General features: G+C 75.2%; 33 protein-coding genes and 1 pseudogene (1 of these 34 cut by a window edge). 16 read left to right on the top strand and 18 right to left on the bottom strand.

Going from position 1 to position 54336, the window contains the following annotated elements:
• Both C5N14_RS19370 and C5N14_RS19375 read left to right on the top strand, forming a co-directional pair.
• Positions 1-1174 carry the 3' portion of a glycosyltransferase family 2 protein gene (locus C5N14_RS19370; RefSeq protein ID WP_117669517.1) on the top strand. 95 nt of this gene lie to the left of the window's left edge, so the window shows 1174 of its 1269 coding nt (coding positions 96-1269); the start codon falls outside the window, past its left edge; the stop codon is at positions 1172-1174.
• A gap of 160 nt (positions 1175-1334) precedes the next feature.
• Positions 1335-2681: a uracil-xanthine permease family protein gene (locus tag C5N14_RS19375; protein ID WP_117669518.1), complete on the top strand. Its 1347-nt coding sequence runs from the start codon at positions 1335-1337 to the stop codon at positions 2679-2681.
• A 119-nt stretch (positions 2682-2800) separates the two neighbouring features.
• On the opposite strand, the gene C5N14_RS19380 is transcribed toward C5N14_RS19375, so the two are convergent.
• Together C5N14_RS19380 and C5N14_RS19385 are read right to left on the bottom strand one after the other, a co-directional pair.
• Positions 2801-5290: a DNA topoisomerase (ATP-hydrolyzing) subunit A gene (locus tag C5N14_RS19380; protein ID WP_117669519.1), complete on the bottom strand. Its 2490-nt coding sequence runs from the start codon at positions 5288-5290 to the stop codon at positions 2801-2803.
• Positions 5291-5367: 77 nt separating this feature from the next.
• On the bottom strand, positions 5368-7407 hold the full coding sequence (locus tag C5N14_RS19385) for a type IIA DNA topoisomerase subunit B (protein WP_207892791.1): 2040 nt from the start codon (positions 7405-7407) through the stop codon (positions 5368-5370).
• A 400-nt stretch (positions 7408-7807) separates the two neighbouring features.
• Between C5N14_RS19385 and C5N14_RS19390 the strand changes: the two genes are divergently transcribed.
• The 4 genes from C5N14_RS19390 (at position 7808) to C5N14_RS19405 (ending at position 11373) form a co-directional block, all read left to right on the top strand.
• The gene (locus C5N14_RS19390; RefSeq protein WP_117669521.1) at positions 7808-9064 is read left to right on the top strand and encodes a hypothetical protein; all 1257 of its coding nucleotides are present in this window, start codon (positions 7808-7810) and stop codon (positions 9062-9064) included.
• A gap of 147 nt (positions 9065-9211) precedes the next feature.
• The gene (locus C5N14_RS19395; RefSeq protein ID WP_117669567.1) at positions 9212-10078 is read left to right on the top strand and encodes an alpha/beta fold hydrolase; all 867 of its coding nucleotides are present in this window, start codon (positions 9212-9214) and stop codon (positions 10076-10078) included.
• Positions 10079-10249: 171 nt separating this feature from the next.
• A complete protein-coding gene (locus tag C5N14_RS19400) occupies positions 10250-10879 on the top strand; it encodes a hypothetical protein (protein ID WP_117669522.1) in 630 nt (209 codons plus the stop codon).
• A gap of 98 nt (positions 10880-10977) precedes the next feature.
• On the top strand, positions 10978-11373 hold the full coding sequence (locus C5N14_RS19405) for a hypothetical protein (protein ID WP_117669523.1): 396 nt from the start codon (positions 10978-10980) through the stop codon (positions 11371-11373).
• Here the strand turns inward: C5N14_RS19405 and C5N14_RS19410 are convergent.
• Positions 11357-12268, bottom strand: a complete 912-nt coding sequence (locus C5N14_RS19410) for a DUF72 domain-containing protein (RefSeq protein WP_117669524.1) — start codon at positions 12266-12268, stop codon at positions 11357-11359. The two genes, C5N14_RS19405 and C5N14_RS19410, sit on opposite strands and share 17 nt — an antisense overlap.
• A gap of 134 nt (positions 12269-12402) precedes the next feature.
• Between C5N14_RS19410 and C5N14_RS19415 the strand changes: the two genes are divergently transcribed.
• The 3 genes from C5N14_RS19415 to C5N14_RS19425 all read left to right on the top strand — a co-directional run bounded on the left by C5N14_RS19415 (position 12403) and on the right by C5N14_RS19425 (position 14578).
• The gene (locus tag C5N14_RS19415) at positions 12403-12909 is read left to right on the top strand and encodes a DinB family protein (RefSeq protein ID WP_117669525.1); all 507 of its coding nucleotides are present in this window, start codon (positions 12403-12405) and stop codon (positions 12907-12909) included.
• Between the two features lie 83 nt (positions 12910-12992).
• Positions 12993-13886, top strand: a complete 894-nt coding sequence (locus tag C5N14_RS19420) for a hypothetical protein (RefSeq protein ID WP_128763610.1) — start codon at positions 12993-12995, stop codon at positions 13884-13886.
• On the top strand, positions 13883-14578 hold the full coding sequence (locus C5N14_RS19425; RefSeq protein WP_165878158.1) for a Pr6Pr family membrane protein: 696 nt from the start codon (positions 13883-13885) through the stop codon (positions 14576-14578). The genes C5N14_RS19420 and C5N14_RS19425 overlap by 4 nt, the downstream gene beginning before the upstream one ends.
• Positions 14579-14615: 37 nt before the next feature.
• Here C5N14_RS19425 and C5N14_RS19430 read toward each other — a convergent pair whose 3' ends face one another.
• Positions 14616-16682, bottom strand: a complete 2067-nt coding sequence (locus C5N14_RS19430; protein ID WP_117669527.1) for a glycogen debranching N-terminal domain-containing protein — start codon at positions 16680-16682, stop codon at positions 14616-14618.
• A complete protein-coding gene (locus C5N14_RS19435) occupies positions 16679-17074 on the bottom strand; it encodes an SCP2 sterol-binding domain-containing protein (RefSeq protein WP_117669528.1) in 396 nt (131 codons plus the stop codon). The genes C5N14_RS19430 and C5N14_RS19435 overlap by 4 nt, the downstream gene beginning before the upstream one ends.
• A 240-nt stretch (positions 17075-17314) precedes the next feature.
• Here C5N14_RS19435 and C5N14_RS19440 point away from each other — a divergent pair, with 240 nt between their 5' ends.
• Positions 17315-18364 carry an NAD(P)-dependent alcohol dehydrogenase gene (locus C5N14_RS19440; protein WP_117669529.1) on the top strand — a complete coding sequence of 350 codons (1050 nt, stop codon included), beginning with the start codon at positions 17315-17317 and terminating at the stop codon, positions 18362-18364.
• 40 nt (positions 18365-18404) lie between these two features.
• Here the strand turns inward: C5N14_RS19440 and C5N14_RS19445 are convergent, their stop codons facing one another.
• A complete protein-coding gene (locus C5N14_RS19445) occupies positions 18405-18914 on the bottom strand; it encodes a DinB family protein (RefSeq protein WP_117669530.1) in 510 nt (169 codons plus the stop codon).
• Positions 18915-18994: 80 nt separating this feature from the next.
• Between C5N14_RS19445 and C5N14_RS19450 the strand changes: the two genes are divergently transcribed.
• Complete coding sequence (locus C5N14_RS19450; RefSeq protein ID WP_117669568.1) at positions 18995-19510, top strand: 2'-5' RNA ligase family protein; 516 nt, start codon at positions 18995-18997, stop codon at positions 19508-19510.
• 187 nt (positions 19511-19697) lie between these two features.
• The gene (locus C5N14_RS19455) at positions 19698-21893 is read left to right on the top strand and encodes an ATP-dependent RecD-like DNA helicase (protein WP_371685870.1); all 2196 of its coding nucleotides are present in this window, start codon (positions 19698-19700) and stop codon (positions 21891-21893) included.
• 50 nt (positions 21894-21943) lie between these two features.
• Here C5N14_RS19455 and C5N14_RS19460 read toward each other — a convergent pair whose 3' ends face one another.
• The 5 genes and pseudogenes from C5N14_RS19460 to C5N14_RS19480 all read right to left on the bottom strand — a co-directional run.
• On the bottom strand, positions 21944-22174 hold the full coding sequence (locus C5N14_RS19460; RefSeq protein WP_117669532.1) for a hypothetical protein: 231 nt from the start codon (positions 22172-22174) through the stop codon (positions 21944-21946).
• Positions 22175-22192: 18 nt separating this feature from the next.
• Entirely contained in the window at positions 22193-22504 is a 312-nt protein-coding gene (locus tag C5N14_RS19465) for a DUF5988 family protein (RefSeq protein ID WP_243639776.1), read from the bottom strand.
• 312 nt (positions 22505-22816) lie between these two features.
• Positions 22817-23554 (bottom strand): ABC transporter permease, encoded by a 738-nt coding sequence (locus tag C5N14_RS19470; RefSeq protein WP_117669534.1) that lies wholly within the window; start codon positions 23552-23554, stop codon positions 22817-22819.
• Positions 23551-24498, bottom strand: coding sequence for an ABC transporter ATP-binding protein (locus C5N14_RS19475; RefSeq protein ID WP_117669535.1), 948 nt, complete (start codon positions 24496-24498; stop codon positions 23551-23553). The genes C5N14_RS19470 and C5N14_RS19475 overlap by 4 nt, the downstream gene beginning before the upstream one ends.
• 279 nt (positions 24499-24777) lie before the next feature.
• Positions 24778-25440 (bottom strand): annotated as a pseudogene (locus C5N14_RS19480) (HAD-IA family hydrolase); the annotation flags it as partial.
• 243 nt (positions 25441-25683) lie between these two features.
• Here C5N14_RS19480 and C5N14_RS19485 point away from each other — a divergent pair.
• Positions 25684-27093 (top strand): acyl-CoA synthetase, encoded by a 1410-nt coding sequence (locus C5N14_RS19485; RefSeq protein WP_117669536.1) that lies wholly within the window; start codon positions 25684-25686, stop codon positions 27091-27093.
• Between the two features lie 22 nt (positions 27094-27115).
• Here the strand turns inward: C5N14_RS19485 and C5N14_RS19490 are convergent, their stop codons facing one another.
• Positions 27116-27778, bottom strand: a complete 663-nt coding sequence (locus C5N14_RS19490) for a 4'-phosphopantetheinyl transferase (protein ID WP_117669537.1) — start codon at positions 27776-27778, stop codon at positions 27116-27118.
• Between the two features lie 156 nt (positions 27779-27934).
• On the opposite strand from C5N14_RS19490, the gene C5N14_RS19495 reads away from it, so the two are divergent.
• Entirely contained in the window at positions 27935-28363 is a 429-nt protein-coding gene (locus C5N14_RS19495) for a cold-shock protein (protein WP_117669538.1), read from the top strand.
• Positions 28364-28396: 33 nt separating this feature from the next.
• Here the strand turns inward: C5N14_RS19495 and C5N14_RS19500 are convergent, their stop codons facing one another.
• A complete protein-coding gene (locus tag C5N14_RS19500; protein ID WP_117669539.1) occupies positions 28397-29782 on the bottom strand; it encodes an AMP-binding protein in 1386 nt (461 codons plus the stop codon).
• 1560 nt (positions 29783-31342) lie between these two features.
• On the opposite strand from C5N14_RS19500, the gene C5N14_RS19505 reads away from it, so the two are divergent.
• Positions 31343-34174: a LuxR family transcriptional regulator gene (locus tag C5N14_RS19505; protein ID WP_117669540.1), complete on the top strand. Its 2832-nt coding sequence runs from the start codon at positions 31343-31345 to the stop codon at positions 34172-34174.
• Between the two features lie 511 nt (positions 34175-34685).
• Complete coding sequence (locus C5N14_RS19510; RefSeq protein ID WP_243639778.1) at positions 34686-37520, top strand: LuxR family transcriptional regulator; 2835 nt, start codon at positions 34686-34688, stop codon at positions 37518-37520.
• A gap of 61 nt (positions 37521-37581) precedes the next feature.
• Here the strand turns inward: C5N14_RS19510 and C5N14_RS19515 are convergent, their stop codons facing one another.
• From C5N14_RS19515 to C5N14_RS19535, 5 genes are all read right to left on the bottom strand, one after another.
• Positions 37582-38985 carry a glycosyltransferase gene (locus C5N14_RS19515; RefSeq protein ID WP_117669541.1) on the bottom strand — a complete coding sequence of 468 codons (1404 nt, stop codon included), beginning with the start codon at positions 38983-38985 and terminating at the stop codon, positions 37582-37584.
• A gap of 8 nt (positions 38986-38993) precedes the next feature.
• On the bottom strand, positions 38994-39836 hold the full coding sequence (locus C5N14_RS19520; protein WP_117669542.1) for an ABC transporter permease: 843 nt from the start codon (positions 39834-39836) through the stop codon (positions 38994-38996).
• A complete protein-coding gene (locus C5N14_RS19525) occupies positions 39833-40873 on the bottom strand; it encodes an ABC transporter ATP-binding protein (RefSeq protein ID WP_117669543.1) in 1041 nt (346 codons plus the stop codon). The genes C5N14_RS19520 and C5N14_RS19525 overlap by 4 nt, the downstream gene beginning before the upstream one ends.
• A gap of 88 nt (positions 40874-40961) precedes the next feature.
• A complete protein-coding gene (locus C5N14_RS19530; RefSeq protein WP_117669544.1) occupies positions 40962-46433 on the bottom strand; it encodes a type I polyketide synthase in 5472 nt (1823 codons plus the stop codon).
• A 25-nt stretch (positions 46434-46458) separates the two neighbouring features.
• Positions 46459-54336: type I polyketide synthase (locus tag C5N14_RS19535; RefSeq protein ID WP_117669545.1), on the bottom strand; the 7878-nt coding region annotated here is incomplete at its 5' end.

Here is a 54336-nt window from a genome sequence, read left to right on the forward strand (position 1 = left end):
GCTGGACGAGTGCGGCGTCGTCGGCGAGGTGCTGGTCTCCGACAACGGCTCCACCGACGGTTCGCAGGAACTCGCCGAGCGGGCCGGCGCCCGGGTGGTGCACGCCCCGATCCGGGGCTACGGGGGAGCCCTGCTCAACGGCATCGACCAGGCCCGCGGGCGGTACGTCATCATGGCCGACGCCGACGACTCGTACGCGCTGTCGGATCTCGGCCCGTTCATCGCGAAGCTGCGCGCCGGGCACGACGTGGTGATGGGCAACCGGTTCCGGGGCGGGATCGCCCCCGGTGCCATGCCGCCCCTGCACCGTTGGCTGGGCAACCCGGTGCTGAGCTGGCTCGGGCGGCTGCTGTTCGGGCTGTCCGGCGTACGGGACTTCCACTGCGGCATGCGCGGCTTCAACGCCGAGCGGATCCGCGCCCTCGGCCTCTGCATGCCGGGCATGGAGTTCGCCTCCGAGCTGGTGGTGCGCGCCGCGCTGGCCGGGTACGACATCGTCGAGGTGCCGACCACCCTGTCGCCCGACGGCCGGTCCCGCCCGCCGCACCTGCGCACCTGGCGGGACGGCTGGCGGCACCTGCGCTTCCTGCTGGTGTTCGCCCCGCGCAAGACCCTGGTCCGACCGGGCGGGGCGCTGGCCCTGCTCGGGCTGGTCGGGGTGGGGGCGCTCACCCCCGGCCCGCTGGCCCTCGGCCCGGTCCGGCTCGACGTCGCCTCCCTGGTCTATGCCTGCCTGATGGTGCTGGTCGGGGCGCAGCTCGTGCTCTTCGGCGGCCTCGCCGAGATCTACGGACGGCAGGAAGGACTGGTCCCGCCGCGCGCCTCCGACCGGTGGGTCCGCCTGCTGCGGCTGGAGACCAGCGCCACCGTCGGCCTGCTGCTGCTCGCCGCGGGCGGCGCCGGCACCGGCGCGGCCGTCTGGCACTGGGGGCTGGACGGGTTCGGCGACCTGAACCCGCTCGCGACCCTCCGGGTGGTGCTGCCGTCGGCCACCGCCATCGCGCTCGGCGTGGTGGTGCTCTTCTCCGGGCTGGTCGGCAGCCTGCTCACGCTCCGCCCGACGCACCCGGCGCCGACCACCGTGCGGCAGCGCCGCCGGGATCCGGCGCTGCCCGCCACCGGCCGCCCCGACCAGCCCGACACCGCCCCGGATCCGGTGCTCGCCGGTGACTGACCCGGGTCGGTCCCGACGGCGGACAGCGCACCGCCGGGGCCGGCGCGCCCGCGGCCCCCGGGCGGGTGCCCTGCGGATACGCCGTCCGGCCGGACTCTGCTAGAAACAACTCCCAGGGTCGTCCACGCCCCCGTCAGCACCTCGACGCGAAGGGCGTCCCATGACCCAGTCCCCCACCGAGCCGCGCTCCCGCTGGTCTCCGTGGTCCCTGCACGGCGACGGCCGGTCCGTCCGTCCCGGCGACGTGGTCCACCCCGACGAGCGGCTCTCCTGGCCGCGTACCCTCGGGGTCGGCGTGCAGCACGTGGTGGCGATGTTCGGCGCCACCTTCACCGTGCCGCTGATCACCGGTTTCCCGCCGGCCACCACCCTGTTCTTCTCCGGCATCGGCACCCTGCTCTTCCTGCTGCTCACCGGCAACCGGCTGCCGTCGTACCTGGGTTCGTCGTTCGCCTTCATCGCCCCGGTGCTGGCCGCGAAGGCCGGCGGTGACATCGGCCCCGCGCTCGGCGGGATCGTGGTGGCCGGCGTCGCGCTGGCCGTGGTCGGCCTGGTCGTGCAGCTCGCCGGGGCACGCTGGATCGACGCGCTGATGCCGCCGGTGGTCACCGGCGCGATCGTCGCCCTGATCGGGCTGAACCTCGCCCCGGTGGCCTGGGACGGCGGCGGCAGCGGCACCGGCGTCAAGGCGCAGCCACTGATCGCGGTGATCACCCTGGTGGCGATCCTGCTCGCCACGGTGGCGTTCCGGGGCTTCCTGGCCCGGCTTTCCATCCTGCTCGGCGTGGTGGTCGGCTGGCTGCTCGCCGCCGCCCTCGGCGACCTGGACCCGAAGGCCGTCGACACCCTGCGCGAGGCGGCCTGGGTCGGCCTGCCCGACTTCCACGCGCCGCAGTTCAGCCTGCGCGCGGTCGTGCTGGTGATCCCGGTGATCCTGGTGCTGATCGCGGAGAACGCCGGACACGTCAAGGCGGTCGCCGCGATGACCGGCCGCAACCTGGACCGGGACATGGGCCGGGCGTTCCTCGGCGACGGCCTGGCCACCGTGCTCGCCGGCTCCGGCGGCGGCTCCGGCACCACCACGTACGCGGAGAACATCGGCGTGATGGCGGCGACCCGGGTGTACTCGACCGCCGCGTACTGGGTGGCCGGGGTGGCGGCGGTGCTGCTCGGGCTCAGCCCCAAGTTCGGCGCGCTGATCCTCACGGTGCCGGCCGGGGTGCTCGGCGGCGCGACGACCGCCCTGTACGGCCTGATCGCCGTCCTCGGCGCCCGGATCTGGATCGAGAGCCGAGTCGACTTCCACGACCCGGTCAACCTGATGACCGCCGCCGTGGCCCTCATCGTCGGCGCGGCGAACTACACCCTCACCGCCGGCGACCTCTCGTTCAACGGCATCGCCCTCGGCACCGCCGCCGCCCTGGTCATCTACCACGGCATGCGCCTGATCGCCCGCCTCCGCGGCACCACCCCGCAGCCCCGCCAAGCCCCCGAACCCGAACTCTGACCCCACCCGGCCGGTCACGCGCCACCCCCACAAGCAAAGTTGATCAAGAGGTTCGCGCCGCCCGGGAACGCCGGGCCGACGCGAACCTCTTGATCAACATGGACGTGCTGGGGTGGGGGTCAGTCGCGTTCGATCTGGTGGCCTATTACCGAGGGGCCGAGCATGACGGCGAAGCCACTGCCGTCTCGGCGGGGGTCCGCCGGGGGCAGCTCCACGGGGTCGCCGGTCGCCGTCGCGCCGACCGGGCGCGGCCCGACCCAGGCCACCACCAGGTCCGTCTCGCCCTTGAGGAACCGCTGCGCGCGCACCCCGCCGGTCGCCCGCCCCTTGGCCGGGTACGCCCCGAACGGCGTCACCTTCACCGTCGCGCCCGTGGAGGTGACCACCATCGGCTCGCCGTGCCCCGGGTCGTCGGTGCGGAGCGCGCCGAAGAAGACCACCCGGACCCCCTCCGGCAGGTTGATGCCGGCCATGCCGCCGCCCTTGGGCCCCTGCGGGCGCACCAGCGACGCGGCGAAACGCAGCAGCGACGCCTCGGAGGAGACGAAGGCGAGCGTCTCGGTGCCGTCGGCGAGCCAGCTCGCCCCGACCACCTCGTCGCCCTCGCGCAGGCCGATCACCTCGAACTCGTCCGAGCGGACCGGCCAGTCCGGCGCGCACACCTTCACCACGCCCTGCCGGGTGCCCAGCGCGAGCCCCGGCGCCCCCTCGGCCGTCGCCCCGAGCGGGGCCAGGCCGACCACCGTCTCGCCGGGCTCCAGCGGCACCAGCTCGGCGGCGGACATGCCGCCGCGCAGCGACACCGTGCCCGCCTGCTCGGGCAGCACCGGCAGCGGCAGCACGTCGATCTTGAACGCCCGGCCCGCGCTGGTCACCAGCAGCACCCGGCCCCGGGCCGTGGAGTGCGCGACCGCGCGTACCGCGTCGTGCTTGACCCGGCCGCTGCGGCGGCGCCCCTCGGACGCCTCCTCCGACTCGGCCGCGGTCCGGGCGACCAGCCCGGTGGCGGAGAGGATCACCTGGCACGGGTCGTCGGCCACTTCGAGGGGGCCGGCCGGCGCGGACGCGGCGAGCACCTCCTTGAGGTCGCCGTCGACCAGGGTGGTGCGCCGCTCGGTGCCGAACTGCTTCACCACGGCGGCCAGCTCGTCGGAGACGACCTTCCGCAGCACCTTCTCGTCGTCGAGGATGGTGGAGAGCTGGGCGATCTCCTTGCGGAGCTGCTCCTGCTCGGCCTCCAGCTCGATCCGGTCGAACTTCGTCAGCCGGCGCAGCGGCGTGTCCAGGATGTAGCCGGCCTGGATCTCGGACAGCTTGAACTGCCGCATCAGGCCGTCCTTGGCGGCCTGGGCGTCGTCGCTGCCCCGGATCAGCCGGACCACCTTGTCGATGTCCAGCAGCGCGATCAGCAGGCCGTCGACCAGGTGCAGCCGTTCCTCACGCTTGCGCCTGCGGTACGCGCTGCGCCGGGTCACCACGTCGTAGCGGTGCCGCAGGAACACCTCCAGCAGCGCCTTGAGCCCGAGCGTCCGGGGCTGGCCGTCCACCAGCACCAGGTTGTTCACGCCGAAGGACTGCTCCAGCGGGGTGAGCCGGTAGAGGTCGGCCAGCAACGCCTGCGGGTTCACCCCGACCTTGCACTCGACGACCAGCCGGGTGCCGTTCTCCCGGTCGGTGAGGTCCTTCACGTCGGCGATGCCGGTCAGCCGCTTGGTCTTGTTGACCTCGTTGGTGATCGCGGCGATGACCTTCTCGGCGCCCACGCCGTAGGGCAGCTCGACGACGGTGATCGCCTGCCGGCCCCGGCTGCCCTCCAGGGGGCCGATCTCCACCCGGCCGCGCATCCGGACCACGCCACGCCCGGTCTCGTACGCCCGGCGCACCTCGTCCAGGCCGAGCAGCACGCCGCCGGTCGGCAGGTCCGGCCCCGGGACGAACTCCATCAGCCTGTCCAGGTCGGCGTCCGGGTGGTTGATCAGCCACCGGGCGGCGGAGACGACCTCGCCCAGGTTGTGCGGGATCATGTTGGTGGCCATCCCGACCGCGATCCCGGAGGCCCCGTTGACCAGCAGGTTGGGGAACGCGGCCGGCAGCACCGTGGGCTGGGTGAGCGAGCCGTCGTAGTTGGGCTCGACGTCGACCGTGTCCTCGCCCAGCTCGCCGACGAGCAGCATCGCCTCCCGGGACATCCGGGCCTCGGTGTAGCGCGCGGCGGCCGGGCCGTCGTCGGGGCTGCCGAAGTTGCCGTGCCCGTCGATGAGCGGGACGTTGAGCGAGAAGTCCTGGGCCAGCCGGACCATCGCGTCGTAGATCGCGGTGTCGCCGTGCGGGTGGTACCGACCCATCACGTCGCCGACCACCCGGGCCGACTTCACGTGCGCCCGGTCGGGGCGGTGCCCCGCCTCGTGCATCGAGTAGAGGATGCGCCGGTGCACCGGCTTGAGGCCGTCCCGGGCGTCGGGCAGGGCCCGGGAGTGGATCACCGAGAAGGCGTACTCCAGGTAGGAGTCGGAGACCTCGGTGACCAGCGGGTTGTCGAAGACCCGCGCGCCGGCCTGGTCGAAGGCGGCCAGGTCCGCCCGGGGACCGGTGTTCTTACGGCGTGCCATGGTTCAGCTCTCTCCTCGGCGGGCCACGGTCGGGCGGCGCTGTCCCCGGGGGGCAGCGGTCGGGCGGCGGGCGGTCCTCATGCGTCGATCGCCTCCCGGTCGACCCGGTCGGCGGACTCGATCAGCCAGTTGCGGCGCGGCTCGACCTTCTCCCCCATCAGCAGTTCCAGGATCCGCTCGGCGGCGTCGACGTCGTCGAGGGTGATCCGGCGGACCGCCCGGGTGGCCGGGTTCATCGTGGTCTCCCACAGCTCGTCGGCGTCCATCTCGCCGAGGCCCTTGAACCGGGGGATCGGGGTGACGATCTGCTTGCCGGACTTCTCCAGCTTCCGGACCGTCGCCTCCATCTCCGCCTGGGTGTAGGTGTAGACGGTCTGCGGGTTGCGCCCCTTCGTGGTGATCTTGTGCAGGGGCGGCATCGCGGCGTAGAGCCGGCCGGCCTCGATCAGCGGGCGCATGTACCGGGCGAACAGCGTGATCAGCAGGGTGCGGATGTGCGCGCCGTCCACGTCGGCGTCGGCCATGATCAGGACCCGGCCGTACCGCATCGCCGACAGGTCGAAGGTGCGCCCGGAGCCGGCCCCGAGCACCTGGACGATCGCCGCGCACTCGGCGTTGTCCAGCACCTGCTGGAGGTTCGCCTTCTGCACGTTGAGGATCTTGCCACGAATGGGGAGAAGCGCCTGGTACTCGGCGGACCGGGCCAGTCTCCCCGTTCCGAGTGCGCTGTCCCCCTCCACGATGAACAGCTCACTGCGGTCGATGCCCGCCGCGCGACAGTCGACCAGCTTGGCCGGCATCGACGCCCCCTCCAGGGCGGTCTTGCGGCGAGCGGCGTCCTTCTGCTGCTTCTGGGTGAGCCGGACCCGGGCCGCGTCCACGATCTTCTGGAGCACCGTGCGGGCCTCGGCCTTGGTGCGGCGGTCCTCCAGCCACGCCTTCAGGTGCGCCTCGATCAGCCCCTGGAGCACCTTGGTGATGCCGGCGGTGGACAACTCGTCCTTAGTCTGCGAGGTGAACTGCGGCTCGGGGATCCGCACGTGCACCACGGCCGTCATCCCCTCCAGGACGTCGTCCAGGGTGGGCGTGTCCTCCTTGGGCCTGAGCAGCCCCCGGGCGTTGCGGGCCGCGTCGGCGAGGGTGCGGGCCAGGGCACGCTCGAAGCCCTTGCGGTGGGTGCCGCCGTGGGCGTTGCGGATGGTGTTGGTGAAGCACTCCACGGTGCGCTCGTAGCCGGTGCCCCAACGGAACGCCACCTCGACCTCGGCGCGCCGCTGCACGTTGGACTGCATGACGCCGTTGGCGTCGGCGGCGTTCTCCCGGTAGGTGCCCTCGCCGGTGACCAGCAGGGTGCCGGAGACCGGCCGGTCGCCGGCCGGGGCGAGGAACTCCACCATGTCGGTCAGGCCGGCGGGGAAGTGGAAGGACTCCTCGACCGGCTCCTCGCCGGTCTCGTCGCGCAGCAGGTAGCTCACGCCGGGGACGAGGAACGCGGTGTTGCGCAGCTTGAGCCGGACGGCCTCGGCGTCCAGTGCCGCGCCGGTCTCGAAGTACCGCGCGTCGTGCCAGTAGCGGATCGACGTGCCGGTGCGCGCGCCGCGCTTCATCGCGCCGGAGACCTGGAGGCCCGGGCCGGCGGTGAACGGGGCGTCGGGGCCGGGGCCGTCGAAGACCCCCGGCACCCCGTGCCGGAACGACATGGTGTGCGTCTTGCCGGCGCGGCGGACCGTGACGTCGAAGCGCCGGGACAGGGCGTTGACGGCGGAGGCGCCGACGCCGTGCAGGCCGCCGGAGGTCTTGTAGCCGGAGCCGCCGAACTTGCCGCCGGCGTGCAGCCGGGTGAGCACCAGCTCGACGCCCGAGATGCCGGACTTGGCGTGCACGTCGGTGGGGATGCCCCGGCCGTCGTCGTCGACCTGCACCGAGCCGTCGGCGTGCAGGATCACCTCGATCCGGGTGGCGTGACCCCCGACACCCTCGTCGGTGGAGTTGTCGAGGATCTCGTTGACGAGGTGACCCACGCCACGGCTGTCTGTGGAGCCGATGTACATGCCGGGGCGCTTGCGGACGGCGTCCAGGCCCTCCAGGTGGGTCAGGTCGTCGGCCCCGTAGAGCATCTCAGGCTGTGCGGTCAACTGGTCGTACTCCCAGGTCTCGGCGGTGTGGTGCCGCTCACCGGCTCGATCACCTCGCGTGGCGCGCCGCAGCGAGCCTAACCGGGAGGTGGGACAGGACGTCGGCACCCCGCAGTGCGGGGTCGCTCCGCCGCTGCCGGCTGCCCTGCCCGCGGGCGACCCGGAGGACACCCACGCCTGCGCCAACGCCGCCGGCCCCGGGAATCATCCCGCCCGGCCCCGCCCGCCCCGGGCCCGGCCCCCTGGCCCGACCGGACCCGCGGGCGCCCCCCGTCCGACCCGCGGAGGCATGGCTGGGCGTTGACGCCCGTCACACGCCCGTGATGTGATCACCGTCTCGAAGAAAGTTTCATATTTTTCCATGGATGGATGGAGGACGCTGATGTCCGTGTTCCGTCGTACCGCGCTCGCGGCGGCGCTGACCGTCGCGGCGGCGGCGCTGTCGACCGCCGTCGCGCCACCCGCCCCGGCGGTGGCCGGCCTCCCCACCGCCGCCGTGGCGCTCGGCGACAGCTTCATCAGCGGCGAGGGGGCCGGGGCGTACTCCCCGGTCGTCGACGTCAACGGCATCAGCCAGGGCTTCCCCGGCTGGACCGCGCCGAACAGCAACGCCTACTTCTGCCACCGGTCCCCCAACGCCTCGCTGTTCCAGGCCAACCTGCCGGGCATCCAGGACCGGTTCAACCTGGCCTGCTCGGGCGGGCAGCCGTACGACATCGCCAACGCGTCGGTCAACCGGACCAAGGGGCGCTCGGTCGCCTCCCAGCTCGACCAGCTCCGCGCGGTGGGCCAGACCCACGACATCGACCTGGTGCTGGTGGGCCTGGGCTCGAACAACAGCTCGTTCACCTTCGGCAGCGTGGCGGAGAAGTGCGCCAACCGGTTCATCGCCGACGCGTGGACCGGCTGGTGGGAGTTCTGGGCGTACCTCGGCGGGCCGGTGGAGCAGAAGCCGTGCAGCGACGCCGACCTGGCCACCCCGACGCAGCTCAGCGCCGCGACCGCGGAGACCACCGCGGCCGTACGGCAGATTCTCACCACCCTCGACCAGATCGACGCCGACGGCCAGCACCGGATCGTCTTCCAGGACTACACCAACCCGCTGCCGTTCGACCTCGCCTCGAACTACTGGGAGGAGGACGGCCGGCAGGACGACCGGGACAAGTTCCGGGACCTCGGGGCCGAGCGGTACGCGGCCGGCTGCCCGATCCACCGGGCCAGCCTGCTGCCCGGGCACCACTTCTCCTCCGGGCTGGGCAGCCTGGTCAGCTCGGTGCGCACCACGCTGGCCAGTGAGTTCCCGAGCGCCGACCTGGTCTACCTGAACGTGCAGCGGGCGTTCGACGGCGCCCGGCTCTGCGAGCAGCCGACCAGCCCGTCCGGCTCGCTCGCCACGCCGATCCGGCTCCAGGACGGCGCGACCGGCACCTTCGTCACCAGCCTCGCCGGCAAGGACAAGATCGCCATCCAGCGGATCGCCAACACCTGCGTGAGCTACTTCCAGACCTGCCAGGAGTCGTGGCACCCCAACGTGGCCGGGCACCAGGCGCTGGGCCGCTGCCTGACCGGGGCCGCCGCCACCAGCGCCCGCGCCGTGGCCTGCGTCCGCGCGGGAGACGGAACGATCAGCGTCGGCTGACCGCCGGCCGGCACCAGGGGCACCGCGTCCGTGGACGCGGTGCCCCTGGTCGTCTCCGCGACCGGCTCCGGCGGCGGCCTGACGACCGGCGACCCGCCCGGCGCACCCTTACTACCCGCCGGTAGCTTGCGGCCGTACGCTGGGCCGGTGAGCGCGACCGAGGAGTACACGCAGGAGTTCGTCGACGTCGACGGCGCCCGGCTCGGGGTGCAGGTGTATCCCGAGCCCGCCGGCCCGGCGGACGCCCCGGTGGTGGTGATCTGGCCCGCGATGGGGGTGCGGGCCCGCTACTACCGGCCGTTCGCCGCCGCGCTGCGGGCGGCCGGTCTCGCCGTGGTCGTCGCCGACCTGCGGGGCACCGGCGCGAGCACCCCGACCCCGAGCCGCGCCTGCCGGTACGGCTACGCGGAGCTGGCCGCCGACGTCGGCGCGGTGCTCGCGGCGCTGAAGCCGAGGCTGGACGGGCGGCCCACGGTCCTGCTCGGGCACTCCCTCGGCGGCCAGGCCGCCCTGCTGCACCTGGCCCTGCGCGGGACGGACGCCGTGGACGGGCTGGCCCTGGTCGCCGTCGGCATGCCGCACTGGCGCGAGTACCCGAGTCCCCGCAGGTACGGGGTGCTGCCGTACACCCAGGCGATCGCCGCGACCGCCCGGCTGCTCGGCGTCTGGCCGGGCTGGGGCTTCGGCGGCCGGCAGGCGCGCGGGGTGATCCGGGACTGGGCGCACACCGCCCGCACCGGCCGCTTCCCCGCCCTCGACGGGGTGGACGTCGAGGCGGCGCTGCGCACGCTGGACGTCCCGGTCCTCGCGGTGAGCGTGGACGACGACCAGTACACCCCGCACGCCACCCTGGACCACCTCTGCGGCAAGCTCGCCGCGGCCACCGTCGCGCGCGAGCGCTACACGACCGCGCAGGCCGGCGCCCCGCTCGACCACTTCGTCTGGGTACGCGCCGCCGCGCCGGTGGCCGCCCGGGTGGCCGCCTTCGCCGCCGGGCTCCCCCGCCGCGGCTGATCCCGCCCGGGCTGCGCCCGGCACCGGCTGGAACCCGCCGGCCAACCTGGTGACCCCGCTCGACGAGGTCCTGCGTCCGCTGGGATTCCCGCGCCACCGTTCACCCGATCCCGGGCGTACCTGCGGAATCGGTGGGTATGCCGCAGCACCCGTACGGTGGAAGGGGATCAGATGTCCGAACGGCACACCGCACTGCGCTCGATGCACGACCTGGGCCTGGCCGCCTGGTTCGGCGGCTCCCTGATGGGGGCGCTCGGCGTCAACGGCGCGGCGACACAGATCAACGACTCGACCCAGCGACTGCCGGTGGCCTCGGCCGGGTGGGCCCGGTGGACCCCGGTCAACGCCGCGGCGATCGGCGCGCACCTGGCCGGCGCCGTCGGCGAGCTGACGACCGAGAGTCCCCGGGTGCTCACCCAGTCCGGGGTGGCCCGGATGAGCGCGGTGAAGACGGCTCTCACGGTCGGCGCGCTCGCGGTCACCGGGTACAGCCGGTTGCTCGGCATGCGGCTACAGCGGGCGGGCGGCCCGTCCGTCGAGGGGACGACCGAACCGAATCCGCAGACGCCGGCCAACGTGGCCTCCTGCCAGCGGCAGATGAAGATGCTCCAGTGGGCCATCCCGGCGCTCACCGGCGCGCTGGTGGTGGTCACCGCGTACATGGGTGAGCAGCAGAAGCCGGGGCAGGTCCTGCGGGGCATGCTCGGGCGCGTCGGTGGGCTGGCCAGCGCGCCCAGGACGATGGGGAAGGTGGCCGCCCTGGGCGCGGCCAGGCGGCACATGGCCATGTCCGGCCGCTGACCACCGCGCCGCCCGTGCCCGACCGGACCGGTGGGGCATGGGCGGCGCGCAGGCGGGCAATCAGCGCCCGTAGCACCGACCCGACCAGCGAGGTGGCCATGACGAGCAGGGACGGATCGACGACCGGCGGGGACGGACGCGGACCGGAGTCCGCCGCCCCGTTCGGCACCAGTGACGGGTTCGACGCCGATCCGCCGTGGGGTGCCGGCGAGGACTCCCCGATGGACGAGGGCAGCGAGGAGACCGCCGTGCCGCAGGGGAGCCTCGGCGACCGGCGGGCCGGCGCGCCCGCCGAACCCACCCCGCCCGCGGGACGCCACGGGTTCGGCACCGTCGAGGAGCGGCCGGTCGCCGAGGCGGGCCCGACGGCGCCGCCCGACCCGGCGCCGGCACGGCGCGCGTTCCCGAACGACAGCGCCGGCGGGGACCTGCCGGACAACGCGCTCGAGGAGGCGACCGGGATGCACCCGGAGGGGATCAGCCGGCGCGGCTGACCCGCGCCCCGCCGGCCGGCACGCCCGCCTCCGCCAGGATCTCCACCAGGCGGGCGGCGTCGCGCTGGGCCTGGTCGCCGCAGCAGTTGTTGAACAGCACGTGCAGTTCGTCGGCGGTGCCGGCCAGCTCGACCAGCAGCTTCGACCAGTTCCGCAGCTCGCGCTCGCCGTAGGCGTACCGGAACTTGTCCCGCTTGTCGCCGCGCTCCCAGGCGGCGCTGTGGCCGTGGAAGCGGACCACGGCCGGGTCGGCGGTGGCGACCAGGATCGGCGGCACCGACGAGACGAACCCCTGCGGCATGTCCACGCAGACGTAGGAGAGGTCGTGCTCCCGCAGCAGGGCCAGGGTGCCCAGGACGGCGTCCTCGGTGAACCACGAGCCGTGCCGCAGCTCCACGCTCACCCGCCAGGGCCGCAGCCGCGCGGCCGTGGCGACGATGCGCCGCTCGGCCGCCGCGCTGCGGGCCAGCCACGGTGGGAACTGGAGCAGCACCGCGCCGAGCTGGCCAGCCGCCGCGATCGGCTCCAGCGCCGCCCGGAACCGGCTCCACAGCTCGTCGTACGCCCCGGCCGACAGGTCCCGCCACCGGATCCGGGCCGGGCCGCCGGCCGGCCGCAGGTCCCGGGGCAGCGTCGTGACCGGGGTGGGATGGCCGGTGAAGAGGCTGAACGCCTTCACGTCGAAGGTGAACCCGGGCGGGGCGGCGGCCACCCAGCCGGCGGTCGTCTCCGGTGCCGGCACCGCGTAGTACGACGTGTCCACCTCGACCAGTCCGAACCGCTCGGCGTAGTGCCGGAGACGGCCGGCGGGGGTGTTGGCCGAGCGGGGGTACCAGCCGGAGCGGAGCAGCATCTGGTCGGCCCACGACGACGTGCCCACCCTGATCTCGCCCATGGGATCAGTGGACCGCGCCCCGGCCGGATCGGCAACCGGAGCCGGGCCGGGACCGCCCGCGACCGGGCGCGTGGGCCGAGGCTGTCGGTGGGCGGGCCTATGGTGGCACCGACCTCACCACGAAGGACGGTGGCATGACCCGTACCGAGCAGCTTCCCGCCGGCGAGCGGGCCGACCTGCTGCGCACCCTGCGCCAGCGCCGGGCGTTCCTGCGGCAGACCGTCGACGGCCTCACCGACGCGCAGGCCGCCGGGCGCAGCACCGTCAGCGAGCTCTGCCCCGGTGGCCTGGTCAAGCACGTCGCGGTCACCGAGCAGCGGTGGATGCTGTTCGCCGTCGGCGGCGCCGGGGCGATGCAGGCCACCCCGATCGACTGGGTCGACCATTTCCGGATGGCCGACGGGGAGACCCTGGCCGCCCTGCTCGACGACTACTCCCGGGTGGCCGCCACGACCGACGAGCTGGTGGCCACGCTGGACCTGGACGCGGCCCACCCGCTGCCGGAGGCGCCCTGGTTCGAGCCCGGGGCGAGCTGGTCGGTGCGCCAGGTGCTGCTGCACGTGATCGCCGAGACGGCCCAGCACGCCGGGCACGCCGACATCCTGCGCGAGGCGATCGACGGCGCGAAGACGATGGGCTGAGCCGCCGGGCTCACGCTGACCCACGGGCCGGCCGGGCGCTCCGATGTGACGCCCGGCCGGCCCGTGGCGCTGAGGGACACGAGATGAACGCACACCGGATGGACCAGGAAACCGTCGAGCGGTTGCTCGCCGGTTCCGCCGTCGGCCCCCAGGCGGGCCCCCAGGCGCTGGTCCGGCTCCTGGCGGCCGTCCGCGCCGCCCCGCGCCCCGAGGAACTGCGCGGCGAGGACGCCGCCCTGCGCGCCTTCCGGGTGGCCCACGGCACACCGGCCGTACCGGTTCCCGCCAGGGGTGCCCGGCGCACCGTGCTCACCGGCCTGCTCGGCGTGAAGGCCGTCCTCGCTGCGCTGGCCGTCGCCGCGACCGGCGGGGTCACGCTCGCCGCCGTGCACGGGGCGCTGCCCCCGTTGGCCGGGACGGTCGACCGGCCGGCGGCCCCCGCACCGGCGACCGGTCGACCCGTGCCGGACGGCGGACCGGCCACCCGGCCGTCCCCGGCCGGCACCCGCGCCCCGGAGGTGCCGCCCGCCCGGCTGCTCACCCTCTGCCGAGCGTTGCGGGACGAGGCCACGCAGGACCGGGCCCTGACCCAGACCCGGTACGCGCAGTTGGTGGAAGCCGCCGGCGGCCGGGACCGGGTGACGGGCTGGTGCGCCGAGGCGCTGGCGGAGGCGGGGCCGGACGCATCGACCGGGCCGGCCGGCACGGCGACCGCCCCGCCGGGTGGGCAGGGGCAGCCGGACGGCCCTCCCGGCCAGCCGTCGGAGCACCCGTCGCCGCCAGCGGTCCCGTCCCTGCCGGCGTCGCCGGCACTGCCGGCGACGCCGCCGCTGCCGGGCAGGCCGTCCGTGCCGGCGGTCCCCGCCGATCCCTCGCTGCCGGCCCGCCCCTCGCGGCCGGCCGATCCCTCGCCGCCGGCCGATTCGGCCGCGAGCACGGGGCCGGCCGGGCTCCCTGCTGGTAACTTGCCCCGATGAGTCTGCGGCGTCGACGCGTGGCGGTCGCCTTCCGGCTGGCCGTCGTGCTCAGCGTGCTGGCCGGTGTCGTGCTCACCGCCCTCGGCCCGGCCACGGTCACCGGGCTGCTGCCGTACTTCACGATCCAGAGCAACGTCGCGGTCGGCGTCCTCGCCGGCTACGCCGCCTGGCGGGCGGGGCACGGCCGACCCGACCCACCGTCGGTGCTCAAGGGCGCGGTCACGCTGTACATCACCATCACCGGGGTGGTGTACCACCTGGTGCTGGCCAACCCGGCCAGCCCGTTCGCCATGGTCCAGCCGGACCGCACGCTCGGCGAGGCGCTGGGCAACCAGTTCCTGCACACCGTCGTGCCGCTGTTGGCGGTCGCCGACTGGACGCTGTTCGACCCGCGCGGCCGGCTGCGAGCACGGTACGCCGCCTGGTGGCTGGCCTTCCCGCTGGCGTACCTGGGGTTCGCGCTGATCCGGGGCCTGGTGGTGCACCGGTACCCGTACCCGTTCGTCGACGCCGGCCAGCTCGGTTACGGCGGCGTCGCGCTCAACTCGCTGCTCTTCGCGTTCGTGTTCTGGCTGCTCGGGCTGCTCTTCGTGGGCGTCGACCGGGGCCTGTCCCGGCGGGCCCGACCCCGCGGCGACACCCCCGGCGGCGCGCCGCCGGCCACCGTGCCGGCCGGCCGCCTCTCCGGGTGAACGGCGGGCCCCGGGCGTCGACGGGGCCCGCTTTGGGTCAGCCCGGCCGGAGGCGGCTGCCCCGGCCGGCGAGCGCCCGGTCCCGGCCGTACGCGTCGGCGTGCCCCCAGCGGCCCGGGATGTCGAGCAGCTCGATCCGCCCGAACCCCTGCGGCAGCGCCGGGTCGACCAACAGGTTGTCCCCGCACGGCGACAGCCCGAGGGCGGTACCCAGCAGCATCAGCAGCGCCCCCGACGACCACGCCTGCGGCCGGCCGGCGTGCGGTAGCTGGACCGGGTACCGGGTCAGGTCGCGGCGGTAGCCGGCGATCGTCTCCGGGATCGGGCTGCCGAGCAGCCGCACGATGTCGAAGATCCCGGCGGTGATCCGGGCCGCTGCCTCGTCGCAGCCGTAGCGGCGCAGCCCGGCCGCGATGATCGCGTTGTCCGACGGCCACACGGCGCCGAGGTGCGCGCCGACGGGGTTGTAGGGTCGCTGCTCCTCGGCGTAGGTGCGCACCCCCCACCCGGAGAACAACCGCGGCCCGACCAGGTGCCGGGCCACCGCCTCGGCGCGGTCGGGTTCGACGATGCCGCTCCACAGCAGGTGCCCCATGTTGGAGGCGAGCGCGTCGACCGGCTCGCCGTCGGGGGTCAGGGCCAGCGCGTAGTACTCCCGGTGGGGCAGCCAGAAGTCCCGGTTGAACCGCTGCCGAAGCTCCGCGGCCTCCCGTTCCAGCCGGTCGGCGTACCCGGGGTCGCCCCAGAACTCGCGGGCCAGGCGCGCCCCACGCAGCTTCGCGTCGTACGCGTACCCCTGTAGTTCACAGGTGGCCCGGGGGAAGGCCGGCTGTCGGCCGGTGCGGTCGACGATCGCCTCCGGGGAGTTCTTCCAGCACTGGTTGACCAGCCCGTTGCGGGTGTTGCGCCGCTGGTAGCGCAGGTAGCCGTCGCCGGTCATGTCGCCGTACTCGTCGATCCAGTCCAGCGCCATCCGGGTCGGGTGGCGCAGCTCGCGCACCAGCTCGACGTCGCCGGACCAGCGCTCGTACTCGTCGAGCAGGATCACGAACAGCGGCGTGGTGTCGGCCGCCCCGAAGTACAACGAGGTGGCCGCCTCGCCGAACACACCGTTCTCGCCGTACCGGTTCTCGACCAGGATCTTGCCCGGCTCCTCGTCGTGCTGGTCGTCGAGCTGGCCGCCCTGAGCGAAGGCGAGCGTGCGCAGGGTGGCCGGCGTCAGCTCGGGGGTGAACGGCAGCGTCTCCAGGCAGGTGATCAGGGCGTCCCGGCCGTACAGGGTCATCGCCCACGGCAGGCCGCCCACCGGCAGCGGGGCGTCGTGCGCCAGCGGTGTGTACCGCAGCGCCGCGAGGTCGGCCAGGCTGCCCTCGTAGGCCCGGCGGAGGTCGTCGTGCTCGGCGACCAACTCCGGGGCGCGGGCCCGCCAGCGCTCCAGGTCCTCCCGCATGTCCCGGCTCACCCGCCTGCGGTGCGCCTCCAGGCTGGCCCGCAGGTCGCGGGCGGCGGCCCCCCGGATGAGCATGCCGACGTGCAGGTTGGTGGTCCACGAGCCGTTCGGCTCCACCCGGATCCGGAAGGTCATCCCGCGCTCGTCCACCTCGACGGGGGCGGTGGAGGAGACGACCGTCTCCCGGCAGAACCGGTCCCGCTGGTAGCGCAGCCGCAGCTCGCCCTCCTGCCCAAGCGGGGTGATCTCCACCCGGCGGGGCCTCGGCTGCCTGATCTCGGCCGTGTCGGCGAAGTCGCAGGCGATCTCCATCCGCACCGTGAACTCGGCCGGTCCGGCCGAGTGGTTGAGCACGGTGATCCGCTCGTTGTAGCTGTCGTCGAGGGACCGGTGCCGGATGACCGACACGTCGGCGTCGACGTAGTGGCTGGCGGTGCCGGGGACGAGCACGAACCGGGTCTCGAAGTAGGTCAGGTCGTCGCGGGACAGCGCGTGGAGCCGCTGCCCGTCGACGGTGAGCACCCAGCGGGACAGGAAGCGGGTGTCGAACGAGAAGAGCCCCACCGGCACCCGCGGGTCCGCCGTCATGTCGCCCTGGGCGTCGCCGAGCGCGAACGCGTTGCCGGCCATGACGTACACGTATTCCTGCATCATCGGGACGTGCCCCCGTCGAGCCAGTCCCGGCCGGCCGGCGGGAGGTGCCGGGGGTGGTGGGCGGCGGGCGGGCCCGGGAACAGCCGGCGCAGGGACATCAGCAGCCGCAGGTTCCCCTGCGCGGTGACGTCGTTGCGCAGCAGCGCCGAGGCGATGTGGGACCGCCCCGCCGCTAGGGCGTCGAACGCCGCCCGCGCCCCCGCCACGACCAGGTCCGCCGGCTCCCCCGACCGGGTCACCTCGACCCGCTGGTCGCGGATGGTGAGGTACCAGTGCTCGGTGCTGGCGCCGTCGCGCACGTCGAGACGCAGGGTGCCGCTGGTCGTCTCCGGCAGGTCGCCGTGCCGGCCCGCGACACACCGGCTCAGGTAGTCCGCCGCAGTCGCGGTCATCGGCCGCCCCCCTCCCGCACAGCACGTGTCAACCGCAGCGTCCCCCGGCCGGGGGTGAGCGGGACTCACCCGGTCCGGGTGAATCCCGCCCGGCCCGGAGCGGCCCCGGGCGGCCCGCCCCGGTGGGACCAGGGCCGGGACCGGCGGGGCCGCCGCACACCGGGCGGTCGCGGTCGTTTGCCCGGACGCTGAACGGGCAGCCGACCCGGGAAGACCGAAGCGGAGGAACAGGAGACACGGATGCGCGCGCTGCGGTTGCCGGGCTGGAAGTCCGAACCCGAGCTGGTCGAGGTGGCCGCGCCCACGCCGGGCCCCGGTCAGGTGGTGGTGAGGATCGGCGGTGCCGGCGCCTGCCACTCCGACCTGCACCTGATGCACGACTTCGAGGCCGGCGCGGTGCCCTGGAACCCGCCGTTCACCCTCGGCCACGAGAACGCCGGCTGGGTGCACGCCCTCGGCGCCGGGGTGACCGGCCTGGAGGTCGGCCAGCCGGTGGCCGTCTACGGCCCGTGGGGCTGCGGCACCTGTGCCCGCTGCCGGGTCGGCGTGGACCCGTACTGCGAGAACCTGGCCGGGGCGCCCGTGCCGGGCGGCGGCGGAGGGCTCGGCCTGGACGGCGGGATGGCCGAGTACGAGTTGGTCCCGGACGCCCGGCACGTGGTGCCGCTGCCCGACGGGCTCGACCCGGTGCAGGCGGCACCGCTGACCGACGCCGGCCTCACCCCGTACCACGCCATCCGGCGCTCGTGGCACAAGCTGCCGCCGGGCAGCACCGCCGTGGTCATCGGCGTCGGCGGACTCGGGCACGTCGGCGTGCAGATCCTCAAGGCCACCACGGCGGCCCGGGTGATCGCGGTGGACACCCGGGCCGACGCGCTGAAGCTGGCCGAGGGGTACGGGGCCGACCTGACGCTGCGCTCCGGCGAGCGGACCGCCGAGGAGATCAGGCAGGCCACCCCGGGCGGCCGGGGCGCGGACGTGGTCCTGGACTTCGTCGGCGGGGACGCCACGTTGGCGCTCGGCGCAGCCGCCGCCCGCACCGTCGGGGACCTCACCATCGTCGGCATCGGCGGCGGCACCCTGCCGGTCTCGTTCTTCTCCGTGCCGTACGAGGTCAGCATCCAGACCACGTACTGGGGCAGCCGACCCGAGCTGATCGAGGTGCTCGACCTCGGCGCGCGCGGACTGGTCCGGCCGAAGATCACCACGTTCGGGCTGGACGGCGCGGTCGACGCGTACCGGCAGATGCGGGACGGGTCCCTGGAGGGCCGCGCCGTCATCGTGCCGTGACCGGCGGCGGGGCCGCACGGCGTCGCGCGGCCCCGACCGGTCAGCCCGCCCCGAGCAGGCCGCGCACGTAGGCGGCCTGCCCGACGTGCTGAAGGTCGTCCTCGACGACGCTGACCAGCCGGACCCCGAGAGTCACCGGCGGGTCCCACGCCTCGTCGACCACCCGGTCCAGGTCGGCCGGCCGCAGCCCGGCGAGGAGCCCCCGGGTCCGCTGGGCGACCGCCTCGAAGTAGTCCAGCAGCGCCTGGGCACTCTCCGGCCGGACGGTGCCGACCTGCCCCGGGGTGTGCCCGAAGCCGACGTCGTCCGGGTCGGGGGACAGCCCGAACCGGCCCGCCCAGTCCCCGGTGACCCACACCTGCTCCACGTCGAGCAGGCCGGCCACATGGTGGTCCTGGATCCGGGTCAGGTGCCACACCAGCCAGCCCACCGGGTTAGCGCCGGTCGCCGGCGCCCGGCGTAGCTGCTCCGGCGACAGGCCGTCCACAGCGCCGCGGACCAGCCCGGGCAGCCGGTCGTAGGTCTCGGTCAGCACATCTCTCACGTCCACCCGGTCCTCCTCGACGCTGGACTCCCCAGGCGCAGTACCGCGTCAGCGGGCCGGCAAACCTCGGCCCTAGGGTGAACGGCGTGGTCGCGGCACTGGAGCTGTATCTGGACACCGACGCCACCCGGCGCATCCGGGTGCTGTGGGACGCGCTGGAGTCCGAGGGGGTGCAGAGCATGCGCTCCCTGCTGGAGCGGCGGCACCGGCCGCACGTGTCGCTGGCGGTGGCCCCGCGACTGGACCCGGAGCGGGTCGTCGCGGCCCTCGCCGGCACGGTGGTGGCGGCGCCGCTGCGGCTGACGTTCCAGCACGCCGGGCAGTTCGTCGGGCGGGTGCTGTGGCTCGGGCCCGCCCCCACCGCCGAGTTGCTGGCCCATCACGCGCTGGTGCACGACCGGCTCGCCGCCGCCGAGGTCGGGCTGGCCGACCACTACCGGCCGGGGCGCTGGGTGCCGCACTGCACGCTGTCCATGCGGGTGCCCAACGCCCTGATGGCCGCCGCGGTGCGGCGCTGCCTGGAGGTGCTGCCGCTGGAGGCGACCGTGGTCGGCGCGGCGGTCACCGACCACGCCCGGGGCGTCTGCCGGCCGCTGCCCTGACCGGCGCGGCCGGCCGCAGGCCCATCACCAGCAGGGCGATGCCCGCCGCTGACCCGCCCGCGCGGGCCCGGGCCGGGCCGGCGGGCCGCCACGGCACCCCGGACGGGAGATCTGCCATCATCGTCCGGTGCCCGCCAACCCGTCCGCGCCGACCGCCGACACCGCGGGCGCCCCGGCACGGGGCAGCGTGCTGGAGGCGGTGCTGGAACGCGTCACCTACACCAACGAGGAGACCGGGTACACCATCGCCCGGGTCGCCACCGACCGCTCCGGCGACGACCTGCTCACCGTGGTCGGCCCGCTGCCCGGCGCGCAGCCCGGGGAGCGGCTGCGGCTGGTCGGCCGGTGGGGCTCGCACCCGCGCTACGGGCGGCAGTTCGAGGTGCAGCACTGCACCACCGTGCTGCCGGCGACGGTGCAGGGCATCGAGCGCTACCTGGGCTCGGGGCTGATCAAGGGGATCGGCCCGAAGATGGCCGCCCGGATCGTCACCGCCTTCGGGGTGGACACCCTGCGGATCATCGAGGAGGAACCCGGCCGGCTGGTCGAGGTGCACGGCCTGGGCAGGAAGCGCACCGCGGCGATCGGCTTGGCGTGGCAGGAGCAGAAGGCCATCAAGGAGGTGATGGTCTTCCTCCAGGGCGTCGGCGTCTCCACCTCGCACGCCGTGCGCATCTTCAAGCAGTACGGCGACTCGTCGATCGCGGTGGTGCGCGACGACCCGTACCGGCTGGCCGCCGACGTCTGGGGCATCGGGTTCCGGACGGCCGACAGCATCGCCCAGGCCGTGGGCATCCCGCACGACAGCCCCCAGCGGGTGCGCGCCGGGATCCGGTACACCCTCTCCGAGGCGGCCGACGGCGGGCACTGTTACCTGCCCGGGCCGAACCTGGTCGCCGACGCCGCCGCGATCCTGGAGGTGCCGGCGGAACTGGTCGCCGCCGGCCTGGCCGACCTGGTGGCCACCGAGGACGGCGTGGTCCGGGAGGCGGTGCCGAACCCGAGCAGCGAGGGCGGCGTCATCCCGGCGGTCTATCTGGTGCCGTTCCACCGGGCCGAGTCGGCCCTCGCGGCGAGCCTGGTCCGGCTGCTGCGCGACCCGGTGGACCGGATGCCGGCGTTCGGCCGGGTGGACTGGACCCGGGCGCTGGCCTGGCTGCGGGCCCGCACGGGGGCCGAGCTGGCGCCGGAGCAGGAGCAGGCGGTGCGGCTGGCGCTGACCTCCCGGGTGGCCGTGCTGACGGGCGGCCCCGGCTGCGGCAAGTCGTTCACCGTGCGATCGATCATCGAGCTGGCCGCGGCGAAGAAGGCGAAGATCGTGCTGGCCGCGCCCACCGGCCGGGCGGCGAAACGGCTCACCGAGCTGACCGGGCACCCGGCCACCACCGTGCACCGGCTGCTCCAGCTTCGCCCCGGCGGGGACGCCACCTTCGACCGGGACAACCCGCTCGACGCCGACCTGATGGTGGTCGACGAGGCGTCCATGCTCGACCTGATCCTCGCCAACAAGCTGGTCAAGGCGGTCCCGCCCGGCGCGCACCTGCTGCTCGTCGGCGACGTCGACCAGCTCCCCTCGGTCGGTGCCGGCGAGGTGCTGCGCGACGTGCTGGCCGCCGACACCGTGCCCCGGGTCCGCCTCACCCGCATCTTCCGGCAGGCGCAGGAGTCCGGGGTGGTGGTCAACGCCCACCGGATCAACGCCGGGCAGGCCCCGGTGTTCGGCGAGCATCCCGACTTCTTCCTGTTCCCCAGCGACGAGCCGGAGGTCACCGCCGAGCAGGTGGTCGACATCGTGGCCCGGCGGATCCCACGCCGGTTCGGCCTGCGCCCCCGCGACGTGCAGGTGCTCACCCCGATGCTGCGCGGCCCCGCCGGCGCCGGCAACCTGAACACCCTGTTGCAGCAGGCGATCGCCCCGCACCGGGAGGGCGCCCCGGAGCGGCGGCACGGCGGGCGGGTGTTCCGGATCGGCGACAAGGTGATCCAGGTCCGCAACAACTACGACAAGGGCGCCGCCGGGGTGTTCAACGGCACGGTGGGGGTGGTCACCGCCCTGGACCTGGACGACCAGACGCTGACCGTGCGCACCGACGAGGACGAGGACATCGGCTACGAGTTCCACGAACTCGACGAGTTGCAGCACGCGTACGCCATCACCGTGCACCGGTCGCAGGGCAGCGAGTATCCGGCGGTGGTGCTGCCGGTGACCATGAGCGCGTACACGATGCTGCAACGCAATCTGCTGTACACCGCGGTCACCCGGGCCCGGAAGCTGGTGGTGCTGGCCGGGTCGCGCAAGGCCCTCGCCATCGCGGTGCGGACCGCGGGCACCGGACGGCGACACACCGCGCTCACCCACCGGCTCTCCCCCGACCGGCCCTGAGCCGCGGGCGGGCCGGGCGGCGGCCGGGCGGTGCCGGCCGCCGCCCGGCGCTACCCGGTGCGGGTCGCGCCGACGAGCACCCAGCGCTGCCCGGCGGGGTCCCGCAGCACCACCTCCGGCGACTCGGTGGCCGGCTCGACCTCGGCCCCGGCCGCCGGGGCCCGCTTGAGCACCAACTGCGGATCGGTCGGGGCGATGAAGACGTCGGTGTAGGAGGCGAGGGCTTCGGCCGTGTCGCTGACCGTGACGTGCGGGCCGAGCCGCGAATCCTGAACGCCCATCGGAACTGCTGCCTTCCGCTACTCGGCGATCCTGGTACGGCCGGTCCAGCGGAAGACCACGGGCAGTTCGTCGGCGCCCCTGACGGAGTCCCGTTCGAAGTGCTCGTACCCGCCGTAGTGGCGTACCTTGATCTTGTCCTCCGCCGGGGAGATCCGGCGGCTGCGCAGCTCGGTGGGGAGGTTGGTCGGGCCGCCCTCCAGCACCACGTCGATGATGCTGGCGGCGTCCCCGCCGATCGGCGCCTGCGCCGACCACATGCTCCGGTCGTCCTCGTTGACGATGCGGTCCGCCGTCCGGACACCGGTGGCGGAATCGGAAGAAACTGTCATCGCACGACCTCCGTCGCTTGTCGCTCCGCCCCGGACGCGTCAGTCGCCGGCGCGGGTCACCGACGGGGGCGACACCCCGTTCCGCGGCAACGGAACGGCTCGCGGGAGAACGCCCTCCCGCAGCCCCGGTGACGGCCCCCGTTCCCGTCGAACGTAATCCAGGTCACATTTTCCGAACACCCTTAGCGACCCCTAGCGGGGGCGGGGCGGGATCCGGGTCGGCGGCGACGGCGCGGGCACAGACGACGACGGGCCCTCCCCGCCATCCGGGCGGGAAGGGCCCTCGCTCGCGTCAACTCCGCCGGGCGCTCGTCACTCCCAGCGGAAGAAGCGGGTGGCCAGCACGGAGCCGAGCACGGCGGTGGCCGCCAGGACGAGGAGCTGCGGCACCGCGGGGCTCTCGCCGGCCCAGGCGGCGGCGAGGGTGTCCACCGTGGCCCCCAGCGGCGAGTAGTCGCCGATCCGGGCCAGCACCGTCGGCATCTGGTCGCGGGGCAGCCAGGCCCCGGCGAGGAAGAGCAGCGGGAAGAACAGCGCCGGACCGATGGACTGGGCCGCCCTTGCCGACGGCGCGAGCGCCGCGATGAGCAGGCCGATGGCGAACAGGCAGGCCACGCCGAGCAGGAAGGCCAGCACGAAGCCGGGCACGTTCGCCGGGGACGACTGGTCCAGCAGGAACCGGACGCCGATCGCGGTGACCACCGCGCCGGCCACCCCCATCACCAGGTTCACCACGACCTGCGCGACCAGCAGCAGTCCGGGGTGGACCGGGGTGGTGGCGAGCCGGCGCAGTACCCGCCGCTCGCGGTAGATGCCCAGCGCCATCGGCAGGGTGAACAGCGCCAGCATGCCGATGGTGAGGGCCAGGGCCAGCGCCGGCAGGAAGGTCAGCTCGCCGTGCTGCCCGGCGCTGCCGGTGTCCGATCCCCGCTGGGGCAGCCCGAAGACGAGCATCAGGCCGATCGGCAGCACGAAGACGAAGAACAGCGACACCGGTTCGCGCAGGAACAGCTTCGTCTCGACGGCGATGAGCTTGGTCAGGGCGTTCACGAGGACCTCTTGTCGGTCGGCGGCTGGGTGGCGGCGGCCCGACCGGCGTGGCGACCGGTGAGCGAGACGAAGGCGTCGTCCAGGGTGGGCTGCTCGACCCGGAGGGCGGCGTACCGGACCTTGTGCTCCGCCAGCGTCGCGAGCACCGACTGGAGCACCTGCTCGGGGCCGGTCACGGTCACCTCGTCGCCGCTGCGGCTGACCCCGGTCACCTCGGGCAGGGCGGCGAGCAGCGAGTCGTCCAGCTCGTCGAGCGGGCGGAAGTGCACCCGGTGCTCGGTGCCGACGCGGGTGAGCAGGCCGGATGGGGTGTCGATGGCGACGATGCGGCCGGTGTCGATGATGGCCAGCCGGTCGCAGAGCCGCTCCGCCTCCTCCATGAAGTGGGTGACCAGCACGACGGTGACGCCCCGGTCGCGGATCCGCTCCACCAGGTCCCAGGTGTCCCGCCGACCCTGCGGGTCCAGGCCGGTGGTCAGCTCGTCGAGGATGGCCACCTCGGGGCGTCCGACCAGCGCCAGGGCCACCGAGAGCCGCTGCTTCTGCCCACCGGAGAGCTTGTGGAAGGCAGTGTTGCGCTGTTCGGTCAGGCCCAGGTCGGCGAGCAGCTCGTCGATGTCGGCCTTCTGCCGGTAGAAGGAGCGGTAGAGGTCCAGCGCCTCGCGGACCCGCAGCTTGTCGGGGAGCTGGCTCTCCTGGAGCTGGGCGCCGACGCGCTGCCGTACCTCGGTGCGGTCCCGGATCGGGTCCAGGCCGAGCACCCGCACGGAGCCGCCGTCGGCGCGGCGCAGCCCCTGTACGCACTCGACGGTCGTCGTCTTGCCCGCCCCGTTCGGCCCGAGCACGCCGAAGATCTCGCCCTGCTCGACGGTGAAGGACACGTCGTCGACGGCCACCTTCTCCCCGTACCGCTTGTGCAGGTGCTCCACCTCGATGACCGGCATGGGCGTCGTCCTCCGTCACGTGCGGGTTGCCGTCGGGAGGGCGGGACCCTCTGGGATCGCGGCGTGTCTTGCAGTACGCGAAGTCGGTCCGCCCAGAGGGGCGACCGACGCCGGACATCATCCGGGGATCTGAGTCACGAATCAACCCATCGGCTGACGAACCGGGGTGTCGGACGGGACCGGCCCGCCCGACAGGGGTGCCGGACGGTCACCGCGCGTGTCCGTCGCCGCGCCGGACCGGCCGCCGGTCGGGCCGGTGGGCGACCCGGGACCGGGCGGCGGGCAGAGCGGCAGCAGGTCCGCCAAGCGGGACAGCACGACGTCGGGGCCGGCGGCGAGCAGGACGTCGGGGTCGGACTCGCCCCACAGCGCGGCGACCGGGGTCACTCCCGCGGCCCGGGCGCTGACCAGGTCGGCGGGCGCGTCGCCGAGCAGCACCGCCTCGCCGGGGCGTACCCCGAGCAGCTCCAGCGCCCGCCGCACGATGTCCGGGGCAGGCTTCGGTCGGGCCACCTCGTCCGCGCCGACGACGTGATCGACCAGCGACAGCAGGCCGAGCGCGCCGAGCAGGTCCCGGGCCCGCACCCCGCTGCGGCCGGTGGCAACGGCCAGGCCCAGCCCCCGCCCGCGCAGGACGCCCAGCAGCTCGACCACCCCGTCGACCGGGGTCACCCGGTGCGCCAGCCGGTTGCTCTCCCGAACGAACGGGCCGGCCATCGCCGCCGGCAGGCCCAGCAACGCCAGCACCTCGGGCAGGTACCGGCCCGGATGCCGGCAGTACTCCTCGACCGGCGCCACCCCGTCGCCGACCACCTCGGCGTACGCGAGGACGAACGCCTCCCGGGCCACGGCCAGGCTGTCCACCAGCACGCCGTCGAGGTCGAACACGACCGCCCGGACCGGGTCGGACGCGTTCCGCCGGCCTCCCGCCGCACCGGTCACCGGCGGCACCTCCCGGGGGACGTCGACGACACGGCCGGCGGCGGCCGGTAGGGGTGGCCGGGCCGGGGGCACCCCGACTACGGTCGGGTCGTCCCGGGACCCGCCGTGCCGGGCCTCCGGCGACGACGCGCACCGCACCGGCGCCCACGCGAACCCTACCGGCGACCCGGCCGGGCCGGCGGACCGGAGCCGGTCCGGCGTGGCGTCGGCGCCGGATCCGAGCCGCTGGAGAGGGGCCAGAGCATGCCGTTGCTGCGTTGGTTGGCAGAGTCCGACGACGAGCGCCCGGGGGCGGTGCGGGTCGACGACCGGGCGGTGTCCTGGGTCGAGCTGCGCCGCCGGGCCGCGGCGGTGGCCGACGAGCTGCGCGGCGTCGACCGGGTGGCCGTCGAGGCCACCGCCACCCTGGAGACGGTGGTCGCGGTGGTGGGCGCGTTGTCCGCCGGCGCGGCCGTCGTACCGGTGCCGCCGGACGCGGGGCCGATGGAGCGCGACCACATCCTGCGCGACTCGGGCGCGGCGGCGCTGCTCGTCCCGGCGGGCGGTGCGCAGCCGGTCGCCGCCGCCGGCCCGCCGGTGGTCCCGGTCGACCCGAACCGGGAGTCGGACACCGTCCACCCCGAGCCGGACCCGGCCGGCACGGCACTGATCCTCTACACCAGCGGCACCACCGGGGCCCCGAAGGGCGCGGTGATCTCCCGGGGAGCGGTCGCCGCCTGCCTGGACGGCCTCGCCGACGCCTGGTCCTGGACCCCGGACGACCTGCTGGTGCACGGCCTGCCGCTGTTCCACGTGCACGGGCTGGTGCTCGGCGTGCTCGGGCCGCTGCGGCTGGGCAGCCGGCTGCACCACGTGGGTCGGCCCCGCCCCGACCGGTACGCGGCGGCGGCCGGCTCCGTCTACTTCGGCGTGCCCACCGTCTGGTCCCGGATCGCCGCCGACGCCGACGCGGCGCGGGCGCTGCGCCCGGCGCGGCTGCTCGTCTCGGGCAGCGCGGCCCTGCCGGCGGCGGTCTTCGCCGACCTCGCCACGCTCACCGGACACCGGGTGGTCGAGCGGTACGGGATGACCGAGACGCTGATCACGGTGAGCGCCCGCGCGGACGGGCCCCGCCGGCCGGGCACGGTCGGGGTGCCGCTGCCCGGGGTACGCACCCGGCTGGTGGACGAGCACGGCACGCCGCTGCCGGCCGACGGCACCGCGATGGGCGAACTCCAGGTGTGCGGGCCCACCCTCTTCGACGGGTACCTCGACCGGCCGGACGCCGACGCGGCGACCCGGACCCCGGACGGCTGGTTCCGCACCGGGGACGTGGCCACCGTCGACCCGGACGGCTGGCACCGGATCGTCGGTCGGGCCGCCACCGACCTGATCAAGAGCGGCGGCTACCGGATCGGCGCGGGCGAGGTGGAGGACGCCCTGCTGGCGCACCCCGGCGTCCGGGAGGCCGCCGTGGTCGGCACCCCGCACCCGGACCTCGGCCAGCAGGTCACGGCGTACGTGGTGGGCGACGGGGTGAACGGGTCCGAGCTGATCGACTTCGTGGCCCGCCAACTGTCCGCACACAAGCGTCCCCGCGAGGTGCGGCTCGTCGACGCGCTGCCCCGCAACGCCCTCGGCAAGGTGCAGAAGACGAGGCTGACGGCCGACTGACCGGCCGGGCGGGCGGCCCCGCTCAGGCGGTGGGGGCCGGGATGCCGATCGCGGTGAGCACCAGACCCCGGCCCACCAGGAACCGGCCGGTGAAGGCGGTCACCGGTACGCCGCCCAGCACCGGGCCGGGCACCAGCAGCTCGGCCACGAAGGTCCCGGCCGGGTCGACGACGATGTCCGCCTCGGCGAAGTCCAGCCACCGGCCGGTGAGCGGGAACCACGCCTTGTACACCGACTCCTTGGCGCTGAACAGCAGGCGGTCCCAGCAGACCGACGGGCGGGCGGCGGTCAGCGCGGCCGTGCGGGTCCGCTCGGCCGGCAGGGCGATCGCGTCGAGCACCCCCTCGGGCAGCGGCGCGTGCGGCTCCGCGTCCACCCCGAGGGTGGCGAGCGCCGCGGCCCGGCCGAGGACCGCGGCCCGGTAGCCGTCGCAGTGGGTCATGCTGCCGACGATCCCGGCCGGCCAGACCGGGGCGCCGCGCGCGCCGGAGACGATCGGCGCCGGCTCGACGCCCAGCTCACCGAGCGCCCGGCGGGCGCAGTGCCGCACGGTGGTGAACTCCCGGCGCCGCTTCTGCACCGAGTTCGCGACGAGCGCCTCCTCCTCGGGAAACAGGGTCAGTCCGGCGGGATCGTCGAAGGACTCGGCCACGGCCACGGAGGGGGGCAGGATCTGCTCGATCACCCGCCGATGGTAGGTGGGCCGGATCGCCGCGCCGCCCCTCGGGCGGTCGATAGGGGTAAGGTACGGGTGCCCGCCACCCGGGTCGGCTGCCAGTCTGTGGGATACCGGCCCCGGTGGCCGAGGCGTGCGGAGTGGTCGGACGGATGCGGGAAAGCGATGCTCAGAGGCAAAGTGGTGCGGTTCGACGAGGTGCGGGGTTACGGGTTCATCGCCCCGGACGACGGCGGTGACGACGTGTTCGTCCACGCGAACACCGTGGACGGCGACAAGTGGACGATGGTGCCCGGCGTACCGGTGGAGTACGAGGCGGTGGACAGTGACCGCGGTCCGAAGGCGCTCACGGTGCGGGTGACCGGCGGCGCCCCCGAGCGGAGCGCCACGGCCGGCGCCGGGCGCGCCCGGGAGGTCGCGGCGGGCACGGAGGACGAGGAGGGCCTGTGCGACGTGCTCTCCGAGCGGACCTTCTTCGCGGAGACCACCGAGGCCCTGCTGACCGCCGTGCCGGACCTGACTGGCGCCCAGATCGTGGCGGTACGCGCCCGGATGCTGGCGCTGGCCCGGCGGCACGGCTGGGTGGAGGGCTGACGGTCCGTCGCATCGGCCGGGGCGCGGGTGCGCTCAGCCTGCGGCGATCAGCAGCGACTTCCTGATCCGGCCCTGCACGCTGCGCGGCAGCTCGTCGACGAAGTGCACCCGCCGGGGCCGCTGGCAGGCCGACAGGTACCGCCCGACGTGGTCGATGAGCGCCTGCGCGGTGAGCCCCTCGGCGGCGACGACGTACGCGGTGACCTGCTCGCCGAGGAGCCGGTGCGGGATGCCGACGACGGCGGCGTCGTGGACCCCGGGGTAGCTCAGCAGCACCTCCTCGACCTGGCCGGCGTACACGCTGCGGACCCGGCCGTGCACCACGTCGGTGCGGCGTCGTCCGATGATCCGGTGCGACCCGTCCGGCGTCACGCTCACCAGGTCGCCGGTGGCGTGCCACCCGTCGGTGCCGGTGCGCTGCCCGCTCCGGTCGACGTACCCGCTGAACAGGGTCGGCCCACGGATGCTCAGCTCGCCGACCGACTCGCCGTCGGCCGGCACCGGCAGGTCGTCCCGGCCCAGGACCCGGACCTCCACCCCGGGCAGGGGGGCGCCGACGGCGCCGGCGGCCGTCGGGGCGTCCGCCCGCCCGGCCAGCGCGATGAGGGTCTCCGTGGTGCCGTAGCCCTGGACGAGCGAGTGCGAGGTGAGCAGCCGGAGACGTTCGGTCACGGCGGGCGCGAGCGGGGCGTCCCCGGAGACCAGGAGCCGGGCGCCGGCGAGGGCGCGCGCCAAGGGCCGGTCCCGGGCGATCCTCGCCCACTGCCCGGGCACCGCGAGGTACAGGGTGCCGCCGGGGCCGGCGACGGCCTCCCGGTCGAGGTGGACGAAGCGGCTGCCCACCCGCAGCGCGCCGAGCAGCCCGACCACCAGGCCGTACGCCCGGAACAGCGGGGCGCCCTGGACCAGGACGTCGTCCCCGGTCCACCGCCACGCGTCGGCCAGCAGGTCCAGGCCGACGGCGACGGCCCGGCGCGAGATGCGCACGCCGCGCGGCGGGCCGCTGGTGCCTCCCGTGTAGAGGATCACCGCGTCGGCGTCCGGTTCCGGCTCGGGCTGCCGGGTCGAGGATCGCTGCCGCAGGTCGACCGGGACGGCCGGCAGGCCGAGGGCACCGGGGCGGGTCGGGCCGAGGACCACGGTCACCCCGGCCTCGCGCAGGATGCGACGGCGCTCCCGCTCGTCGGCGTCCGGCGGCACGGGCACCAGCGGCACTCCCGCGTGGACGGCGCCAACCATGCCGACAACCGCCTCCAGGCTGGGGGTCGCGTCGACGGCGACCGCGCCGGCGCCCCGGATCCGGTCGGCGACCGCGTTCACGCAGCCGAGCAGCGCTTCACTGGAGAGGCTCCGCCCGGCAACCCTGACCGCATCGGCCCGATCGGCACCGTGACCATACAGTGCCGGCAGCAGTGTCATCTCCGTTAACCCCTGTCGGGGACGTGGTGGAGTCTCGGCAGTGGCTGGGACATCACGGCCACAGAACCCTTCGCGTCATGGGTGCGCGTAGCCCCATATCCGGCCTTCCCCGCCGTCCGCGCGGGTGCTCCGAAATTAGGCTGCCCTTTCGCTTAACACAACCCCTAGCCGCGCCGGTCCGATGCGTCGCTGGCGGGCGGGGTGGCCGGGGGTTGAGGGGCCGATGGGCCAGGTAGGACGCGATCCGCGCCGGCCCGGGGGGCGGCGGCGGGGCCGGGGCCGGGCGGCGACGGGGCGAGGACGCGACGGTGACGTATTCCGTCGCGACGGACGGCCAAGAGAGCGCGATCCGGACCGGGTGGGAAATAATTGGCGACGAATGCCACAGTGGAATCCGTGAATCAGGTTCGGCCAAAATTCGGTATGTTGATCCGGGACGACTGACGGAATGCCTCGGCCCGCAACTCCGGTAACCGCGTGAACACGGCGCGCGGACAACCATTGAGGCCACATAATTCTTAATTAACGTCAATCTCACCTATCCGCTGTTAAAGGTTCGAATCGGGCAAGGACGCGGCGACGTCGCCGATGCGGATCCTTCCGTTCCACCCGCGGTTCGCCCCACCCTCGAACGCGGGCCGACCGGCACCCACCGCACACTCGCGAGGCGGCTGGCGGCCGACCGGAATGCGAATTCTTTTAGCCTTCTGTCGGCGGGGCGCGGGTCGTCCCGCACCGCGACAGGCGCACCGGGAGCGGCGGCGAGGGGCACGCCGACCACCGTCAGCCCGGGCCGGACCGGCGTCCGCGAGCGGCGCACCCGACCCGGCCCGCATCCGCCGCCCGCCTCGCCCCGCCGTCGCCGCAGCCCGCCATCGGGGCGCTGAACTGTGCCTACTTCGCGCTCGACGACGAGCCGCACCGGGGGGCCAGCCGGCTCGGACCACTGCCGGCCGCCCGAGATACGGGACGCGGATCCGGCCGGCCACCCCTCGCGCGAGCCGCCCGCCCCGCGCCGGCGCCCGGCGGGCGGGACGCCGGGCCAGCCGACCCGACGGCCACGTGGGCCCCGACACCGAACGCCGCGACACCTTCCCCAGCAATTTCGGCAAGCGCCGAAAGCGCCCGCGACCGACCCGCTTCCGCGAACCACATCACGTTACGAATTTGACCGGCGACTTTCCGTCGCGATTGACGCGTCGATGACGGGGGCCGCCCCGCCATCGACGCCAAACCGATGTTTGCCTATCCTTTACAACTTCCGGCTTGCCGCCCAATTCTGGGACTGCCATACTCCCAGCATGCACGGCGGTCGATAGCGAGGGGACGGGTCCGAGGGGGCGAGAATTGTCGATGACGCTGGTGGGGCCATGATTCGGTGGCGCCGGACAGTCAGGTTAATCGATGGCCCGCCCACTGCCTGAGATGATCGTCTATATTCGCCAATACGGGAATGGGTCGAAAATTGCCGGTCTCCGATTTCGTCAGGCCCCTCGGCAGCCCGGGGAAGGTGGCGCACCCGGTGCCGGCGGAGCCTGCGCTCCTGCCGAGGCCACGACCATGGAGCTGACCGAGCGGTGCACCCAGCTCGCCCTCCTGGAGCACCGGCTCGCCGACCTGCTCCGGCCAGCCGGCCGGCTCGCCGACGACCGGCCGTTGACCGTGCTGACCGGCCCGGTCGGCGGGGGCAAGACCACGCTCCTACAGGCGTTCGCCCGGCGGGTCGCCGGGTCCGGCGTCCGCTTCCTCGCCGCCAGCGCGTCCCGTGCCGAGCGCACCGTCCCGCTGGAGGTCATCCGTCAGCTCGTCCGGGCCGCGCCGCTGGGCAACGGCGACCGCGACCGCCTCGGCCGGCTGCTCGACCGGGGCACCCTCGCCTGGGGCGACGCCGACGACCAGGACCTGGAGGACCCCGCCCGGACCACCGCCGCGCTCGGCGGCGCGCTGGTCGAACTGGCCGGGCGGGCCCCCCTGGTCATCGCGGTCGACGACGTCCACCACGCCGACATGCCGTCACTGCGCTGCCTGGACTTCGTGGCGAGGCGGATCGCCGGCCTCCCCGTGCTGATCGTGCTCACCGAGTCGCCCCGCACCCGGCCGTGGCATCCCGAGGTGTACGCCGAGCTGCTGCAACCCGCGCGGCTGCACCGCATCCGCCTGCCCCTGCTCACCGCCGACGGGACGTACCGGCTCCTCGCCGCCCGGCTCGGCGCGCCCGTCGCCCGCAGCATCGCCGACGAGTGCCACGAGGTCACCGCCGGCAACCCGCTGCTGGTGCAGGCGCTCGGCGACGACCACCTGGCCGCCACCGAACGGCCACCGGACCGGCCGGTGGTGGGCGAGGCGTTCCGGGAGGCCGTGCTGAGCTGCCTCTACCGCTGCGAGCACCTGGTGCTCAAGGCCGCCCGGGCGCTCGCGGTGACCGGGGAGCCGCTGCACGGCAACCTGCTGTCCCACCTCGTCGACGTCCGGGCCGAGTCGGCGCTGCGGGCGATCGACGGGTCGACCAGCGGCGGCCTGATCACCGATGACGGGCTGCGCCATCCGGTGGTGGCCCAGGCCGTCCTCGACGGGATGACGGCCGAGGAGCGCGCCCGACTGCACCGGCAGGCCGCCTGCCTGCTGCACGAGGACGGCACCGCGCCGGAGCGCATCGCCCGCCACCTGGTCAGGACCGAGGAGCTGGGCGAGCCGTGGATGGCCCAGACCCTGCTGGACGCCGGCGAGCAGGCGCTGGTCGACGGCGACCCGGGCACCGCCCTGCGTTACCTGCGCCGGGCCAACCGCGACTGCACCGACGCCTGCCTGCGGGCCCGCATCCGCTCGGCCCTCGCCCGGGCCGAGTGGCGGCTCGACCCCCAGGCCGCGGTCCCCCACCTGCTCAGCGTCGCCTCAGCGGTCCGGGCGGGGCACCTGAGCAGCCGGCAGGCCGCCAGCCCCATCCAGTACCTGCTCTGGCACGGCCAGATCGACAAGGCCGTCGAGCTCGTCCACCACCTCGGTGAACGCGCCGACAGCGCCGACCCCGGCTCCGCCGCGGCCCTGGCGATCACCAAGGGGTGGATGTCCACCCTCTACCCCGGGGTGGGGGCCAACCGGCCGATGCCCTCGCCGGCCATCCGGGACCCGCTGACCCTGGCCAAGGTCAAGCGGCGGCTCCAGGGCGTGAGCCTGCTGACCGCCGTGCTCGAACGGGGCGACGCCGGGGTGATCGACGACGCCGAGCGGCTGCTGTCCACCAACAGGCTCGACGACGAGCGCAACATGTGGACCGCCATCTGCGCCCTCGTCGCGACGGTCTACGCGGACCGGCTGGAGCTGGCCGGCGACTGGTCCGAGAAGCTGGGCGGCACCCCGGCGGCGCACCGGCAGCCCACCCCGGCGGCGATGATCGCCGCCGTGAAGGCGGCGGTCGCCGGGCGCCTCGGCGACCTGTCCCGGGCCCGGGACCTCGCCGACGCCGCGCTGACCCAGCTCTCCCACAAGGGCTGGGGCGTGGTGATCGGGATACCGCTCGCCGTCCGGCTGCGGGCCCTCACCCTGATGGAGGAACTCGACGCCGCGGGCGGCTGCCTCCAGGTCCCGGTGCCGCAGACGATGTTCGAGACGCCCTTCGGGCTGCACTACCTACACGCGCGCGGCCTGTACGCCCTGGCCACCGGGAGCCCGGAGGCCGCCCTCGCCGACTTCCAACTCTGCGGTCAGCTGATGACGTCCTGGCGGCTGGACCTGCCCGCCCTCGTTCCGTGGCGGACCGAGTCGGCCCGGGCGCTGCTGCGGATGGGTCGCCGCGCGCAGGCCGAGAAGCTGGTCCGCGAGGAGCTGGCCCGGCTGCGGCCCACGCACGTGCGGTACCGGGGGCTCGCGTTGCGCGTCCTGGCCGCGGCGGGGGACGGGCCGGACCGGGTCCAGCACCTGCGCGCCGCCGTCCGGCTGCAGCGCCAGTGCGGGGACCGGGCGGAACTCGCGCACAGCCTCAGCGACCTCGGCCACGTCTACCAGGAGGCCGGCGACCTGCGCCAGGCGCGCGACGCCACCCGCGCGGCCCGCGCCCTCGCCCAGGAGTGCGGCATCCCGCTGCTGCGGCCCGGCCGCACCGCCGGGGGCGGCGGGCCCGGCGAGGCAGCCTCCGAGGCTGCGGTGGTGGACGGGCTCAGCGACGCGGAGTCCCGGGTGGCCACGATGGCCGCGCAGGGGCACACCAACCGGGAGATCGCCGAGAAGCTCTTCCTCACGGTCAGCACCATCGAGCAGCGGCTGACCCGGATCTACCGCAAGCTCGACGTCAGCTCCCGCAGCGACCTCGCCGTCCGGCTGCGCCTGGGCCGACCGGGCCCGGCCCCGACGGGGCACGGCGCCGCGCCGTCGACCCCGGACGAGCCGCCGCGCTAGCCCGCCGCCCCTCCCCCCTTTCTCGTCGGCCGGCCCCCCACGCGCCGGCGCATCGCTCGTCGCCCCGTCGACCCCTGCCGTTCGCCCACGGGTCACGTCTGGCAGGCGCCGGCGGCGGTGTGGCAACATCGAGCCACAGTGTCGTCGCGGACCGTCCATCATGTCGCGACCCCATCTCCCCACCCCGGCGGGACACCCCCTCACGGCCGTCACGCAACCCCTAACAACAATTGAGATCCGTAGGTTTACGCCGCGAACGATGGGGTCTCAAGGTCGTTGTCGCGCACCCGCCCCGCTGTCAGACTCGCCTGAGCATTCCGGATCGCTCGCTGGGGAGCGCGGTCCGGCAGGAGAATTCAGAGGTCCACCCGGCACGGCGGCCCGGTGCACCCCACCCCTACCCGGTGCGACGGGTGGGCGCGGTGAGGGGGCTGCTGTTCGGCTTGGGGGGGCGATGTCGGTCAGCACCGGTGATCCGGTTCGGCATCGCAGACGAGAGAGGCTGACACGAGTGTTGCTGGTGCAGCGGGACGAACAGATCGCCTTGCTCCGGAGGGCGTTCCGCGCCTGTGAGGAGCAGCAACGCGGACACGTGGCGCTGGTGACGGGCGCGGTGGGAAGCGGCAAGACCAGTCTGCTGGAGACGCTCGACGAGTGGGTGGTGGCCGCCGGGGGGCGGGTGCTCAACGCGGCCGGTTCGCGGGCGGAGCGCGGTCTCCGGCTGGGGGTGCTGGGGCAGCTGTTCCACAGCGCGCGGTTGGACCAGGAGTCGGCGAACCGGGTCGAGAAGCTGATGCGGGACGCCACCTTCGCCGTCCCGCTGCCAGAGCCCGGCGGCGAGGCGGCCGAGGGGGTCGCCTCCGGGGAGCAGGTCTGGGCGCCACTGCTGCACGGCCTGTTCACCGCGCTGCTCGACCTGACCAGGTCCGGGCCGCTGGTCCTCGCCGTCGACGACGTGCACCACGCGGACCCGGCCTCGCTGCACTGCCTGCTCTACGTCACCCGCCGGCTGCGGCACGCACGGATCATGATCGTGCTCGCCGAGGCGTCGACGCTGCGCCCGTCGCACCCGCTGTTCCGGGCGGAGCTGCTCAGCCAGCCGTACTTCTCCCGGATCAGCCTGCCGCCGCTGACCGTCGACGCCATCGCCCGGCTGGTCGGCGACGGCACCGATGCCGCGCCCGCCCGGGAGGCGGCCGAGCGCTACCTCAGCATGACCGGCGGCAACCCGCTGCTCACCCGGGCCCTGATCGACGAGCGGTGCCGGGCCGAGTCGGCTGACGGCCCGACCCCCGGCGACGGGTTCGACCAGGCCGTGCTCGGCTGCCTCTACCGGCACGAGCCGGGGGTGCGCCGGGTCGCCCAGGCGCTGGCGGTGCTGAACCGCCCGGCCCCGACGGAGCTGCTCGGTCACCTCCTCGACGTGGTGCCCGAGTCCGCCGTGCCGGCGGTACGGGTGCTGCGCACGTCCGGGCTGATGGAGACCGACCAGCTACGCCACCCGCGCATCCTGCGCTCGATCCTGGCCGACATGTCCCCCGAGGAGCGCCGGGCCCTGCACCAGCGCGCCGCCGAGGTGCTGCACGAGCACGGCGCCGAGCCGGGGGTGATCGCCGAGCACCTGGTCGCCGCCGGTTGGGCGGACGCCGCCTGGGTGGTGCCGGTGCTCCAGGACGCCGCCGGGCAGGCGCTGGCCTCGGGCCGCCCGGACCGCGCCGCCGCCTGCCTGCGCCTGGTCGGCCGCGCCGAGGTGGACGAGCAGCAGCGCAGCGCCACCACCGCGATGCTGGTGAACGCCCGGTGGCAGGTCAACCCGCTGACCGTCAACGGGCACCTCAACGAGCTGGTGCAGACCGCGCGGGCGGCCGGATGGTCCACCACCGCGGCCCTGTCCACCGTGCCGTACCTGCTCTGGCAGGGCCGGGTGGACGAGGCCACCGAGGCGGTCCGTGGCTTCTCTCCCGACGACGACCACGGCGCCGCCACCGGCACCGCCGGCCGGCTGCGGGCGATGCAGCTACTGGTCTCCCTCTCCCACCCCGACCACCTGGCCACCGTCCGGGAGACCCCGAGCACCTGGAGCCGGGCGGCGACCGCGCCGACGACGATCAGCCCGCAGTTGCAGGCGGTGACCGTGCTCGGCACGGCGCTGATGCCGACCGTCGAGAACGACACCGTGGCCACCGCCGAGCAACTGCTGCAACGGCACCACACCGACGACGGCGCGCTGGGCCTGCTCACCGCCCCGCTGCTGGCGCTGCTCTGGGCGGGCCGGTCCGACCGGGTGGCGGTCTGGGGGGACGTACTGCTCAACCGGCCGGCGGCCCGGCACGCCCCGGTGTGGCGGGCGATCGTGCGGGCGGTACGGGCCGAGGCGGCGCTGCGCCTGGGCGACCTGCCGGGCGCGGAGCACCAGGCCCGCACGGCGCTGGCGGACCTGCCCGCCCCGGCGTGGGGGGTGGCGGTCGCCGGCCCGCTGGCCACGCTGATCGGCTGCGCGACCGAGGCTGGCCGGTTCGCCGAGGCCGACCGGTGGCTGGCCCACCCCGTGCCGACCGGCATGCTCCGCACCCCGCTGGGCGTGCACTACCTGGCCGCCCGGGGCCGGCACCACCTGGCGATGGGCCGGCCGCACGCGGCGACCACCGACCTGCGCCGGTGCGGCGAGCTGATGCGCGCCTGGGGCGTCGACGTCGCCGGGCTGGCGCCGTGGCGGCTGGAGCTGGCCCGGGTGCAGCTCAGCGTCGGCAACAAGACGCAGGCCACCCAGCTGTTGCAGGAGCAGCTCCGGGTCGCCCACGGGGTCGACGACCGGACCCGGGGGCGGTCGCTGCGGCTGCTCGCCACGACCGCTGCCCCGGACCACCGGCGCAAGCTGCTCTCCGAGGCGGTGAACCTGCTACAGGCCTGCGGGGACCGGCTGGAACTCGTCCGGGCCCTCGGCGACACCGGCCAGACGCTGCAACGGGCCGGGGACTCGGCGCGGGCCCGGCTGCTGGTCCGCCGGGCGTACCAGCTGGCCCAGGACTGCGGGGCGTCGGTGCTGGCGCAGCGGTTGATCCGGCGGGAGCCGGGCGGCGGGCTGCCGGCGTACCAGGCGAGCCCCGAGGCGCAGGAGCCCGACGACGGGCTGAGCGAGGCCGAGCGGCGGGTGGCCGCGCTGGCCGCCCAGGGGCACACCAACCGGCAGATTTCCAGCAAGCTGTTCATCACGGTGAGCACCGTCGAGCAGCACCTGACCCGGGTCTACCGGAAGCTGGACGTCAAGCGGCGCACCGACCTGCCGGCCCGGCTCATCGCGTTCGCCGAGCCGCTGGCCGAGGAGACGCAGGGCGCGGCGTCCTGACCGGACGGTCGAAGGGGCGCCGGGCCGTCCCGGCCCGGCGCCCCTTCGACGCGTACCCGGGTCAGCCGGTGGCCGCCTCGGCGGCCCGCCGGTCGAGGTGCCGCAGCACCAGGTCGGCGGTTGCACCGACCCCGCCGGCCCGGTGCAACCGCCCGCGCCACAGGCCGGCCCGGTCCCGGAAGGACGGCTCGGCCAGCAGCCGGCGCAGCTTGTCCTCGATGTCCTCGACGTCGAGGACGTCGGCGTGCTCGACGGCGAGCGCGACGCCGGCGTCGACGGCCCGGACCGCGCCGTCGTAGCAGTCGAGCCAGAACGGCATCACCAGTTGTGGCACCCCGAACCAGGCCGCCTCGTGGATCGCGTTCGCGGCGGCGTGGTTGAAGCAGACCCGCACGTGCGGGTGGGACAGCACCTCGAGCTGCGAGGGCAGCCACGCCTCGATGCGCAGGTTCGCCGGCAGTTGCCCGGCCGGTGGCAGGAAGCGCTGGCTGGCGGCGGGCAGCTTCCACAGCACGTGGTGCTCCGGCGCGAGCCGCGCGACGACCTCGACCAGCGCGGCCACCTGGGCCTCCGACGGCCGCATGATGGTGCCGAACCCGATGTACACCACCGAGGGGTGCTCATCCAGCCAGGCGCGCACCTCGGCGCCGTCCGGGCCCGGGGTGAGTTCCCGGGGCACCATCGTGCCGACCATCCGCAGGTTCGCCGGCGCGGTGACGAATGGGTACTCCAGCCCGAAGACCGTGTACGCGACCAGCGCCTCGGCCGCCTCGGCGTACTGCGCGGGCCGCAGCTCGGGGTTTCTGATGCCCGCGGCCCGGCGCCGGTCGGCCTCGCCGGTGTTGCGGGCCAGCCGCTCCGGTGCCGTCAGGGCCCGCGCGATCGCCGCCCGGTGGCGGGCGTTCGCCGCCCGCTGGCTCGGGCCCATGTTCAGCGGCAGCCCGGACAGCGGCATCGGGTACGTCGGCGGGACGGTGTCGGGCAGGAAGTTCGACGGGGGCACCGAGACGCCGATGACGTACGGCACCCCCCGGACAGTCGCCGCGTCCATGCCGAACGTGGCGAACGAGTCGACCATGGCCAGCGCCGGGGTCACCTCGTCGACCAGGTCCAGGCAGCGCTCGTAGAGCTGGTGCAGGTAGTCGTAGTCGGTGGAGGCGTCGACGTAGGCCGCGAAGTTGTCGGCCCGGGAACCGGTGGTCATGCGCTGACGGGTCTCGTCGTCCCAGTCGTCGGGGCGCGCCTCGGGCCGGGCCGGCCCGAGCGACAGGAAGTGGAGTTCCCCGTCGCCGGGCACGGCCTCGATGTCGGCTCGACGTTCGTCCGTGCAGGCGAACCACATCCGCCGCACGGCGCGGCGCTTGAGTTCGCCGGCCAGGGTGACCAGCGGGTTGAACAGGCCGGAGCTGCCGGTACTGATGATCAGCAGCGCGTCCCTCGTTGCGGTGAGGTACTCGGCTGTCATCCGCGTGGCTAGTCCATCGAACGGCGCATGAAGCCGCGGGTCCCGATTGCGGTGGCGACGACGAACACCCCGGCGAGGATGGTCAGGTCCAGCCAGAGCGGCACCGACTCGACGCCGGGCGGGGCGACCAGCGACCGGGTGGCCTCGCTGACGTAGGTGAGCGGGTTGACCGAGCAGATCACCTGGAACCAGGGCAGGGAGTCCAGGGCCCGCAGCGGGAACTGGGTGGCGCCGGTGAACATCAGCGGGGTCATGATCACGGTGAACATGATCTGGATGCGGTGCGGCGGGACCAGGGTGCCGAACGTGAGGCCCAGGGCCGCGCCGACCAGCGCGCCGGCCGCCAGCACCACCATCACCTTGAGCGCCGTCAGCACGGGCCAGGTGACCCCCAGCATGAGCATGCCGATCGGGATCAGCACCAGGCCGGCGATCGTGCCGCGGATGGCCCCGAAGATGATCTTCTCGAAGGCGACCAGGGGGATCGACAGCGGCGAGAGCAGCCGGTCCTCGATCTCCCTGGTGAAGGAGAAGTCCATCACCAGGGGCAGGGCGGTGTTCTCCAGGCCGATCAGGAAGGCGTTCAGCGCGATGACGCCGGGCAGCAGCACGTTGGCGAAGTCGTTGCTGGCGTATCCCAGCTCGCCGAGCACCTTGCCGAAGATCAGCAGCATGAACAGCGGCTGGATGAAGACCTGGGCCAGGAACGCGCCCAGCTCGCGGCCGGTCACGAACAGGTCGCGGGCCAGCACCGCGCGGAACGTGGCGAGCTGGTCCAGCCCGCGCACCGAGCGGGGCGGCACGAACGCCGGCGTCGGCGCGGACGGGGTGGCGGGGGCGGTGACGCTCACCGAAGTTCCCTTCCGGTCAGGTGGATGAAGACGTCTTCCAGGCTGGGCTGGCCGATGCTGAGGTCGCGGACCTCGCAGCTCAGGTCGCTGAGGATCTTCAGCGCCATCGGCACGGCGTGGGCCGGCTGGGTGCCGGTGTAGACCCGGAAGGACAGGGTGGCGTCCGGGTCGGCCGGCGCCTCGGGCATCGGCATGGGCATCGGCGGCATCCCGGGGAACGCCGGCATACCGCCGCCCGCCCCGCCGCGCAACTGCTCCACCCGCTCCACGTCCGCGATGTTGCCGAGCGCGGCCTGCACCTCCTCGGCCGGCGCGCCGGCGCCGACCACGAGGGTCAGCGTGCTGCTGCCGGGCAGGGTACGGGTCAGCGCGGCGGGGGTGTCCAGGGTGAGCAGCTTGCCGTGGTCGATGATGCCGACCCGGTCGCAGAGCTTCTCCGCCTCGTCCATGTCGTGGGTGGTGACCACGACCGTGACCCCCTCGCGCTTCAGCTCGGCGATCCGGTCGTGCACGAACAGCCGCGACTGCGGGTCGAGGCCGCCGGAGGGCTCGTCGAGGAAGAGCACCTTCGGCGAGTGCATCAGCGCCCGGGCGATCATCGTGCGCTGCGCCAGGCCGCCGGAGAGGAAGTCGGTGCGCGCGTTGGCCATCTCCTTGAGGCCCATCTGCTCCAGCAGCTCGTCCGCCCGCCGGTTGCGTTCGGCCCGCGGCACCCGGTGGTACGCCGCGTGGAACACCAGGTTCTGCCGGACGGTCAACGCCCGGTCCAGGTTCACCCGCTGCGGCACGACCGCCAGCAACTGCCGGGCCACGGCCGGCGCGCCGATCACGTCCGCACCGCAGACCGTGGCCCGACCCGAGGTGGCCCGCACCCGCGTGGTCAGCACCCCGATCGTCGTCGTCTTGCCCGCGCCGTTCGGCCCGAGCAGACCGAAGACCTCGCCGGCGGCGACAGCGAAACTCAGTCCGTTAACCGCCGGCGGCATGTTGGGCTGGTACTGCTTGACCAGCTCCGTGACCACCACTGCCTCGTCCACTTCGTCATGCTCCCGTCCGGGTCATCTGTGGGACAGATATCTATCTTTGAATAGGGGGCGCTAGGGGGGCGGCAGGGGCACGGCGCCCTCAGAGGTCACGCCCGGTCAGCCACCCCTGCAGGGTCGCGGCGAGTTCCGGGCCCCGGTCGGCGACCATGCTGAAGTGGTCGCCGACCGCGTCCACCGTCTCGTGCGGGTACGGCCACCGGGACCGCCAGCCGTCGGGCTCCCCCGTCCACTGGCCCAGCGGCTCGCTGGCCCGCACCAGCAGGGTCGCCGACGTCATCGGGGCGGGCTGCCAGTCCAGGAACAGCGGCAGGTACCCGGCCCACGCGGTGGTCCGCCAGTCGTCCATCGGGGTGTACGCGCTGTCCCGGTCGGTCATCCCGTCGAGCAGCTCGGGCACCCAGCCGCCGAGCACCTCGCTGTCGGCGGGGTAGGTGTCCATCAGCATCACCGCGGCCGGCGGCCGGCCCTGGCGGTCCAGCTCGCGGGCGAGCACGTTGGCGACCATCGCACCGCCGGAGTGCCCGCCCAGCACGTACGGGCCGTCGCCGACGACGCGCAGCACCGTGTCGGCGTGCACCCGCAGCAGGGCGGCCAGGTCGGCGGGCAACTCCTCGCCCACCCCGAAGCCGGGGTTGGGCAGCGCCCACACGTCGCGCAGGCCACGGAAGCCGGACGCGAGCCGGGCGTACTCGTGCGCCCCGGAGAGCAGCGACATGGTGCAGCAGAGGACCAGTGGCGCGCCGGCCCCGCCCTCGGCCAGCCGGAGGATCCCGGCCGGCCGGGAGAGCTGCCCGGGGTCGGTGAAGGACGGCCGGAACTGGGCGAGCTTGACCAGCAGCTCGGCGTAACCGGCCGAGTCCGCGCGGGCCTTGGGCTGGCTGAACAGCCCGCCGAGCAACCCGCCGCCGCCCTCCCCGGCGCCCTCTCCCGCGTCGCCCGCCGCGCCCGCGCCGAGAAGCTGGCCGAGCAGGTGCCGGGCCAGCGCCGTCGGGGTGGGGTGGTCGAACAGCAGGGTGGCGGACAGCTCCGCCCCGGTCTCCTGGCGCAGCGCGTCGCGCAGCTCCAGTGCGGTCAGCGAGTCGAAGCCGAGCTCCAGGAAGTCCCGATCGGCCTCGATCGCCCCGGGCGAGGCATGCCCGAGCACCGTGGCCACCCGCGCCCGGACCAGGTCCAGCAGGATCCGCTGCCGGTCCGCGGCGGTGCTGCCGGTCAGCCGGGTCAGCAGCTCCCGGGCCGGGTCGCCGGCGTCGCCACCGGCCGGCCCGTCCGCCGCGGCGGCGGCCGTCGCCTCGGGGACGCCACGCAGCAGCGGACTGGGCCGTACCGCGGTGAAGGCCGGCACGAACGCGGGCCAGTCGATGTCGGCGACGGCGAGCTGGTCGTCGCCCCGGCCCACGGCCTGCTGCAACGCGGCGACGGCCAGCTCGGCGTCGAGCGGCCGGACGCCCCGGCGGCGGAGCTGACCCGGCTCGGCGACCTCGTCGGCCCACGGCACCCAGGCCAGCACGGTGGCCGGCCGGCCGGCGGCCCGGCGGCGCGCGGCCAGCGCCTCCAGGCCCGCGCCGACGGCGGCCGTGACCGCCGCGCCGCCGCCACCCCAGGTGGCAGCGGTGGAGGTGAAGACCACGAACTCGTCGACGGGCCGGTCGGCGCAGGCGGAGTCGAGCAGCTCCACGGCGGCGACGCGGGCGGCGACGGCGGCGGCCAGCTCCGCCGGATCCAGGCCGGCGACCGGCTCGCCCGCTCCGCCGGCGTCGGCGACGTGGACGACCGTGCGGACCGGGTGGCCGGCGGCGGCGAGCCGGTCCAGCAGGTCGGGCAGCTCGGCGGGTTCGCCGATCGGGGTGACCTCGACGCCCCGCGCGGTCAGCTCGGCCGCCGCCTCGGCGGGCAGGGCCGCCCCGGTGAGCAGCAGGTGCGGCGCGCCCCGGTCGGCGAGCCAGCGCAGCACGTGCGGTCCGCGCGCGCCGGCCGCGCCGTCGACCAGCACCGCTCCCCTGGGACGCCAGTCCTCGTCGGCGGCGGCGGGACCGGTCGGTGCGGGTTCCAGCCGTCGCGCGTACACCCCGGCGGGCCGGACCGCGAGCTGGTCCTCGTCGCCCCCGGCCGCGACGAGCCGGGCCAGCGCCGCGAGGGCGGCGTCGTCCGGCGCAGCCGGCAGGTCGACGAGGCCGCCCCACAGCCGAGGCATCTCCAGCGCGAGCACCCGGCCCAGACCCCAGACGTACGCCCCGGCGACGTCCGGCGCGGGGTCGTCCGGGTCGACGGCGACGGCGCCCCGGGTCACGCACCACACCGGCGCGCCGAGGTCGGCCGCGCCCAGGGCCCGGACCAGCGCGGCGGTGCCGGCCAGCGCGGCGGTGCCGGCCGAGCCGCCCGCCGCGAGCAGCGACACCACGGCCGACGGGGCGTCCCCGGCGGGCAGGACGAGATCACCGGGGTCGTCGCCCACGGGCACCAGCACCGGCGACAGGCCCTCGGCGCGCAGCGCGGCCAGCACCGCGTCCGGGTCCGCGCCGGTCGGGGCGACCACGAGGCAGGGGCCGGCCGGCGGGGCGGGGGCGGCTGGCGGGGCGATCCGCGCCCAGCCGGCCCGGTACCGCAGGCCGTCCAGCTCGGTGCGGCGGCGCTGCCGGCCCCGGTACGCCCCGAGGACGGGCAGCAGCTCGGCCAGGGCGGCGCTCCGGTCTCCGTCGAGGCCGAGGACAGCGGCCAGCGCGGCGGGCTCGTCGGCCTCGACGGCGGCCCAGAAGTCCCCGTCCACGGCGTCCTCCGCCGGGGGCGGGGCGAGGCGGAACCCGGGCGGCTCCGGCCAGTACCGCTCGTGGTGGAAGGCGTAGGTGGGCAGGTCGACGCGGGCGGCGTCGGTGCCGGTGAACAGGGCGGGCCAGTCCACCGCCGCGCCCCGCAGGTCCACCGCGGCGAGGGCGGCGAGCAGCCCGGCCGCCTCCGGCTGGTCCCGGCGGGCCACCGGCACGAAGGCCGCCGCGTCGGCGTCGGGCAGGCACTCCCGGCCCAGCGCGGTGAGCGCGGCGTCCGGGCCCAGCTCCAGGAAGGTGCCCACCCCGGCAATGGCCAGGGTGGTCACGCCGTCGTGGAAGCGCACCGTGTCCCGGACGTGGTCGACCCAGTAGCCGGGGTCGGTGGCCTGCTCGGCGGTGAGCGTGTCGCCGGTGCGGTCGGAGACGACCGGCAGCCTCGGCGGGTGCCAGGTGACCTTCTCGGCGACCACCCGGAAGTCGGCCAGCATGGCGTCCATCCGGGCGGAGTGGAACGCGTGGCTGACCCGCAGCCGGCGGGTCCGCCTGCCCTGCGCGGCGAGGCGTTCGCCGGCCGCGAGCACGGCGTCGGCGTCGCCGGAGAGCACCACCGACGCGGGGCCGTTCACGGCGGCCAGGGCGACCCGGTCGTCGAGCAGGGGCGCCACCTCGGCCTCGGACGCCCGGACCGCCAGCATCGCCCCGCCGTCGGGCAGGGCCTGCATCAGCCGGCCCCGGGCGGCCACCAGGGTCGCCGCGTCGGCCAGTGACAGCACCCCGGCGACGTGCGCCGCGGCCAGCTCACCGACGGAGTGCCCGAGCAGTTGCTGCGGGCGCAGCCCCCACGCGGTGACCAACCGGTACGCGGCCACCTCGTACGCGAACAGCGCCGGCTGGGTGAACTCGGTGCGGTCCAGCAGGGCCGCCTCGGGCGAGCCGGGGTCGGCGAAGACGACCTCGCGCAGCGGGCGGGCCAGGTGCCGGTCGAGTTCGGCGGCCACCTCGTCGAAGGCGGCGGCGAACACCGGGAACCGGCGGTGCAGCTCGGCGCCCATCCCGGGGCGCTGCGCGCCCTGGCCGGTGAAGAGGAAGGCGAGCTTGCCGGCCGGGCGGGCCACCCCCCGGGTCACGCCCGCGGCGGGCCGGTCCTCGGCGACGGCCCGCAGGCCGGCCCGCAGCGCGTCGGCGTCGGCGCCGGTCACGGCCGCCCGGTGCGGCAGCGCCGCCCGGGTGGTGACCAGCGAGTACGCCACGTCGGCCGGGGCCAGGTCGGGGTGGGCGGCCAGGTGCTCCAGCAGCCGCCCGGCCTGCCCCGCGAGGGCCGGCGCGGAGCGGGCGGAGACGATCCACGGCGCCGGTGGGGCGGGCGTCCCGGCCGGGACGGGGGGCGGCACGTCGGCGGGGTCGGGCTCCTCGATGATGGTGTGCGCGTTGGTGCCGCTGACCCCGAACGCGGACACCCCGGCACGGCGCGGCTGCCCGGTCGCCGGCCACGGGGTCGCCTCGGTGAGCAGGGACACCGCCCCGGCGGACCAGTCGACGTGCGGGGTGGGGCGGTCGACGTGCAGGGTGGGTGGCAGCGTGCCGTGCCGCATGGCGTGGACCATCTTGATGATGCCGGCGACGCCGGCGGCGGCCTGGGTGTGGCCGATGTTCGACTTCACCGAGCCGAGCAGCAGCGGCCGGTCCGCCGGCCGACCCTGCCCGTACGTGGCCAGCAGCGCCTGCGCCTCGATCGGGTCGCCGAGGGTGGTGCCGGTGCCGTGCGCCTCCACCACGTCGACCTGGTCGGCGGTCAGCCCGGCGTTGGCCAGGGCCTGCCTGATCACCCGGCGCTGGGAGGGGCCGTTGGGGGCGGTGAGCCCGCTGCTGGCCCCGTCCTGGTTGACCGCGCTGCCGCGTACCACGGCGAGGACCCGGTGGCCGTTGCGGCGGGCGTCGGAGAGCCGCTCGACGAGCAGCATGCCGACCCCCTCGGACCAGCCGGTGCCGTCGGCGGCGGCGGCGAACGACTTGCACCGCCCGTCGGTGGACAGGCCGCGCTGGCGGGAGAACTCCACGAAGACCGTCGGGGTGGCCATCACCGACACCCCGCCGGCCAGCGCCAGGGTGCACTCGCCCAGCCGCAGCGCCTGGCAGGCCAGGTGCAGGGCGACCAGCGACGACGAGCAGGCGGTGTCCACGGTGACCGCCGGGCCCTCCAGCCCGAGCGCGTACGAGATCCGGCCGCTGGCCACGGCGGCGGCGCTGCCGGTGCCGAGGTACCCCTCGACGCCGCCGCCGACCCCGGACAGCAGGGCCGCGTAGTCGCCCTGGCTGCTGGTCGCCGCGTACACGCCGGTGGGCGCGCCGCGCAGCGTGGTCGGGTCGATCCCGGCCCGCTCGAACGCCTCCCACGCGGCCTCCAGCAGCAGCCGCTGCTGCGGGTCCATGGCCAGCGCCTCGCGGGGGCTGATGCCGAAGAACGCGGGGTCGAAGTCGCCGGCGGAGTAGAGGAACCCGCCCTCCCGCACGTACGAGGTGCCCCGGCTGTCCGGGTCGGTGTCGTACAGGGCGTCGAGGTTCCACCCCCGGTCGTCGGGGAACGGCGCCATCGCGTCGGCCCCGGCGGCGACCAGGTCCCACAGCTGCTCCGGCGAGCGCACGCCGCCGGGGAACCGGCAGCTCATCCCGATGATCGCCACCGGTTCGCTGAGCGCGGCGGCGAGCTGCTGGTTCTGCTGCTTGAGCTTCTGGTTGTCGAGCAGGGACGCGCGCAGCGCGCTGACGACCTCGTCCAGTGAGACGCTCATCGGGGACTCCTTGCGGCCAGCCGGGTCACGAGTCGGAGCCTTCCAGGGCCATCCGGACCAGACCGGCGACGTCCAGTTCACGGATCTCGGCCTCCGGCGCGGCCGGGACGGCCACCGGCGTGCCGGCGACCGGTCCCGCGGCGTGGGCCAGCTGGAGAAGCTGGTCCAGCAGCCCGGCCTGGCGTAGCTGGTCCAGCGGGATCGCGGCCAGCGCCCGGCGGACGGACGCCTCGTCGCCGTCGCCGTCGCCGGCCGCCGCGCCGGCGTCGGGGAACAGCTCCTCGTGGAGGTGGTCGGCCAGGCCGGCCGGGGTCGGGTAGTCGAAGACGACCGTGGTGGGCAGCTCGTGCCCGGTCGCCGCGGTGAGCAGGTTGCGCAGCTCCACGGCGGTCAGCGAGTCGAAGCCGAGGTCGAGGAAGCCCCGGTCGGTCTCGATCACGTCGCCGGAGGAGTGGCCGAGCACCTTCGCCGCGTCCACCCGCACCATCTCCAGCAGTGCCGCCCGTCGCTCCTCGCCGGGCAGCGCGCGCAGCCCGGCGAGCAGGTCCCGGGTGGCCGGCGCGGCCGGGGCGGGGCCGTCGGCGACGGTCTCCGTCAAAGCCCGCACTGCCGGCAGGTCGGCCAGCAGCGGGCTGGGCCGCAGCGCGGTGAACAGCGGCTGGAAGGTGGCCCAGTCGACGTCGACGACGGTGACGCAGACGTCCCCGGCGGCGAGCGCGTGCCGCAGCCCGGCCATCGCCACGCCCGGCGGCATCACCCGCAGGCCCCGGCGGCGAAGCTGCTCCGGCGCCCCGTCGTCGAACATGCCCGACTCGGTCCACGGCCCCCACGCCACCGAGGTGGCCGGCAGGCCCCGGCCGCGCCGCTGCTCGGCCAGCGCGTCCAGGTACGCGTTGCCGGCGGCGTACGCGCCCTGCCCGCCGCTGCCCCACACCGCCGCGATCGACGAGAAGAGCACGAACGCGTCCAGCTCGACGCCGTCGAGCAACTCGTCGAGCAACTCGGTGCCGACCAGCTTCGGGGCGACGACGTACGCGAGGTCCTCCAGGGTGGTGTCGGCCAGCGGCACCACCTCGCTGACCCCGGCGGCGTGCACCACCGCGCGCAGCGGCGGGCCCTCCCGCCGCAGCTCGGCGACGAGGTCGGTCATGGCGACCCGGTCGGCGACGTCGCACCGGGCCACCCGGCCGGAGACGCCGAGGGCCTCCAGCTCGGCGAGCAGCTCGGCCGTGCCGGGGGTGTCTGCCCCGCGCCGGCTGGTCAGCACCACCCGCTCCGCGCCGGCGCCGGCCACCCAGCGGGCCAGGTGCCCGCCGAGCGCCCCGGTCCCGCCGGTGATCAGCACGGTGCCCCGGGGTTGCCACGGCGCGGGCTCCCCGGCGGTGACGGCCGGGGCGAGCCGGCGGACCAGCACGCCGGAGTCGCGGACGGCGAGCTGGTCCTCCGCCGCGCCGCCGGTGAGGATGCCGCCGAGGCGCATCGCCGTCCAGCTCTCCAGAGTGGCGGGCAGGTCGATCAGCCCAGCCCAGCGGGCGGGCTGCTCCAGCGCGGCCACCCGGCCCAGCCCCCACAGCATCGCCTGGCGGGGGTTGACCGGCACGTCGCCGTCGCCGACGCCGACCGCGCCCTGGGTCACGCACCACAACCGGGCCGCCGCGTCGGTGTCGGTGAGCTCCTGGAGGAGCTGCACGGTCGCCGCGAGGCCGCGGGGCAGCGCCGGGTGCTCGACGTGCGGGGCGTCGTCCAGGCCGAGGAAGGACAGGATCGACAGGGTCCCGGTGGCCCCGTCGAGCGCCTCGCCGAGCACGTCGGCGAGCTGGCCGCCCAGCTCGTCGGGGTCGGCGGCGGTGTCGACGGGCACGGTGGTCACGTCACCGCCGAGGGTCCAGGTGCAGGAGTTCAGGTCGGGGTCGTCGGCCCGGTCGGCGGGCAGCAGCACCAGCCAGGGGCCGCTGTCCTGCTCCGTCGGCGGGCCGGCGAGCGGTTCCCAGACCACCCGGTACCGGGCGCCGTCCACGAGGGAGCGTTCCCGGCCGCGCCGCCGCCACGCGGACAGGGCCGGCAGCACCGCCCCGAACGGCTGGTCGCGGTCCACGTCCAGCTCGCGGGTCAGCGACTCGAAGTCCTCGGCCTCGACCGCCGCCCAGAACCGGCGCTCGACCTCGGTGCTGTCGTCCTCGACGGCGGCCAGGGCGGCCCAGTCCGGCGGCTGCGGCCAGTAGCGCTGCCGGTCGAACACGTACGTGGGCAGGTCCATCGGCTGGGCGCCGGTGCCCTCGTACAGCACGGACCAGTCCGGGGAGACGCCGTGGGTGTGCAGCGCGGCGACGGCCCGCAGCAGGGCGGCCGGCTCCGGCCGGTCCCGCCGCAGGGTGGGCACGACCAGCGGGGCCCGGCCGCCGGCCGGGGCGTCCTCGGCGAGGACGGCCTGGGTGAGGGCGGTGAGCACCCCGTCCGGGCCGATCTCGACGTACCCGGTGCAGCCCTGGGCCCGCAGGGCCGTGACGGCGTCGGCGAAGCGCACGGCGTCGCGGGCGTGCCGCACCCAGTACGCCGGGGTGGCGAGTTCGGCCGGGTCGACCACCGCGCCGGTGACCGTGGAGACCATCGGCACGGTCGGGGTCCGCGGTTCCAGCCGGGCGGCGACGGCGGCGAGGTCGTCGAGCACCGGCTCCATCAGCGGGCTGTGGAACGCGTGGCTGACGGTCAGCCGCCGGATGCGTACGCCCCGGGCGGACCACTCGGCGGCCAGTTCCTCGACGGCGTCGCCGGCCCCGGAGAGCACCACGGCGGCGGGGCCGTTGACGGCGGCGACGGAGACCCGGTCGGCGCGGTCGCCGAGCGAGGCCAGCACGTCGGCCTCGGCGGCGGCGACGGCGAGCATCGCCCCGCCGTCCGGCAGCGCCTGCATGAGCCGGCCCCGGGCGGCGACCAGCTCGGCGGCCTCGGCCAGGGTGAGCAGCCCGGCGGCGTGGGCGGCGGCGAACTCGCCGATGGAGTGCCCGGCGACCACGTCGGGACGTACGCCCCACGCCTGCAACAGCCGGAACAGCGCCACCTCGACGGCGAACAGCGCCGGCTGGGTGTACTCGGTGCGGTCCAGCAGCTCCGCGTCGGCGGTGCCGGGCGAGGCGTTCAGCACCGGCCTCAGCGGCCCGGGCAGGTGCGGGTCGAGGACGGCGCAGGCCTCGTCGAGGGCGGCGGCGAAGGCCGGGAACGCGGCGGCCAGCTCGCGGCCCATTCCGGGCCGCTGCGCGCCCTGCCCGGAGAACAGGTACGCCACCTTCGGCCGGGGCGCGACCGCGCCGATGACCACCAGCGGCGACTCCTCGCCGGCGCCGAGGGCGCGCAGCCCGGTGCGCAGCGCGATCCGGTCGGTGGCGAGGACGACGGCCCGATGCTCCAGGGCGGCCCGGGACACCACGGACGACCAGCCGGCGTCGACCAGCGGCGGCGCCTCCGGCCCGGTGAGCCGGTCGGCCCACGGGCCGGCCTGGGCGGCCAGCGCGGACGCGGTGCGCGCCGACAGCAGCACCGGCACCACCGGCAGCCGGTCCGGGTCCCCGGCCGGCTCGGTCGGGACGGGCAGTTCGGGGGCCTGCTCCAGGATGGTGTGCGCGTTGGTGCCGCTGATCCCGAAGGAGGAGACGGCGGCCCGCCGGGGGCGGCCGGTGACCGGCCAGATCCGGCCCTCGTCGAGCAGCTCGACCGCGCCCACGCTCCAGTCCACCTGGTCGGTCGGCTCGTCGACGTGCAGGGTCTGCGGCAGGTAGCCGTACCGCAGGGCCAGGACCATCTTGATGATGCCGGCGACCCCGGCGGCGGCCTGGGTGTGCCCGATGTTCGACTTGATCGAGCCGAGCCAGAGCGGCTGGTCGGCCGGCCGCTCCCGGCCGTACGTGGCGAGCAGGGCCTGCGCCTCGATCGGGTCGCCGAGCCTGGTGCCGGTGCCGTGCGCCTCGACGGCGTCCACGTCGGCGGGGGTGAGGCCGGCGTTGGCCAGGGCCTGCCGGATCACCCGCTGCTGCGAGGGCCCGTTCGGGGCGGTGAGGCCGTTGGACGCGCCGTCCTGGTTGACGGCGCTGCCCCGGATCACCGCGAGCACGGGGTGGCCGTTGCGCTGGGCGTCGGAGAGCCGCTCGACCAGCAGCACGCCGAGGCCCTCGCCCCAGCTCGTGCCGTCGGCGGCGGAGGCGAACGCCTTGACCCGGCTGTCCGGGGCCAGCCCCCGCTGCCGGCTGAAGCCCACGAACACCCCGGGGGTGGACATCACGGTGACGCCACCGACGAGGGCGAGCGAGCACTCCGCCTGGCGCAGCGCCTGGCAGGCCCAGTGCAGCGCGACCAGCGACGAGGAGCAGGCGGTGTCCACCGAGACGGCGGGCCCCTCCAGGCCGAGGGTGTACGACACCCGGCCGGAGAGCACGCTGCCGGCGTTGCCGGTCATCAGGTGCCCCTCGGCGCCCTCGGCGCTGTACATCAGGTTCCGGTAGTCCTGGTAGTTGGTGCCGACGAAGACCCCCGTGGGGCTGCCGCGCAGCGCCTGCGGGTCGATGCCGGCCCGCTCGATGACCTCCCAGGACGCCTCCAGCAGCAGCCGCTGCTGCGGGTCCATGGCCAGGGCCTCGCGGGGGCTGATGCCGAAGAAGCCGGCGTCGAAGTCGGCGACCCCGGTGACGAAGCCGCCCTCGCTCGCGTAGCTGGTGCCCTCGTTCTCCGGGTCGGAGTCGAACAGCCGGTCGAGGTCCCAGCCCCGGTCGGTGGGGAACTCGCCGATCGCGTCGCCGCCCGCGGCGAGGAGCTGCCACAGCCGTTCCGGGTCGTCCGCCCCGCCGGGGAGGCGGCAGCTCATCGCCACGATGGCGATCGGGTCGTCGTCGACGCCCGGGGCGGCCGGGGCGGGGGTGGCCACGTCCGGCACGGCCCCGGTGAGCAGCTCGTCCAGGTGCGTGGCGAGCACCGTCGGGTTCGGGTAGTCGAAGGCGAGCGTCGCGGGCAGCCGCAGGTCGGTGGCGGTGGCCAGGAAGTTGCGCATGTCGACCGCGGTCAGCGAGTCCAGGCCCAGGTCCCGGAAGGGCCGGGTGGCCGGGATGTCGTCGGCCGCGCCGTAGCCCAGCGCGGTCGCGGCGCACTGGCGGACCAGTTCCAGCAGCGCCTCGGCACGCTCCGCCGGGGTGAGCCCGGCGAGCCGGCGGGCCAGCGCCCCCGACGGGGCGGCCGGCTCCTCCTCGGTGGCCTCCGGCGTGGCCTCCCGGGCCGCCTCGCGCACCTCGGCGAGGTCGCCGATCAGCGGGCTGGGCCGGACCAGGGTGAACGCGGGGGCGAACCGGCCCCAGTCGATGTCGGCGATCAGGGTGGTGGTCTCGTCCCGGCGCAGCGCCCGGGCCAGGGCCTCGACGGCCAGGTCGGGGTCCATGCCGACCATGCCGCCCCGGCGCAGCCGCTGCTGGGCGCGCTCGTTGTCGGCGGGCAGGCCGGCCCCGCTCCACGCGCCCCAGGCCACGGAGAGGGCGGGCCGGCCCTCGGCCCGGCGTCGCTCGGCGAGGGCGTCGAGGTAGGCGTTCGCGGCCCCGTACGCGCCCTGCCCGGCGTTGCCGGTGGTGCCGGCGACCGAGGAGAACAGCACGAAGGCGTCCAGGTCCAGGTCGCGGGTCAGCTCGTCCAGGTGGGCGGCGGCGAGGCACTTGGGGGCGGCGACGGTGTGCAGGCGCTGCGCGGTGGCGGTGTCCACGATGCCGTCGTCGAGGACGGCGGCGGTGTGCAGCACGGCGCTCAGCGGGGCGTCCCCGTCGACCGTGGCCACCAGGTCGGCGAGCTGCGCCCGGTCGGCGACGTCGCAGCGGGCCACGGTGACCCGTACGCCGAGGTCGGTCAGCTCCGCCTCCAGCTCGGCGGCGCCCGGCGCGTCCGGGCCGCGCCGGCTGGCCAGCAGGACGTGCGCGGCACCGGAGCGGGCCGCCCAGCGGGCCAGGTGCCCGCCCAGGCCGCCGGTGCCGCCGGTGATCAGCACGGTGCCGCGCAGCCGCCAGCCGTCGTCGGTCGGCTCGCCGGACGCGGTCGGCTCGGGCTCGGTGATCCGGGTGAGCCGGCGGGCGAAGACCCCGGAGTCGCGGACGGCGAGCTGGTCCTCGCCGCCGTTGTCGCCGAGCGCCGCGCAGAGCCGCACCCCGGTCCAGGGGTCGAGGAGGTCCGGCAGGTCGACCAGGCCGGCCCAGCGACCGGGGTGTTCGAGGGCGACCGCGCGACCGAGGCCCCAGACGGCGGCGGCGGCCGGGCTCGGCGCCGGGTCCCCGGCGTCGACGGCGACGGCCCGCCGGGTGGCGCACCACAGCGGCGCCTCGACGTCGAGCGATCCGAGCGCCTGCACCAGCAGGACCGTCCCGGTGACGCCCAGCGTGGTGGCGGGGTGGTCGGGGTGCGCCCGCTCGTCGAGGCCGAGCAGCGACAGCACCGAGGCGGGTCCCTCGTCGGGCAGCGCGTCGCGCAGCAGGTCGGCCAGTGCCGCCGCGTCGGCGGTGGTGTCCACCTCGACGGGTACGGCGTCCACGCCGACGCTGCCGAGCGCGGAGAGCACGTCCTGGACCAGCGGCTCCTCGTCCAGCCCGGCGGGAACCGGGACCAGCCAGGTGCCGGCGAGCCGGTCCAGCGGCAGGTCGGGCAGGGCGTTCCAGGTGACCCGGTAGCGCCACCGGTCGATGTCCGGCTCGTCGTCGGCGCGGGCGAGGAACAGCGGCGGCGCCGGCCAGTACCGGTGGTGGTCGAAGGCGTACGTGGGCAGGTCGACGGTGGCCGTGGCGGCGAGGACCTTCGTGAGGTCGACGGGCAGGCCGACGGCGTGCGCGGTGGCCAGGTTGGTCAGCAGCCGGGTCGCGTCGTCGTCGCCCCGGCGCAGGCTGCCCAGCGTGTGCCCGGTGGCGCCGGTGTCGTCGAGGATCGCCGTCACCGGCATGGTCAACACCGGATGCGGGCTGATCTCCACGAAGGCGCGGTGCCCGGCGGCGATCGCCACCCGCACCGCCGCGTCGAACTGCACGGTCTGCCGCAGGTTGTCGTACCAGTACTGCGCGCCCATCGAGGCCGGGTCGACCCAGTCCCCGGTCAGCGTGGACACCAGCCGGACGTCGCCGGCCCGCGGGGAAACGTCGGCCAGGTCGGCGCGCAACTGCTCGGCGACCTGCTGCACCGACGCGGAGTGCGACGCGTAGTCCACCGGGATCAGCCTTGCCCGGAGTCCCTCGTCGGTGCACGCCCGCACCAGGTCGGCCACCGGCTGCGGCGGCCCGGACACCACGACGGTCGCCGGGCCGTTCACCGCCGCCACCCCGACGCCGGGGAACTGCGCGAGGCGGGCGGTGACCGCCTCGGCGGACAGGTCCACCGAGGCCATCGTCCCCGTGCCCCGCAGCACCGCCAGGGCACGGGACCGCAGCGCCACCGTCTTCGCCGCGTCGTCCAGGGACAGGATCCCCGCGACGCAGGCCGCGCCGATCTCGCCCTGCGAGTGCCCGATGACCGCCTGCGGGACCACCCCCGCCTGCCGCCAGACGGCCGCCAGGGCGATGCCGACGGCCCACAGCACCGGCTGGACGACCTCGACCCGGTCCAGCCACGACTCGTCGTCGCCGGTCAGGACGGAGACGAGATCCACGTGCAGGTAGGGGGCCAGGGCCCGCTGGCACTCGGCCAGCTTCGCGTCGAACACCGGCGTCCGGCCGACCAGGCCGGCCGCCATCCGCGCCGACTGCGCACCCTGCCCGGGGAACACGAACACCGGTCCCGCGCCCGGACCCGCCGCCGCGCCGGAGACCACGTTGCCGGCCGGGGAACCGGCCGCGACGGCGTCCAGGCCGGCCAGCAGCTCCTCGACACTCGACCCGACCACGGCGGCCCGCTGCTCGAACGT

The organism is Micromonospora sp. MW-13 (assembly GCF_003434305.1).
In the GTDB taxonomy this organism is placed as follows: domain Bacteria; phylum Actinomycetota; class Actinomycetes; order Mycobacteriales; family Micromonosporaceae; genus Micromonospora.

Coding starts and splice junctions, on each gene's coding strand:
- C5N14_RS19375 (WP_117669518.1), top strand. CDS start 1,335: ATGACCCAGTCCCCCACCGAGCCGCGCTCCCGCTGGTCTCCGTGGTCC.
- C5N14_RS19380 (WP_117669519.1), bottom strand. CDS start 5,290: ATGGCACGCCGTAAGAACACCGGTCCCCGGGCGGACCTGGCCGCCTTC.
- C5N14_RS19385 (WP_207892791.1), bottom strand. CDS start 7,407: ATGCTCTACGGGGCCGACGACCTGACCCACCTGGAGGGCCTGGACGCC.
- C5N14_RS19390 (WP_117669521.1), top strand. CDS start 7,808: ATGTCCGTGTTCCGTCGTACCGCGCTCGCGGCGGCGCTGACCGTCGCG.
- C5N14_RS19400 (WP_117669522.1), top strand. CDS start 10,250: ATGTCCGAACGGCACACCGCACTGCGCTCGATGCACGACCTGGGCCTG.
- C5N14_RS19405 (WP_117669523.1), top strand. CDS start 10,978: ATGACGAGCAGGGACGGATCGACGACCGGCGGGGACGGACGCGGACCG.
- C5N14_RS19410 (WP_117669524.1), bottom strand. CDS start 12,268: ATGGGCGAGATCAGGGTGGGCACGTCGTCGTGGGCCGACCAGATGCTG.
- C5N14_RS19415 (WP_117669525.1), top strand. CDS start 12,403: ATGACCCGTACCGAGCAGCTTCCCGCCGGCGAGCGGGCCGACCTGCTG.
- C5N14_RS19420 (WP_128763610.1), top strand. CDS start 12,993: ATGAACGCACACCGGATGGACCAGGAAACCGTCGAGCGGTTGCTCGCC.
- C5N14_RS19425 (WP_165878158.1), top strand. CDS start 13,883: ATGAGTCTGCGGCGTCGACGCGTGGCGGTCGCCTTCCGGCTGGCCGTC.
- C5N14_RS19430 (WP_117669527.1), bottom strand. CDS start 16,682: ATGATGCAGGAATACGTGTACGTCATGGCCGGCAACGCGTTCGCGCTC.
- C5N14_RS19435 (WP_117669528.1), bottom strand. CDS start 17,074: ATGACCGCGACTGCGGCGGACTACCTGAGCCGGTGTGTCGCGGGCCGG.
- C5N14_RS19440 (WP_117669529.1), top strand. CDS start 17,315: ATGCGCGCGCTGCGGTTGCCGGGCTGGAAGTCCGAACCCGAGCTGGTC.
- C5N14_RS19460 (WP_117669532.1), bottom strand. CDS start 22,174: ATGGGCGTTCAGGATTCGCGGCTCGGCCCGCACGTCACGGTCAGCGAC.
- C5N14_RS19465 (WP_243639776.1), bottom strand. CDS start 22,504: ATGACAGTTTCTTCCGATTCCGCCACCGGTGTCCGGACGGCGGACCGC.
- C5N14_RS19475 (WP_117669535.1), bottom strand. CDS start 24,498: ATGCCGGTCATCGAGGTGGAGCACCTGCACAAGCGGTACGGGGAGAAG.
- C5N14_RS19485 (WP_117669536.1), top strand. CDS start 25,684: ATGCCGTTGCTGCGTTGGTTGGCAGAGTCCGACGACGAGCGCCCGGGG.
- C5N14_RS19495 (WP_117669538.1), top strand. CDS start 27,935: ATGCTCAGAGGCAAAGTGGTGCGGTTCGACGAGGTGCGGGGTTACGGG.
- C5N14_RS19500 (WP_117669539.1), bottom strand. CDS start 29,782: ATGACACTGCTGCCGGCACTGTATGGTCACGGTGCCGATCGGGCCGAT.
- C5N14_RS19505 (WP_117669540.1), top strand. CDS start 31,343: ATGGAGCTGACCGAGCGGTGCACCCAGCTCGCCCTCCTGGAGCACCGG.
- C5N14_RS19515 (WP_117669541.1), bottom strand. CDS start 38,985: ATGACAGCCGAGTACCTCACCGCAACGAGGGACGCGCTGCTGATCATC.
- C5N14_RS19530 (WP_117669544.1), bottom strand. CDS start 46,433: ATGAGCGTCTCACTGGACGAGGTCGTCAGCGCGCTGCGCGCGTCCCTG.